This window comes from Hymenobacter tenuis (assembly GCF_054780495.1).
Window position 1 is genome coordinate 1,090,825 of the sequence record NZ_BAAGWF010000004.1, and the last position, 57,671, is coordinate 1,148,495.

At 57.0% G+C, this 57,671-nt stretch carries 51 protein-coding genes (2 of these 51 only partly in view); 30 read left to right on the forward strand and 21 right to left on the reverse strand.

The window, feature by feature from the left end; all coding sequences use genetic code 11:
* The 5 genes from ACYVGU_RS18245 to ACYVGU_RS18265 form a co-directional block, all read left to right on the forward strand.
* Positions 1–576, forward strand: the 3' end of a protein-coding gene (locus tag ACYVGU_RS18245) for an Ig-like domain-containing protein (protein ID WP_460623215.1). Its footprint begins 687 nt before the window's first position; the window shows 576 of its 1,263 coding nt (coding positions 688–1,263); the start codon falls outside the window, past its left edge; the stop codon is at positions 574–576.
* Between the two features lie 347 nt (positions 577–923).
* Positions 924–1,391, forward strand: a complete 468-nt coding sequence (locus tag ACYVGU_RS18250; protein WP_460623216.1) for a hypothetical protein — start codon at positions 924–926, stop codon at positions 1,389–1,391.
* A 72-nt stretch (positions 1,392–1,463) separates the two neighbouring features.
* The gene (locus ACYVGU_RS18255) at positions 1,464–2,042 is read left to right on the forward strand and encodes a DUF1572 domain-containing protein (RefSeq protein ID WP_460623217.1); all 579 of its coding nucleotides are present in this window, start codon (positions 1,464–1,466) and stop codon (positions 2,040–2,042) included.
* Between the two features lie 109 nt (positions 2,043–2,151).
* On the forward strand, positions 2,152–3,054 hold the full coding sequence (locus tag ACYVGU_RS18260; protein WP_460623218.1) for a DUF5694 domain-containing protein: 903 nt from the start codon (positions 2,152–2,154) through the stop codon (positions 3,052–3,054).
* A gap of 336 nt (positions 3,055–3,390) precedes the next feature.
* Positions 3,391–4,269 (forward strand): transglutaminase-like domain-containing protein, encoded by an 879-nt coding sequence (locus ACYVGU_RS18265; RefSeq protein WP_460614070.1) that lies wholly within the window; start codon positions 3,391–3,393, stop codon positions 4,267–4,269.
* A gap of 101 nt (positions 4,270–4,370) precedes the next feature.
* On the opposite strand, the gene ACYVGU_RS18270 is transcribed toward ACYVGU_RS18265, so the two are convergent.
* Positions 4,371–4,979: a thioredoxin domain-containing protein gene (locus tag ACYVGU_RS18270; RefSeq protein ID WP_460623219.1), complete on the reverse strand. Its 609-nt coding sequence runs from the start codon at positions 4,977–4,979 to the stop codon at positions 4,371–4,373.
* A gap of 93 nt (positions 4,980–5,072) precedes the next feature.
* Positions 5,073–5,732: a 4'-phosphopantetheinyl transferase family protein gene (locus ACYVGU_RS18275; protein WP_460623220.1), complete on the reverse strand. Its 660-nt coding sequence runs from the start codon at positions 5,730–5,732 to the stop codon at positions 5,073–5,075.
* Between the two features lie 233 nt (positions 5,733–5,965).
* Here ACYVGU_RS18275 and ACYVGU_RS18280 point away from each other — a divergent pair, with 233 nt between their 5' ends.
* The 10 genes from ACYVGU_RS18280 to ACYVGU_RS18325 all read left to right on the forward strand — a co-directional run bounded on the left by ACYVGU_RS18280 (position 5,966) and on the right by ACYVGU_RS18325 (position 18,082).
* Positions 5,966–6,907: a WD40 repeat domain-containing protein gene (locus tag ACYVGU_RS18280; protein WP_460623221.1), complete on the forward strand. Its 942-nt coding sequence runs from the start codon at positions 5,966–5,968 to the stop codon at positions 6,905–6,907.
* Positions 6,908–6,978: 71 nt separating this feature from the next.
* Positions 6,979–8,025: a DivIVA domain-containing protein gene (locus ACYVGU_RS18285; protein ID WP_460614074.1), complete on the forward strand. Its 1,047-nt coding sequence runs from the start codon at positions 6,979–6,981 to the stop codon at positions 8,023–8,025.
* 189 nt (positions 8,026–8,214) lie between these two features.
* A complete protein-coding gene (gene folB, locus ACYVGU_RS18290; RefSeq protein WP_460614076.1) occupies positions 8,215–8,574 on the forward strand; it encodes a dihydroneopterin aldolase in 360 nt (119 codons plus the stop codon).
* Positions 8,575–8,742: 168 nt separating this feature from the next.
* Entirely contained in the window at positions 8,743–9,279 is a 537-nt protein-coding gene (locus ACYVGU_RS18295) for an RNA polymerase sigma factor (RefSeq protein ID WP_460614077.1), read from the forward strand.
* 18 nt (positions 9,280–9,297) lie between these two features.
* Positions 9,298–10,155, forward strand: coding sequence for a HEAT repeat domain-containing protein (locus tag ACYVGU_RS18300; RefSeq protein ID WP_460623405.1), 858 nt, complete (start codon positions 9,298–9,300; stop codon positions 10,153–10,155).
* A gap of 96 nt (positions 10,156–10,251) precedes the next feature.
* Positions 10,252–11,034, forward strand: a complete 783-nt coding sequence (locus ACYVGU_RS18305) for a DUF4097 family beta strand repeat-containing protein (RefSeq protein ID WP_460623222.1) — start codon at positions 10,252–10,254, stop codon at positions 11,032–11,034.
* A gap of 49 nt (positions 11,035–11,083) precedes the next feature.
* Positions 11,084–11,800, forward strand: coding sequence for a DUF4097 family beta strand repeat-containing protein (locus ACYVGU_RS18310; RefSeq protein WP_460623224.1), 717 nt, complete (start codon positions 11,084–11,086; stop codon positions 11,798–11,800).
* A gap of 291 nt (positions 11,801–12,091) precedes the next feature.
* A complete protein-coding gene (locus tag ACYVGU_RS18315; RefSeq protein WP_460614081.1) occupies positions 12,092–12,511 on the forward strand; it encodes a BlaI/MecI/CopY family transcriptional regulator in 420 nt (139 codons plus the stop codon).
* Positions 12,508–15,243, forward strand: coding sequence for a M56 family metallopeptidase (locus ACYVGU_RS18320; protein WP_460623226.1), 2,736 nt, complete (start codon positions 12,508–12,510; stop codon positions 15,241–15,243). The genes ACYVGU_RS18315 and ACYVGU_RS18320 overlap by 4 nt, the downstream gene beginning before the upstream one ends.
* Positions 15,244–15,481: 238 nt before the next feature.
* A complete protein-coding gene (locus ACYVGU_RS18325; RefSeq protein ID WP_460623227.1) occupies positions 15,482–18,082 on the forward strand; it encodes a DUF5916 domain-containing protein in 2,601 nt (866 codons plus the stop codon).
* A 140-nt stretch (positions 18,083–18,222) separates the two neighbouring features.
* On the opposite strand, the gene meaB is transcribed toward ACYVGU_RS18325, so the two are convergent.
* On the reverse strand, positions 18,223–19,200 hold the full coding sequence (meaB, locus tag ACYVGU_RS18330; RefSeq protein WP_460623228.1) for an ArgK/MeaB family GTPase: 978 nt from the start codon (positions 19,198–19,200) through the stop codon (positions 18,223–18,225).
* A 133-nt stretch (positions 19,201–19,333) separates the two neighbouring features.
* Between meaB and ACYVGU_RS18335 the strand changes: the two genes are divergently transcribed.
* Positions 19,334–20,734: a DUF5723 family protein gene (locus ACYVGU_RS18335; protein WP_460623230.1), complete on the forward strand. Its 1,401-nt coding sequence runs from the start codon at positions 19,334–19,336 to the stop codon at positions 20,732–20,734.
* 92 nt (positions 20,735–20,826) lie between these two features.
* Here the strand turns inward: ACYVGU_RS18335 and ACYVGU_RS18340 are convergent, their stop codons facing one another.
* From ACYVGU_RS18340 to ACYVGU_RS18355, 4 genes are all read right to left on the reverse strand, one after another.
* Entirely contained in the window at positions 20,827–21,924 is a 1,098-nt protein-coding gene (locus ACYVGU_RS18340; RefSeq protein WP_460623231.1) for a TolB family protein, read from the reverse strand.
* A gap of 127 nt (positions 21,925–22,051) precedes the next feature.
* Complete coding sequence (locus tag ACYVGU_RS18345) at positions 22,052–22,594, reverse strand: NUDIX hydrolase (protein ID WP_460623232.1); 543 nt, start codon at positions 22,592–22,594, stop codon at positions 22,052–22,054.
* Positions 22,595–22,685: 91 nt separating this feature from the next.
* Complete coding sequence (locus ACYVGU_RS18350; protein WP_460623233.1) at positions 22,686–23,480, reverse strand: zinc metalloprotease; 795 nt, start codon at positions 23,478–23,480, stop codon at positions 22,686–22,688.
* Positions 23,481–23,606: 126 nt separating this feature from the next.
* Positions 23,607–24,362 (reverse strand): L,D-transpeptidase family protein, encoded by a 756-nt coding sequence (locus tag ACYVGU_RS18355; protein WP_460623234.1) that lies wholly within the window; start codon positions 24,360–24,362, stop codon positions 23,607–23,609.
* A 172-nt stretch (positions 24,363–24,534) separates the two neighbouring features.
* Between ACYVGU_RS18355 and ACYVGU_RS18360 the strand changes: the two genes are divergently transcribed.
* From ACYVGU_RS18360 to ACYVGU_RS18370, 3 genes are all read left to right on the forward strand, one after another.
* Positions 24,535–25,554: an alpha/beta hydrolase gene (locus tag ACYVGU_RS18360; RefSeq protein ID WP_460623235.1), complete on the forward strand. Its 1,020-nt coding sequence runs from the start codon at positions 24,535–24,537 to the stop codon at positions 25,552–25,554.
* Between the two features lie 163 nt (positions 25,555–25,717).
* Positions 25,718–26,161, forward strand: coding sequence for a DUF4174 domain-containing protein (locus tag ACYVGU_RS18365; RefSeq protein ID WP_460623236.1), 444 nt, complete (start codon positions 25,718–25,720; stop codon positions 26,159–26,161).
* 43 nt (positions 26,162–26,204) lie between these two features.
* Positions 26,205–27,362: an NAD(P)/FAD-dependent oxidoreductase gene (locus tag ACYVGU_RS18370; RefSeq protein WP_460623237.1), complete on the forward strand. Its 1,158-nt coding sequence runs from the start codon at positions 26,205–26,207 to the stop codon at positions 27,360–27,362.
* A gap of 97 nt (positions 27,363–27,459) precedes the next feature.
* Here the strand turns inward: ACYVGU_RS18370 and ACYVGU_RS18375 are convergent, their stop codons facing one another.
* Complete coding sequence (locus ACYVGU_RS18375) at positions 27,460–28,251, reverse strand: SDR family NAD(P)-dependent oxidoreductase (protein ID WP_460623238.1); 792 nt, start codon at positions 28,249–28,251, stop codon at positions 27,460–27,462.
* A gap of 258 nt (positions 28,252–28,509) precedes the next feature.
* Between ACYVGU_RS18375 and ACYVGU_RS18380 the strand changes: the two genes are divergently transcribed.
* Entirely contained in the window at positions 28,510–28,998 is a 489-nt protein-coding gene (locus ACYVGU_RS18380) for an ankyrin repeat domain-containing protein (protein ID WP_460623239.1), read from the forward strand.
* A 101-nt stretch (positions 28,999–29,099) separates the two neighbouring features.
* On the opposite strand, the gene ACYVGU_RS18385 is transcribed toward ACYVGU_RS18380, so the two are convergent.
* From ACYVGU_RS18385 to ACYVGU_RS18430, 10 genes are all read right to left on the reverse strand, one after another.
* Complete coding sequence (locus ACYVGU_RS18385; protein WP_460623240.1) at positions 29,100–30,767, reverse strand: T9SS type A sorting domain-containing protein; 1,668 nt, start codon at positions 30,765–30,767, stop codon at positions 29,100–29,102.
* Between the two features lie 549 nt (positions 30,768–31,316).
* Entirely contained in the window at positions 31,317–31,604 is a 288-nt protein-coding gene (locus ACYVGU_RS18390; RefSeq protein ID WP_460623241.1) for a hypothetical protein, read from the reverse strand.
* A 26-nt stretch (positions 31,605–31,630) separates the two neighbouring features.
* Complete coding sequence (locus tag ACYVGU_RS18395; RefSeq protein WP_460623242.1) at positions 31,631–32,395, reverse strand: MBL fold metallo-hydrolase; 765 nt, start codon at positions 32,393–32,395, stop codon at positions 31,631–31,633.
* 46 nt (positions 32,396–32,441) lie between these two features.
* Entirely contained in the window at positions 32,442–33,161 is a 720-nt protein-coding gene (locus ACYVGU_RS18400; RefSeq protein WP_460623243.1) for an HAD family hydrolase, read from the reverse strand.
* A gap of 236 nt (positions 33,162–33,397) precedes the next feature.
* Positions 33,398–34,840 carry a Gfo/Idh/MocA family protein gene (locus ACYVGU_RS18405; protein ID WP_460623244.1) on the reverse strand — a complete coding sequence of 481 codons (1,443 nt, stop codon included), beginning with the start codon at positions 34,838–34,840 and terminating at the stop codon, positions 33,398–33,400.
* 166 nt (positions 34,841–35,006) lie between these two features.
* Positions 35,007–35,447 carry a hypothetical protein gene (locus ACYVGU_RS18410; RefSeq protein WP_460623246.1) on the reverse strand — a complete coding sequence of 147 codons (441 nt, stop codon included), beginning with the start codon at positions 35,445–35,447 and terminating at the stop codon, positions 35,007–35,009.
* 19 nt (positions 35,448–35,466) lie between these two features.
* Entirely contained in the window at positions 35,467–35,961 is a 495-nt protein-coding gene (locus ACYVGU_RS18415) for a hypothetical protein (protein ID WP_460623247.1), read from the reverse strand.
* 600 nt (positions 35,962–36,561) lie between these two features.
* Positions 36,562–38,682, reverse strand: a complete 2,121-nt coding sequence (gene scpA / locus ACYVGU_RS18420; RefSeq protein ID WP_460623248.1) for a methylmalonyl-CoA mutase — start codon at positions 38,680–38,682, stop codon at positions 36,562–36,564.
* Between the two features lie 52 nt (positions 38,683–38,734).
* On the reverse strand, positions 38,735–38,869 hold the full coding sequence (locus ACYVGU_RS18425; protein WP_460623249.1) for a hypothetical protein: 135 nt from the start codon (positions 38,867–38,869) through the stop codon (positions 38,735–38,737).
* A gap of 13 nt (positions 38,870–38,882) precedes the next feature.
* The gene (locus tag ACYVGU_RS18430; RefSeq protein ID WP_460623250.1) at positions 38,883–40,661 is read right to left on the reverse strand and encodes a methylmalonyl-CoA mutase family protein; all 1,779 of its coding nucleotides are present in this window, start codon (positions 40,659–40,661) and stop codon (positions 38,883–38,885) included.
* Positions 40,662–40,834: 173 nt separating this feature from the next.
* Here ACYVGU_RS18430 and ACYVGU_RS18435 point away from each other — a divergent pair, with 173 nt between their 5' ends.
* The 4 genes from ACYVGU_RS18435 to dnaA all read left to right on the forward strand — a co-directional run bounded on the left by ACYVGU_RS18435 (position 40,835) and on the right by dnaA (position 45,818).
* Positions 40,835–42,055, forward strand: a complete 1,221-nt coding sequence (locus ACYVGU_RS18435) for a porin family protein (protein ID WP_460623251.1) — start codon at positions 40,835–40,837, stop codon at positions 42,053–42,055.
* Positions 42,056–42,282: 227 nt separating this feature from the next.
* Positions 42,283–43,041, forward strand: coding sequence for a bifunctional UDP-sugar hydrolase/5'-nucleotidase (locus tag ACYVGU_RS18440; protein ID WP_460623252.1), 759 nt, complete (start codon positions 42,283–42,285; stop codon positions 43,039–43,041).
* A 144-nt stretch (positions 43,042–43,185) separates the two neighbouring features.
* On the forward strand, positions 43,186–44,115 hold the full coding sequence (locus ACYVGU_RS18445; protein WP_460623253.1) for a bifunctional metallophosphatase/5'-nucleotidase: 930 nt from the start codon (positions 43,186–43,188) through the stop codon (positions 44,113–44,115).
* 203 nt (positions 44,116–44,318) lie between these two features.
* Positions 44,319–45,818: a chromosomal replication initiator protein DnaA gene (dnaA, locus tag ACYVGU_RS18450; RefSeq protein ID WP_460614115.1), complete on the forward strand. Its 1,500-nt coding sequence runs from the start codon at positions 44,319–44,321 to the stop codon at positions 45,816–45,818.
* A gap of 84 nt (positions 45,819–45,902) precedes the next feature.
* On the opposite strand, the gene ACYVGU_RS18455 is transcribed toward dnaA, so the two are convergent.
* Both ACYVGU_RS18455 and ACYVGU_RS18460 read right to left on the reverse strand, forming a co-directional pair.
* The gene (locus tag ACYVGU_RS18455) at positions 45,903–46,385 is read right to left on the reverse strand and encodes a hypothetical protein (RefSeq protein ID WP_460614116.1); all 483 of its coding nucleotides are present in this window, start codon (positions 46,383–46,385) and stop codon (positions 45,903–45,905) included.
* A 141-nt stretch (positions 46,386–46,526) separates the two neighbouring features.
* The gene (locus ACYVGU_RS18460) at positions 46,527–46,958 is read right to left on the reverse strand and encodes an OsmC family protein (RefSeq protein WP_460623254.1); all 432 of its coding nucleotides are present in this window, start codon (positions 46,956–46,958) and stop codon (positions 46,527–46,529) included.
* A 163-nt stretch (positions 46,959–47,121) separates the two neighbouring features.
* Between ACYVGU_RS18460 and ACYVGU_RS18465 the strand changes: the two genes are divergently transcribed.
* From ACYVGU_RS18465 to ACYVGU_RS18485, 5 genes are all read left to right on the forward strand, one after another.
* Positions 47,122–48,615: a GH3 domain-containing protein gene (locus ACYVGU_RS18465; protein ID WP_460623255.1), complete on the forward strand. Its 1,494-nt coding sequence runs from the start codon at positions 47,122–47,124 to the stop codon at positions 48,613–48,615.
* Between the two features lie 378 nt (positions 48,616–48,993).
* The gene (locus ACYVGU_RS18470; protein ID WP_460623256.1) at positions 48,994–49,458 is read left to right on the forward strand and encodes a 3-oxoacyl-ACP synthase; all 465 of its coding nucleotides are present in this window, start codon (positions 48,994–48,996) and stop codon (positions 49,456–49,458) included.
* Positions 49,459–49,561: 103 nt separating this feature from the next.
* The gene (locus ACYVGU_RS18475; RefSeq protein WP_460623257.1) at positions 49,562–50,737 is read left to right on the forward strand and encodes a 1-deoxy-D-xylulose-5-phosphate reductoisomerase; all 1,176 of its coding nucleotides are present in this window, start codon (positions 49,562–49,564) and stop codon (positions 50,735–50,737) included.
* A gap of 207 nt (positions 50,738–50,944) precedes the next feature.
* Positions 50,945–52,291 (forward strand): M50 family metallopeptidase, encoded by a 1,347-nt coding sequence (gene rseP / locus ACYVGU_RS18480; protein ID WP_460614121.1) that lies wholly within the window; start codon positions 50,945–50,947, stop codon positions 52,289–52,291.
* A 118-nt stretch (positions 52,292–52,409) separates the two neighbouring features.
* Entirely contained in the window at positions 52,410–52,925 is a 516-nt protein-coding gene (locus tag ACYVGU_RS18485; protein ID WP_460614122.1) for a DUF6702 family protein, read from the forward strand.
* Positions 52,926–53,009: 84 nt separating this feature from the next.
* On the opposite strand, the gene ACYVGU_RS18490 is transcribed toward ACYVGU_RS18485, so the two are convergent.
* Positions 53,010–55,040: an OmpA family protein gene (locus ACYVGU_RS18490; RefSeq protein WP_460614123.1), complete on the reverse strand. Its 2,031-nt coding sequence runs from the start codon at positions 55,038–55,040 to the stop codon at positions 53,010–53,012.
* A gap of 324 nt (positions 55,041–55,364) precedes the next feature.
* On the opposite strand from ACYVGU_RS18490, the gene lon reads away from it, so the two are divergent.
* Positions 55,365–57,671 carry the 5' portion of an endopeptidase La gene (gene lon / locus ACYVGU_RS18495; protein WP_460623258.1) on the forward strand. The gene runs 150 nt beyond the window's last position, so 2,307 of the gene's 2,457 nt are visible here — the first part of the coding sequence; it begins with the start codon at positions 55,365–55,367; its stop codon lies off the right edge, out of view.

Here is a 57,671-nt window from a genome sequence, read left to right on the forward strand (position 1 = left end):
AAGCAGGAAATGTTTTCCTCGCTGTACTCGCACTGGCTCTACAACGGCGCCATCTACAGCGCTACCCCCGATTTGGGGTACTTTATGGGCTACGCTATCAACAAGGCCTACTATAAACAGGCCAAGAACAAGCGGCACGCCATCAAGGATATCATCGAGCTGGAGTACGCTAACCCAGATGCTGTGGAGCGGTTCGTGAAGCAGTCAGGGTACTACCCCGAGGGCTGGAACAAGGCGGAACTGCTAGCGGCGTTTGCGGCCCGGCAACCGCAGGTAGTGCGCACCACTCCGGCTACCAGCGGCAGCGCTACCCTGGATGCCAGCGTGAAAGAGCTCGTGATTCATTTCGACCGGGAAATGGACGATGCTACTTCCTTTACGCCAGGCCCACGCGGCAACGAGTATTTCCCGCTGAAGAAACCCGTCGGCTTTTCCCCCGATCATACCGCCTTTACCCTCGAAGTGGAGCTACAGCCCAACCACGAGTACGAGTTTGTGGTGACACCACGCGGCTTTAAATCCAAGGACGGTTACCCACTGCGGCAGGAGTACACCATTCAGTTCAAGACGAAGTAGCTATGAGATTTGCTACTGTACAGTTAGAGGAGAACTGATGGCAAGCTCTTACCGCCGGACACCCAAATTGTGCGTTACAACCGCCGAATCTGAGAAACAGGATAAGCAATACGCGAACCGATTACTGTGGCGGAAGGTGCGGCAGGGCCAGCTCTATCTAACGTTGCGGGACGTAAGCAATGTATGGGCCTTTGGCAAAGATGGGAAGACGTATCAGCTATCTGTGTCGCCAAAAGCCATGAGAAAGTAATTCTCACGCTTTTCGTTTTTACTACTAGGCTGCCTGCATCGCCAAACCCATAGCAAGGCCGCGTACCTTTGCCCTCCACCCAAGTAGCTTTCCACTCGTGACTGACGCCACCATCTCCGCCTTTGATAAAGCCCGCACCGGCCTCTGGACCAGCCTACAAAAGCACTTAGCGGCGGTGTACAGTGCCGAGAAGACCTTTCTGAAAGCCACGGCCTTTGTGGATGCGTTTCCGTTTGCGCTGCACACGGCAACCGAAGAGCAGCAGGCCGATTACCAAAGCGCCCGCCGTAGCCTCCGCGACTTGTACACCGATGAAACGGCGCAGCTAGATGTGTTGGTAAAAGCCATCCGGACCAAAGGCTATTCCGAGGACGAAAAGAAGCAGCTCTATCTGCTCATTCTGGGTTATATGGATATTGCGGCTTCAGTATTTGAGCTGCTGCACACGCACGTGGTTACCAAGCAGCCCGAGGATGAGGAGCTGGAAGCGGCGACGGCTAAGTTTGAGCGGGTCCGGAAATTCGCTCGGCTCAATGTGAAGGGTTTGGCTGGTTTGTTGGGCTAGGGAAGCACCGGCTGAGGCAATCGGAAAGACTGCTATATTCCACCAGTCATCTCAACCTCTGCTACCCCCGCCATGACGACCGACTACCTCACCAGTGTCCGCAAGCAGTTCGAGTACTACAAGCTGCTTGGGGATAACACCTTTCGTCAACTGCCCGACGAGGCTTTGTTCTGGCAGGTTAACCCAGAAAGCAACAGTATTGCTACCATTGTGAAGCACCTGTGGGGCAACATGCTCTCCCGCTGGACGGATTTTCTGACTACGGATGGCGAAAAGGAGTGGCGCCAGCGCGAAGCCGAATTCGACAACGACCTCCAAAGCCGTGCTGACATGCTGGCTAAGTGGGAAGAAGGCTGGCAGTGCTTGTTTGCGGCCCTAGATTCTCTGACGCCCGCCAACTGGGACCAGCTCGTGTACATCCGCAACCAGGGGCACTCGGTGGTAGAGGCCATCAACCGGCAATTGGCGCACTACCCCTACCACGTGGGGCAAATCGTGTTTATTGGCAAAATGGTGCAGACAGGAGCGTGGCAGTCCCTCTCCATTCCGCGCGGAAATTCGGCGGCTTTCAACGCTGATAAGTTTGCCCAGCCTCCGCACAAAGCCCACTTCACCGACGACTACCTGAACACCACACCGCCCCAAGTGTAGTAGCTTGTTGCTGCACTGGGGGCTACGCAATAATTCTTCCTGCGCTTGCGTACGTCAGCGACTGCGTTACTATATCCTTTCTGTCCTAACTCCACTTACACTATCCCGAATGAGAAAGAGCCTGCTGACCACGCTACTTGCCCTGGTGGCTGTTACCGGTAGCTACGCGCAAGACTACAAAACCGTGGTGAAAACCATTGCCGCTGACAAACCCAAAGCGCAGGCGCAGATTATGATACTGGGCTCCTCGCATTTCGGGCAGGAAGGGTTTTACAAGGGTTTTCCCAAAGGCGACTTGTTTAGTGCCCAGCGCCAGCAGGAGGTAGTCCAGGTAATCAAGCAACTGGCTAAGTTCAATCCAGATATTATCATGATTGAAACTACCCCTGAGGAGCAATCCAGCCTGGATAGCCTCTATACTCTGTACAAAACCGATAAGGTGAAGCTGGAGGATATTCCCTATGGCCGGGCCGAACGGTTTCAGTTTGGCTACCGGCTAGGTAAGATGCTAAACCGCCCGCGCCTTTTTTCCGCTGACTATTACGAGGCCGTATCGAACCGCATCCTGACTAGCGGGGAAAATTTTGAGCTGTATCAGACGGACGCGGCTAAATTCTCGAATGTAGGCAAGCAGGCGGAAACCCGTTTCAAGGAAGGCAACGCGACGCTCAGTGAGTTTCTACTGTTCATGAACGATCCGGAGGTGCTGGACTGGACTTACCGGGTGATGTTCGTGAATCCGGCGCGCGTGAAAAACGGCAAGTTTACCAACCCGCCGGCGCAGTACGTAGACACAGCGTATGTGAACAAGCAGTACATCGGGGCCGAATATATTTCCATCTTCAAGGAGCGAGACCTGAAAATATATTCGAACATTTTGACCACCCAACTGCGCGAAAAAGGCAAGCGTATTCTGGTGATTATGGGGCAGCGCCACGCTGCCACCTTGCCCAAAATATTTGCCAATGATCCGGCTTACAAAGTGGTGCCGGTGAGCGCCTACCTAAAGTAAGCAGGCAGTTCGCCTAGCTGTTTAGGTGCAGGAATGCCTAGTGAAAAACAGGTATGGTAGCTGTTACGCACTCGAATATATAGACTTTCGTTGGGCTGGCTTCCTCGGCGGAATGCGGCGGTTGCGGCCTGGCAGGAGGCTAGTACTCAGCGATAAAGGCGGCTATAATGCACCTCTACTAGCCCTCGAGGACGAATAAGGCCGGTTGGTTGAACAATATCACCTAGGGAATATGTTAATTCTTGGCAACCGACGACGGCAAAACCGCGTCAGATGCTTTTATTTGCCTCTTCCCGTACACCTGGTAGCCTACTCGGCTCCCGGCCGATCTGCTACATGACCAACAAAGAGATTAAAGCCCTTATCTCCCTGCTCGACGACCCGGAAATTGCCCCGCATATTCAGGAGAAAATCCAGACGCTGGGCGAGAGCATCATTCCGTTTCTGGAAGAGTCGTGGGAAGAAACGCTGGACTCGCAGCAGCAGCAACGCTTGGAGGATCTGATCCACCATCTGCAGTTCGAGGGGTTGCAGCAGCGCCTACGTGTGTGGCGCGAGTCGGGCGGCGAAAACTTGCTGGAAGGCATGTGGCTCCTGAATTCGTATCAGTACCCTGATGCTGATTTTCAGGTGCTGAACCGCGCCATTGAGCAGCTGCGGTTTGAAGCCTGGACGCTGCTGCAACCGGAAATGCACCCCGCCGACCAGGTTCAGACCCTTAACTACGTCCTGTTCCGGACGCACAAGTTTGCCGCTAACACCCAAAACTTTCATTCGCCGGCTAACTCCATGCTGCACCGGGTGCTGGAAACGCGCCGCGGCAATCCACTCACGCTGTGCGTGATCTACTTGCTGGTGGCCCAGCGCCTGAAGCTGCCGGTGTTTGGCGTGAACCTGCCGAACCTGTTTGTGCTGACGTATAAGCTCGATCCTCCGCTGGAGCCCTTCTACATCAATTGCTACAACCGGGGCCTGGTGCTTTCGCGCACTGATATTGAGCACTACATCGGGCAACTGAACCTGACGCCCAACGAAATGTTCTTTGAGCCCTGCTCGCACATTGATATTGTGCGCCGGGCCCTGCGCAACCTGCAACTAAGCTTTGAGAAGCTACAGGAGCCTAGCAAAGCAGCCGAGGTAGCCACCTTGCTCGCCATCTTAACCGATGAAGCCGGCCCCACTACCGATAGCCAACAAGACCCCGACGCCGAGTAGGTTGCGCTAAAACACTACCCTAGTAAAATGTACAAACCCCTGACTACTCCATGTAGTCAGGGGTTTGTACATTTTACTAGGGTAGTAATGGTGGCTAACCCTTAAAATTTCTTGATCAGGCAGCCAGCGGCGCGCTTATCAGCCACGCCGGCGGGGCGGCCGGCTAGCACGTTGTTGAGGGCCTGGGCCAGGTAGCGCTCCTTCACGTAGCCTTCTACCTGGGGGTTATCGTCAATGGCACCTTTGTAGCGCACGGCAAACCCATCGGCGGTGGGCTGGAGCAGCACTACCTCCGGGGTTTTGGTGGCCCCAAGCAGGGTGCTTACTTGTTGGCTCTCGTCAGTCAGCAAGGGCAGGTCAGCGCCTAGGGTTTTTACCTTCAGCTTTTCCGTGTCGGAGTCTGCGGCGCTGGCTTCCAGATTAATGGGAGTATTGATGAACAGAAACTGCACGCCTTTTGCCCCATACTCAGCGCTCAGCGCGTTCAGTCGGTTTTGGTACAGCTTAGAGAAGGCACAAGTTGGGTTCACGAACACCACCACTACGGCCTTGCTGCTGGCGTAACTTTTCAGGGCTACTTCGGTGTTCGCGCTGTTTTTGAGGCTGAAATCAGAGACGGAGCGGCTGCCTTGCGCGCGGGCTACACCTACTGCCACAGTGCAAAACAACAGGGCGGCGGCAGTTAGAATGGAAATGCGGCGAAGAGACATGCGGAAGAAAAGTGAAATGGTGACTGGCAAGATGAGAAAACGGTAACGAAAACAAGAGAGAGCCGCCGCAGGCACAGCGGCTTCCTCGGCATGCTACACTTTCACCACTTCACCTACGGCATACGTGAGTACGTAGCCCGGACTGGGGTAAGAATAGTGAATCTGGTGTTGGCTGCGGGAGTTTTCGAGCAGCAAGTGTCCCGTCAAAACACCAGCCTCCCGCAGCTCAAACGGATCGAGCAATAATTGCTCTTTAAACACCAGGCCCCGCCGATTATGCAGCTTATAAAGCGTCTCCTTGGCACTCCAGTAGAGACTATATTTCACTGCATCATCGCCGGCGTTGGCCTGCTCCGTTTCCGATAGAAACCGGCGAGCCAACTTTTGCGCTTTGGTGCGAACCAGTTCAATATCTGTGCCAACCGCTGCGTGCGTGGAAACTACTGCGGCAACCCACTCGCCGGAGTGGGAGAGCGAAACGCCAAAATCAGGCAGCTCCTGCAAGTACGGCCGTCCGTTTACGTCATTGGCGAGGGTAGCAGGCGCATCGTTTAGTTCCCGCAGCAATTGGTGCACCAGTACACGTCCCGCTAACCATTGCCGCGCCCGCAGCGCATCGCGCCCATCCGGAAACCGAGCTAGGTAATGTGCCTGCGCGGGTAGGGCGGGCCATAGTTCCTCGGCTGACTCGGTGAGGTGCCAGAGACCTAGTAAGCACGTTTGAGAAACTGGGGAAAGCGAGTGAAGCGGCACTGAGCAGAAATAAGCAGAAGAAGCAATACAGAAAAGTAAAGATAGGCCCAGCCACCTCAACCTGCTACAGTTGCGACGTTGTGCAGGCCTAGTAGGTAGTATGCCGCTGAAAATACTTTACTACCCGTGCATCTGCTGTAAACCGAACCGTAGGATTGCCACCTTCAACTACGTTGGGCCGCGTACCTTTGCGCTTCCGGTACCCCTAGTCCCACGTTACAGCCTATTTCATCTTGTCGTCACTTCCGCGCCCCCAAGTCCAGAAACTCGCCAGCCTCACCGGCCACCGCGACTGTGTGTACACACTAGCCGGCACAGTGGGGGAGAAGGTGTTCTATTCTGCTGGCGCCGATGGCATGGTAGCGGCCTGGCGCAACGCGGCCGAGGAGCAGGATGGGGAGCTAGTAGCTAAAGTTGAAAACTCGGTGTATGCGCTGCTGCACCTGCCGGAGCGCAATTTGCTGGTGCTGGGTCACAATTTTCAAGGGGTACAGGCTATTGATCTGGCCGAAAAAAAGCTGGTATTTGCTACGGCTCTGCCTCCGGCCGCCATCTTCGACATAGTGCACTCCGCAGCCCAGCAACGCCTATACGTTGCCCTCGGCGACGGTACGCTGGCCGTGTTGCGCACCTCTGATTTCAAGGTAGAAACGCTGCTGCGCATCTCCGAGAAAAGCCTGCGCTGCCTGGCCCTGCACGAAGAACGGGGTGAGCTGGCTATTGGCGGCTCCGATTGGCAGGTGCATGTGCTGGATACCGCCTCAATGCAGATAAAACAACGGATTCAGGGCGCTACCAACTCCGTGTTTACCTGCGCCTACTCGCCCGATGGGCGCTACCTGCTCACGGCGGGCCGCGATGCTCACCTACGCATCTGGGATGTAGCAGCGGAATATCAAGAACACCGCAGCATTGTAGCGCACATGTTTACTATCAACCACCTGGCGTTTTCGCCCGATGGGCTGCTGCTGGCTACCTGCAGCATGGATAAAAGCATTAAGCTCTGGAATGCCGAGTCGTGGGAGCTGCTGCGGGTAGTAGACCGGGCGCGGCATGCGGGCCACGGAACTTCCGTAAACAAGTTATTTTGGCCGGGAAGGCAGAATAGGCTAGTTTCGTGTAGCGACGACCGCAGCCTTGCCGTTTGGCAACTACAACTGAGAGACGAGGAGTGAGCAAGGGTCGAAGTTGATTGCCATCAGCTGCCGGTACTTCCTCTGTCCTCAGTGCTTACTGCTTATTGATCATGAAAATCACCGCCCTCGATATTCGGCAGAAAACCTTTGAAAAAGCCTTCCGGGGCCTCGACAAAGACGAAGTACAAGCTTTCCTGCAAACGCTTTCGCAGCAGTGGGAGCGGATGGGCGATGAAAACCGCGAGCTGCGCCTGAAACTGGAGCACGCTACGCAGGAGGTAAGCAAGATGCGCGAGGTAGAAACCAGCCTGTACCGCACCCTCAAAACCGCCGAGGATACCGGCAACAGCATTACGGAGCAAGCCCAGCGCGATGCCCAGCTCCGTATCCGGGAAGCCCAGTTGCAGGCCGAGCAACTACTAGCCGATGCCCGACAGAAAGCCCGCACGGTGGTAGAGGATGCCTACCAGCAAGCCGAGCGGACAGTGACCGATATGCAGCGGGAAGTAAACGGCCTGGGCCAGGAGTGCCACCGGCTGGAGCGCCTGCTTGATGGACTCACCAGCGACCTGCACAACCTGGCGTCTGATGCGCTGGATAAAGTAGAAAAAGCCCGCAACCGGCCAAAAGCCAGCACCGCCGCTATCCTTTCGCGCGCGGCTAGCGTAAAAGTGAACCGTCCGCACACTCCTGCGGATGACTCACCTAAACCCGACGCTGCCATGTACGTTAGCACTGCTTCCACTTCTTCTGCCGCGGCTATTGCCGGCGGTTCCGCAGCTATCCTGGGCGGCTCTGTTTCAGCTTCTGAGCGCCCTGCTGCTCCTGATATGGCTACTACCACCGGCTACAATCCCAAGCCCGGCCAACAGCCCGACCCCGGTGCGCCGGCTCAGGCGCCTGGCCCTGAAATTGAGCGCCCTGGTGCCCCCCGCGAAAACCCCGGTATTTCGCCCGCGCCCCACATCGATCCGCCGGCACCTTCGCAGGTGCCCGATCCGCACTCCCCGCGTGTAGAGCCAACCGCCCCGGATATTCAGCCCATTGGCCCCAACCACCCAGAAATTGCACAGCCTTCGCCCGCCACGCACCCGGGCCAGCCCGGCATGGCGGCCGCCGCAACTCTCAGCGAAAAGTCGTTTTTTGATGAGCTGTAAGCCGCTTGCAGAAATTTAAGCACACACAAAGCCTGCCTTTCGGGGTAGGCTTTGTTGTTTTGTAGGTGCCGGGCAGTTTTGCTCGGGCCTAGGGCCTAGGGTGCCTTCGCGCTTCAACCTCTTCACTAAGGGTTCGGGCGCCATGCAGCCCTAGCAACTCACCACCTCACACTTTCACTACCGAACTACATGGGCCAGATTGCACTGGAAGGAATGGAGTTTTTTGCCTTTCACGGCTACTACGACGAGGAGCAGAAAATCGGCAACAAATACGGCGTCGACCTATACATTGACACCGACTTGCATGCGGCCGGCACCACAGATCAGCTGCGCGAGACGGTTAACTATGAAGTGCTGTATCGGGTAGTGACGGAGGAAATGCTGGCGCCCGCGCGCTTGCTCGAGCACATTGGCCACCGCGTGATGGACCGGGTGCTGGAAGAGTTCCCCTACATCGAGAGCGTACGCGTCAGCGTTTCGAAGTTTAACCCACCGCTGGGCGGCATCTGCCACCGCGCCCGCGTGACGTTGGAGCGCCGGCGCAGCTAGGCCTGATTTTATCGAAATACGCAATGAGCCAAGCGGCTCCGTGGTGCCTGGCACTGCGGAGCCGCTTGGCATTTATGGCAACCTGAAAAATATTTTACTACCTCTGTAACGAATAGCAAACCTGGCGGTACCCCTCACAACTCTCCCGCAAACGCTCCTACTACTCCCGTGCAAAGCCCCAGCGACGAAACCCTGATGGAGCAAGTCCGTGACAACGACCTCGACCAGCTTTCCACGCTGTTTGAGCGCTATCAGGGGCTGCTGTTTGGTTTCCTGCTACGGTTGACCAATGACCCTGACACGGCCCAGGACTTGGTGCAAAATGTGTTTCTGCGCATTATGAAATACCGCACCAGCTACCAGCCCACGTACCCCTTCCGGGCCTGGATTTACCAGCTCGCTCGCAACGTGTACGCCGACCACTGGAAAAAGCACCACGTGCCGGCCGCCGACCTAGAAATGGCCGAACGGACGCCTACCATGCGCCGCGCTGCCATGGCCGGTGTAGCGGCCACCTACGATGGACAGGATGTGCAGGAAGCCTTAGCCCTGCTACCTGCTGCGCAGCGCGAAATACTAGTGCTGCACCGCTTCCAGGGCTTTGATTACGCCGAGATAGGAGAGATGCTAGGCTGCTCAGAAGGAGCCGCCCGCGTGAAAGCGCACCGGGCCCTGGAGGCCTTGCGCAAAATTTACTTCAGCTGATATTCCGACTACCTCGTGATGTTTACCCCCGAAAACCACCAGCCCACACCGCCCGACTGCTCTGAGCTAGAGCCGTTGCTGATGGACTATGCGGCCCGCACCCTGCCCCCCGCCGAGCGGGCGCAGGTGGCAGCACACCTAGCCCAATGCCCAGTGTGCCAAGAGCGGGCCTCGCAATACAGCACTCTGCTCACGGCCATTGATGACTTGCCGCCCGTAATGCCGCCCATGGGTCTGCGCGACGACTTTCAAGCCATACTGGCCGCTGAAAAAGCACGCCTGCCTGTAGCAGCCCCAGCGCAGCCGCACGAAGCGAAAGTAGTGCCCCTGCACGCAGCCTCTAGTGCGGCGGCATCCAATACGGTTATGTGGCTGCGCATAGCGGCCAGTATAGCGTTGCTTGCCGTAGGCACTGTAATTGGGCTGCTGTTGAGCCGGCCCGGCGCGCCTGTACTAGCTGTTTCGCCGGATATGCAAGCCCAAAGCCTGGCCGCCCGCCTTACGGCCGCCAGCCAGCAACCGGCAACGGCCAGCCACCGCATTCAGATGGTCAGTGAAGCATCGGGCACTTCTCGCCCCGGCGACCCCACCGTGCTCGTGCTCATCAATACGCTGAACTCTGACCCCAACCCCAACGTGCGGCTGGCGGCGGCTGAAGCGCTCTACAATCTGCGGGCCGACTCGCTGGTAGCCCCGGCGCTGGTGCAGGCTCTGCCCGTACAAACCGACCCCAACGTGCAGATTACGCTGATTGAGCTGCTCGTGAAGCTGCGCGACAAACAAGCCGTGCCCCAGCTTAAGCGCCTCTCGCAGCGCCCCGATGCGCTACCTGCCGTGCGCGACCAAGCCCGCCAGGGCCTCAGTATCCTGATTTAACCTTTTCCTACTTCTCCCATATGGCGTGGGGGCAGCCCTCGGAGTCCGCGGCTCCTGATGGCTAATCCACCGCACATCCGTAACGGACTCTTTCTCATGAAAAAGCATACAATTCTTCTGTTTATCAGCTTGCTACTAGCTAGTTCCGCAGCGCAAGCCCAAGAATACCGCACCAAGCTCGGCGGCAAAGACCGTAAAGTCGTTATCGAAATGCAACGCAGCAGTGAGGTAACGGTGGAAGGCTACGAGGGCGATGAAATTATCATCAAAGGCGATAAGGCCGAAGAGTTGCCCAAGCGCGCGGAAGGGCTACGAGCAGTGTATAACTCTGCCGAAGACAATACCCGCATGGGCCTGGCCGTGACGAAAGAAGCCAATAACACGGTGCGTATTGTGAAAGCATCGCGGCAGGAAGGGCACTACACTATTCGGGTGCCGCGTTCCGCCGATGTGGTGTACCGGGAAGTGCAATGGGGCGGTGGCGATGTAGTGCTACAAAACCTGCAAGGCAAGCTGGAGGTGATGATGAAAAGCGCCAGTGTGAAGATGCTGAACGTAACGGGCCCCGTAGTAGCCAGCAGCACCAGCGGCGACATTACGGTGCGTTACACTAGCCTCGGCAGTGGCCCTAGCGCCATCACCAACATCAGTGGCGCTATTGATGTGGCTTTGCCCGCGGCTACGAAAGCCTCCCTCATGATGCGCACCATATCCGGAGAGGTATACACTGATTTTGACATGGCCTTACCGAAACCAGCGAATGGCAGTGGCCTCACCCAAATTGGCGGCCAGACGCTAAATGGCGCTATTAATGGAGGCGGCACCTCTATCTCGCTGAAAAATGTGAGCGGCGACGTGTACGTGCGCAAAGCCAAATAGCCCATCAGGAGCCGCTATACTATTCTTTCACCCCTCTACTACCATTCCCATGTTTCGTTTCTTGCTGTTGCTGTCGGTCCTGCTTGGACTGAGCAGCCTGGGTGCCTACGCCCAAAAAGTACTCGAACAAAAAGCCACCTTGTCCTCGGGGCAACGCTTAAACCTGGAGCTAAAACACGCCACATCCATCAAAATGCATCCGGCCAGCGGCTCCGAGATGGTGCTGCGCGCTACTGTCACTATCAACGGTGGGCAACTAAATGAGGCCGTAACATTAACTTCCAACAAGTCTTCCGATGGCTTCACCATTACCTCAATTCTCGATGAAAAGATGGTGCAAAGCAGCCAAGCAACGAATTGCCCGGATGGGCAAGGAGTGAGCCGTTGGGGCGGCAACTGGAACAACGGCAAATCGAACGGCGGGGGCATATGCCTGAAGGTGGAGGTAGATGTGGCCGTACCTGCTGGCGTATCGGTGCGCGTGAACACCATTAGCGGCAACATTGAAGTAAATGGCCTTACGGCACCACTCGACGCAAAATCCATCAGTGGATTTGTAGATGTAAGCTGGCCTCCGCAGAAAGGGGCCGATGTGGCCTTCAAAACCATTACCGGCGAGGTGTACACCGATCAGGAAATTGCCTTCGCTAACCGCAAGGAGAATCCCATTGTGGGGTATCAGCTGCGGGGCACCCTAGGCAGTAGCGGCCCCGCAGTGCGCCTGGAATCAGTAAGCGGCGACGTATATTTCCGCAAGCGCAAATAAGGCGGGCTTTCTTGGCAGAAGTACCCTAGGCTTTCAACTAGCTCCTGAGTTTTCCTAACTTAGGAGCTAGTAGAGGGGTGATAATAAGTAAGATAAAACTCGAAAATGAATATAGTACGAAATAAATCGTAGGTTATACTTGCATCTACGATTGTATTCGTATATGTTTGAAGTACGAATGAATTCGTATAATATAGCTGCTCTGGCGGCCCTTGCGCAGGGGTGGCCAGAACCCGGGCAACGGTTCGGGGCAGCGCGGTGTCTTACTTACTGACAGGTTACTTTTTGGCCATGAGCAAACCCCCCATTCCCAAACCTACTGAATCGGAGCTGGAAATCCTGCAGGTTCTGTGGCAACACGGCCCTAGTACCGTCCGATTTGTGAACGACGAGCTCAGCAAGAAGCGGGAGGTGGGCTACACCACCACGCTGAAGTTGCTACAGCTTATGCTAGACAAAGGCATTGTGCTGCGCGATGACGACAGCAAAACCCACGTGTATCGCGCCGCCGTGCGCGAAGAAGAAACCCAAGGCCTGCTGCTCGATCGGTTTGTGGACTCCACTTTCGGAGGCTCTGCCATGAAGCTCGTGATGCAGGCGCTCGGCAACCGCCGCACTTCCCGGGAAGAACTAGCCCAGATCCGGCGCCTGCTCAACGACATTGAGATTCAGAACGATACTACCCCACCTTCAACCGACGATGCCCGATGAACTGGCTCGAACAACTTCTGCCTCCGGCGCTGGTGCGCGCCCTGGGCTGGACTCTGGTGCACTCGCTCTGGCAGGGTGCTGTAGTAGCGTTAGCGCTGGCCGGCTTACTGCTATTGCTGCGCCGCCACAGTGCGGAAGTGCGCTACCGCGCCGCCACGGTTGGCCTATTGGTGCTGCTGTTGCTCGCGGGCGTTACGTTTTTGCGCTACTACACGGCCACGCCCGCAACCGAGACCTCAGTAGCCGGCATTAGCATCGGCGACGAAGCGGCTTTGCTCGCCGATGGCCTATTACCTACCAATGCTGGCCAGGGCTTTAGCCGCCAACCTGCCCTAGTAGCAGGCACGGAACCAGCCGTGGCTACAACCTCAAGCTTACCAGCTTGGCTCCAGTATTTCGATCAGAATATTCCGGTGTTGGTAGCCGCGTGGCTTCTAGGGTTGCTGGCCATGACGCTTCGCCTGCTAGGTGGGCTGGCGTATGTGCAGCGCCTGCGCCGGTATCGGGTGCAGCCACTAGGAGCCGAGTGGCAAGCCCGCCTGGCCGCATTGGCTACGAAAGCCGGCCTGACACAACCCATAGAACTGCTGGAGTCGGCGCTGGTTCGCGTGCCGGTGGTAGTGGGGCACTTGCGGCCCGTGGTACTGCTGCCGCTAGGTACCGTTACGGGCCTAAGTACTGCCTATCTGGAAGCCATTCTGGCCCATGAGCTGGCTCACGTACAACGCCGCGACTACCTCCTGAACCTACTGCAATCCATTGCCGAAACGGTGTTTTTTTATCACCCGGCCGTATGGTTTATCACGGCGTGTGTGCGTACCGAGCGCGAAAACTGCTGCGACGATGCTGCTACCGCGCTTATTGGTGGCAACCCCCTTACCGTAGCGCGCGCCTTGGCCGCGTTGGCCGAGTTGAGCGTTGCTCCTGAGCCCGTCAATCAGTTTGCAATGTCGGCCCTGGGGCCTGATGGGTCGGTGCTGGGCCGCATCCGCCGGTTGGTACAAGGCCGCACGGCTCCCACGTTTTCCGAAGGGTTTATGGCGGCTTGCGTGGTACTAGGGGGCTTAGTGCTCTTAACCTCCGCCGTAGCCATGGCCGATCCGCGGCCGGTGTCTGCTGATCAGGATGCCGACGAAGGAACCTTGTCACGCCTACCATTCCTGGGCTTGGCCACCGATACCACCCGCAAAAAGCCCGAGGCCACTACCGATTTTGTACTTCCCGACGCACACATTCTGCAAACTGCGCCGCAAGCCCTGGCTCCGGCCGCAGAGCCCGAGTGGGCCGATGCTGAGCAACTGGAAGTGGATGAGCTAACCGAGGATAGTGGCCTCGGCTTCGCTACCAGCAACGATGCCGACGATAAGGATAAACCCAAGAAGCGCCGGAAGCGCGGCCAGCAAGTAGTGGTAGTGCAGGAGCCCCGGCGGGGTAGTGGCAGCACGGTGGTTATCGAAAAAGATAAGAAAGGCCGCCTGACCAACCTGACCGTCGATGGTCAACCCATCGACACCGGTAAAAGCAAAAAACTGAGCAAGAGCGCCGCTCAAAATGTGGAAGTAATTCGGCTTCCTGGCAATGGCCGCACCATCTGGTCGGGCAACTCAGGCTTCGGCTTCAACGGTAACACTAGCCGCAACTTTGTATTCACCCGGCCATCCATAAGCGAAAATGAGATTATCCGGATTCAGCGCGATGCGGATCAGGTCTTTGTTGACGCTAGCCGTCAGTTTGGCGGAAACCAGCGCGGGTACACCTTCGAGCGTGGGACTAGGCACCTGAGCGCACTGCAAGGTGCGGAGCGGGCCTTGCGCAACACCTTGCGCGACGGAAACCTCAATGACGAGCAGCGCCAGCGCATTAGTCAGCAGCTGGCCGAGGTGCAGCGCAAACAGGAGGAGTTCCGCAAGCAAAGCGGCACGGTGCGCATACTGGACCTGGAGCGCGGAGAGGAACTGCAAGACGGCGAACGGAGCGCTGATGATGCCCGCCGCGAGGCTGAAGCCGAGATGCGCCGCCACAGTGCTGAAATGCGCCGCTTGGATGCCGAGATGCGTCGGCACGAGCTGGAAATGCGCCGCAATGAGGTGGAAATGCGCCGCCTGGATAGCGAGTCCCGGGCGGAAAAAGCCCGCAGCAGCGAAGTGGAAGAAGCCCTGCGTCGTGAGCTGCGCAAAGATGGCCTGATTAAAAGCGAAACTAACTTCCAGATGGAGCTCAACGCCACTAGCCTCACGGTGAATGGCAAAAAGCAATCGGCCGCCCTGCGCGACAAATACCTGCGCTTGGTGGAGTCAAAAACGGGCCGTAAGCTGGGCCCCAAGAGCACGTTTGGCATCAACCGCCAGGAAGCTAACCGCACGATAGTGAACGATATGGTGGCTCCTCCGCGTCCGCCGCGCGCTCCAATGGCGCCCCCTGCCCCAGATGCTCCGGCCCCCGGCGCCCCCATGGCCCCTCCAGCCCCTTCTTTGCAGTTGCCCCCGCCTCCACCAGCGCCTCCGGCTCCCCCTCGCTTTGACTCCGATGAGGTTCGGAAGGAGTTGCGCAAGGATGGGGTGCTAGGCGCTTCGGAAAAGTCCTTCCAGTTTCAGCTCAACGACTCGGGCATGACGGTAAACGGCAAAAAGCAACCAGAAGCGCTGGCCAAGAAATACCGCAAGCTGCTGGAATTGCCCGCCGAAACCGATAGCAAATCCCGTCGCAACATCCAGATTTCGATTAATGAATAAGTAGCCAACTACTAGCCTCCGGCCGCCGCTGCAACGGCGGCCGGTTTTTTTGTTGTAACATCTCCAAGTAGTGAGGCAACGGTTGAGACGGATAGCGCATCTATTGCTGCATTCCGCTCTAGCTATATATCAGGGCACCGGCTTCCAGGCCTGCTGACTTGTGAGTGCCTAGTCGGCGGCTATACCACCCATTCAACTACCCACCTGCTTGCTTTACATTTATTTACGTCATCAGATCGTGAGAGGCTTCCGTGTGTGCTTGTTCATCTGGCTGACGGCCTTTGCTAACCTGGCCTGGGCTCAATCGGCAGAAACCGTTGCCAACGCCGCGGCCGCGGTGCCCGCCCCCAAACGCCAACTACAGGCCCTGCGCATCACAGAAGGCATAAAGCTCGATGGTGTGTTGGATGAAACTATCTGGCAGCAGGCACCCATTGCCACCGATTTCATCCAGAACCGGCCCAACCCCGGCCCCCGCGAAAAGCACCCCACCGAAGTGCGGGTGCTTTATGATGACGCCAACCTGTACGTGGGCGCCATTATGCACGATGTCTCGCAGGATTCCATCATGCGGGAGCTGTCGGCCCGCGACGACATCGGCAACTCCGACTTTATCGGTATTTTCCTGGATACTTACCACGACCAGCTCAACGGCTACAGCTTTCTCGTGACCACGGGCGGCGTGCAGGTAGATGCCCGCTACTCGCCGGCCGGGGGCGAAGACGGCAACTGGAACGCCGTGTGGGACTCGCGCACCTCCATGCAAGGCACCGACTGGTTCTGTGAAATCCGGATTCCATACTCGGCCATTCGCTTTAGCAAAGCGTCGGAACAGGTGTGGGGCCTGAATTTTATGCGCCAGCGCAAGCGCGACAACCAGGGTTTTTTCTGGAACGAAGTGAAGCCCGCCGTGGATGGCTTCGTGAACCAGTGGGGTGAACTCCACGGCCTGCGCGATATAAAGCCGCCGCTGCGCCTTTCGCTCACGCCCTACATCTCGGCCTACGCGAATCACTACCCCTACAAGGAGCAGGGAACCCGCAACACCAGCACCAGCTTCAATGGGGGCGCCGATATCAAGTGGGGTATCAACGAGAGCTTTACCCTCGATGCGACCCTAGTGCCCGACTTCGGGCAGGTGCAGAGCGACAACCAAGTGCTGAACCTCTCGCCCTTTGAGGTGCAGTTTCAGGAAAACCGTCAGTTCTTCACTGAAGGCACGGAGCTGTTCAATAAAGGCAACCTGTTTTATTCAAGGCGCGTGGGCGCTACCCCCATTGGCTTTGGGAACGTGGCCGGGCAGGTGCGCCAGCGCGAAAGAGGCCTGGACGGCGCGTGGCGGCCGGGCGAGGAGGTTATCAGCAACCCGGGCGTAACGCGCCTGCTGAATGCCACCAAAGTTTCGGGCCGGACCAAGCAGGGGCTGGGCGTGGGTGTGTTCAATGCGCTCAGCAACGATGTATTTGCTACCCTCCGCGACTCGGTGGATGGTAGTGAGCGGCAAGTGCTGACGCAGCCGTTCAGCAACTACAACATCATGGTGCTGGACCAGAGCCTGAAAAACAACTCCTACGTGTCGCTCATCAACACCAACGTCACGCGCTGGGGCAGCACCTACGATGCCAACGTGACGGGCGGCCTGTTTCGCTTTGCCAACAAGAAAAACTCTTACGCCATCGACGGCCGCCTGGTGTACTCACGCCGGCGCGGCACTGAGTTTGGCTCGGAGGCGCAAATCGGGGACCAGAACGGCTACAAGTACCAGCTTGGCATTAGCAAAATCAGCGGTAACTTCACCTGGGGTCTGAACCACGGCATTGAGTCGGATACCTACAACCCGAATGACCTGGGCATTTTGTTTGGCAACAATAACATCAGCCAGGGCTTGTATGCTAGCTACAACAAGTATAAGCCCTTCTGGAAGGTCAATAACTTCTACTCGTTTTTGAATCTGAATCACTCGTTGCTGTACAAGCCCACGCGCTACCAGAACGCCAACATTGCGGCCGGTTTCAACACCACCTTCACCAAGAACTTTCTGACCGTTGGGGCCAACTTCGATGCGAACCCCGTCACGCACGACTACTACGAGCCGCGCCAATACCCACTGGGTAGCTACTATGTGCGCGTGCCCGTGAATGCCAACATTGGCGGTTTCTTGTCCTCAGACTACCGGAAGAAACTAGCCTGGGATCTGAACGCCGGCGTGCGCTGGTATGCTCAAGATGAGCGCTTGGACAGACCGCGCCGCATGGGCTACGGCTGGGCCATTTCGCCGCGCTACCGCGTCAGCAACCAGCTGAACTTCCGGTACAGCCTCGACTGGAACCTGCGCCAAAACCAGGTTGGCTACGTGAATGGCGGTATTGACACTAGCCTGCCCGACGACGCAGAGTTTCGGCGGAACAATCCCACGGATGTGTTGCTAGGGCGGCGGCGCGTACTAACCGTGACCAATACTATTTCGGGCGGCTACACGTTCAACAACCGCATGTCGCTGACTATCCGGACGCGCCACTACACCAGTACCGTGAACTATCAGGACTTTGCCCGCCTAGGTACTGATGGGCGCGAAACCCTGGTAGACTACCGCCGTAACCGCGACAACACGTTCAATGCCTTCAATGTGGATGCGGTGTACTCGTGGTGGTTTGCGCCCGGTTCGCAGGTGAGCATTGTCTGGAAAAATGCCAGTGCTTCGTTTCTTGAAGCGAATGAGGCTACCCCGCTTTACTTCGACAACCTGAGCAACACTGTGAACACGCCGCACAACAACAACGTGTCCATCAAAGTCCTGTACTACCTCGATTACCTGATGCTGAAGCGCCGCCGGAGCTAACTGGCGGCAATAGCCTCTAGCGCACATCTTGCTGCGCAGCTGGCGCATCAAGCTAGAGGCCGAAACAGCTGCGTGCTGATGCTAGTGGCTTAAATAATGGGAGAAGTGCTGCCGAAGCTGGTTGCTAGGGTTTACACCCGTTACAACCCTAGTAATTCCTCGGCTGCGCCAAAGGCCGATTTGCGTCCGTCCATTACCTGCTGCCGGATGTCGGGCAGGCGGGCAGCTACGTCGGGGCGAGCATAAAAACGGGTTTCCAGCGTTTCGCGGATGGTTTCATGCAGCCAGTGCAGGTTTTGCTCCTGACGCCGCTGCTGGAAGTAGCCGCTTTCCTGGGTTTGCTGCACGTACTGCTCCACTAGCTGCCACACGGCCGGAACCCCCGCTCCCGTCACGGCCGAAGAAACCGTAACGACCGGGCTCCATTGCGAAGGAGCTAGCGGAAACAGGTGCAGGGCATTCTGATACTCTACGCGCGCCCGGCGGGCGGCCTGCTCGTTGCCGCCATCGGCTTTGGTGATGGTCACGGCATCGGCCATTTCCATGATGCCTTTCTTGATGCCTTGCAGCTCGTCGCCGGCGCCGGCCAGCATCAGCAATAGAAAAAAATCGACCATGCCGTGCACAGCGGTTTCACTCTGGCCCACGCCCACAGTTTCCACAAAAATTACGTCGTGGCCGGCCGCTTCGCAAAGTACCAGGGCCTCGCGGGTGCTGCGTGTTACGCCGCCCAGGCTGCGGCCTGCCGGCGACGGGCGAATGAAGGCGTGCGGGTGCGCGGCTAGCTCGTTCATGCGGGTTTTGTCGCCGAGGATACTGCCGCCGCTGCGCTGGCTGGTGGGGTCAATGGCCAGCACGGCCAGCCGCTTGCCCTGCTCCCGCACCAAATGCAGCCCCAGCGCCTCAATAAACGTGCTTTTGCCAACTCCCGGTACGCCGGTAATACCCACGCGCACGGAGCGGCCGGCGTGGGGCAGTACGGCATCCAGCACTTGCTGCGCCAGGGTTTGGTCAGAGGGGAGCGTGCTTTCCACCAGCGTGATGGCGCGGCTGAGTAGCACCCGGTTGCCAGACAAAATGCCATCAATGTATTCGGAAGCGGAAAAGCGTTTGGCCATGAGAGCGGGAACGAAGCGAACCGAAAAGTAGCGGATCAGAAAGCAATGCTGGTGCAAACTACCCCATATCGTACATTTGAAAAACTACCCCGGCGCCTTGCCCGTCTGCTTATTTTTTCAACTACCTGGTATTATGGGTAAAAACTTCTACTTCTCGGTTGCGGCCTTATTGTTAGCTAGTGCAGCGCCCCTGTACGCTCAAAATGAGCTAAGTAACTTTACGGCCACCGGCCGCGGGGGCGTGGCCACCACCTTTGCCACCGATTACCAGTCCATTGGCATCAATCCCGCAAATCTGGGCCGGGTAGGCGGTTCTACGGTGGCGTTTACCATCGGTGAGTTCGGGGCAGGAGCGGGCTCCCAGTCGCTCACGCGCAAACAGTTAAGCCGGTTCGTCTTTCACCCCAACCAAACCCTCACGCTGGCCGATAAGCAGGAGCTAGCCCGGGCCTTCACCTCCGACAACGCCTTTAACTTTAATGCCGACGCGACTACCCTGGCGGTGGCCGTGCAGCTGCCGGTAATTGGCGGCATTGCCATCAGCAACCGGGTGCGCACGGCTGGGCATATAGGCATGAACCAGAACGCCGCCGAAATTGCCTTTTTGGGCCGGAATGCGTCTATTTTCGCCTCAACCAGCACCGGCAATGTGCCCTTGGTTTCAGAAGCGCTGGCGGGAACAGATGTGCAGCTGGCTGTGCTCAACGAATTTAACTTGGCCTGGGGCACTCGGCTGATTGATTTGCCCCTATTCCAGCTCTCAGCAGGAGCGGGGTACCGCTACATTCAGGGGGTAGGCATTATCGATGTTCGAGTGCAGCCTGGTAATCTGCAAAGCTTCACCTCTATGTCGCCCCTGTTCAAAATCGACTACGGCGACATGGTCAATGACCCCAGCTTTAACCTACGGGAGCGCACCAACGGCTTACAACCCGTAGGCAAAGGCCATGGCTTCGACCTCGGGCTAGCCCTGGAAGCAGGCAAAGCCCTACGCCTCGGCCTGGCCATTACGGACCTGGGCAACATGACCTGGGAAGGCAACCTCGTAACCGGCACCGACCAGAAGCTAAAGAAGCTGAACTCCGATGGTATTGGCAGCTACAACGTAATCCGGGAAGGCGCGGAGATATTTGCCGCCGGCACCGACAGCCTGTTTCAGTACCAAACCGGCCAGGAGCGCAAGGCCTCATTGCCCACCAAGCTGCGGGCCGGGGCTGGGGTGCGCATCAGTGAGTTTTTTGAGGCGGGGCTGGATGTTACGTTGCCCCTGAATGAAGTGGCGGGCAACCTCACCACTGCCTTTGTAGGCGCCGGGCTCGACTATAAACCAGTAAGCTGGCTGCGCCTGAGCAGTGGCGTTAGTGCCGGCGCCGGGTATGGCCTCAATGTGCCCCTAGGCATTACGCTGACCTCGAGTGTGTACGAAATTGGCGTAAGTACCCGCGATGTACCTGGCCTGTTCACCTCCCAGAATCCGTATTACTCAGTGGCTGGTGGGTTCTTTCGATTCAAGCTGGGCAGCAAGACTCAATAGAATACTGAATGCCGACGGTTTGCTTTTCTGTGGGGCCTAGGCCTTACAGAACGGCAAACCGTCGGCATTCATGGTTTTAGCGCCCAGCCGCTTTATTTGGGCTCCGTGATAAAGTTGGGCAGGCCCAGCTTACTGCGGCGGCCACCTAGCTTCAAGCCATTGTCGAGGTACTTGGCGGCGTCGGAGTTGGGGTTCTGAATGACACCTAGGAATGGGTTGTCTTCGCGGGCCACGTAAATGTTGCCATCGGGGGCGCGCTGCAGGGAGCCTACTTTGCGGTTAGCTGATTTGCCAACGACGGTGGCTTTGCCCGTTTTCAAATCGAACTGATAGATCTGGGCCATGCCGCCGCCTTCGCCATTGCTGGAGCCATAGAGCTTGCTACCGTCGGGCGAGAATTCCACCCCGTAGGCCTCAGGGTAGGGTGCAAAGGCTTTAACGTTGCGTACTTGGCCGGTGCTGCGGTCGAAGTCGAACACCTCGTATTTATTGGCTTCGCGCCAGAGTGCTACGGCCAGCTTGCGGCCATCGGGCGAGAATTTCATGGCGCCAATGGCGTTGCGGCCGGGGCCGGCGTGCATGCTGCCCACGTTGCTCATAATAGGCTTGCTCTGCACCCCATCGGCGGTTACCAAAAAGCTCACAAACGCGTTGGAGTTCCAGCGGTGGGCCACAATCCAGACGTCGCGGCCATTTTGGTGGCGCACGGCGGCTAGCTTTTCGGCCACGGGCGTGATAAGTAAGGCATTGGCGCGCGGCACGTCGCCGAAGCCGTTGTCGCGGGTCATGTCAACGGTGGAGTAGCGCAGGCCATTGGAGCCGCCCTGAGCTCCTACCGTGAACACATAGAACACGTTGCCGCTGCCGGGGTCAGGTACGATCAGCGCGCTTTGGGTGCTGGAGTTAGAGCCCATCAGCTTTTTGCCGTTGGGCATCACCTGATGCTTGCGGTTGAACACAAACTCGCCGTTGGTATAAAACAGCAGCTGGCCTTGCTGGTTGGTGGCCACGGCCGAGCCCTCGTAGGTAGTCATTTTGCTGGTGAGCAGCGGGGTAGGGGCGCCCCCATCGGCCGGAAACGTAAGGCCAGCCTGCTGTCCGAAAAGCCAGATGGATTGCTCGCGTTGGGCCAGCACCACGCCGGGTAGCAGCAACGCCAGCAGCAAGGGCAAAAGCGAAAGTCGTTTCATAGAAGTCGGAAAAATCAACAATAGGCTAGAATGAAATTTCGTGCCAACTATGCGGCTAGGGAGGTTCACCGCTTTGTTAGACCTAGTAAAGTTGGGGTGCGAAAGTAGCACTAGCCCTTTCTTGGCTCTAAAGCTCCCACTCGCCGGCCAGTAAACGCGGAATAAGGGGCTGAATGATCCGGTAGCTAGCGCCCCACAGCTGGTAGCCATTCCCGACGCGGTAGTACGGCACGAGGTGGGGCGTGGGCCAGCCCGCCAGCTGCCAGGTTTCCTCGGTGTGGTTGGCCGCATCCGCGAGGTGGCGCAGCGGTATTTCCAGCACCTCGTCTATTTCCGACGTCTGCCACTGCCATACCTCCGGCCTGCGAATACGACCCAGAAACGGCGAGATTCGGAAACCAGTGGGCACAGCAATAGTGGGTAAGGCCTCCAGGACTTCTATGTTGTCCGCGGCCAAGCCCACTTCTTCAAAGGCTTCCCGCAGGGCCGTGGCTTGCAGGTCGGCATCTTCAGGGTCGTGCTTGCCGCCGGGGAAAGCCAGTTGGCCGCCGTGCACACCAAAGGCGGCGCGGCGTACCATCACTACATGCAGCTCTTGGTCCTCATTGCGGAAAACCGGCACCAGCACGGCAGATTCGCGCAGGTTTTTAGGAATCGGGAAATCCGGCATAACGAAACAGCGCCGACGCGGATGGACCGCGTCGGCGCTGGAAAGGTACGGAGCGAACGGACTTTGGATACCGTTTGACCGTTTAGGAAGGCTAATACAATGCGTTCAGGGCCGTTACATCGTTGGCATTGAACGGACGGTTCTGGCCCGAGCCGATGCACGCCAGCATCCAGGAGTTCGGGTCGGCAGCGGCCGGAGTACCCGGAATCAGGATAGCGCCCACCGTGCTGGCCCCCTCGTTAGAGGTAGCGCCACCGCAGCTGTAGCTCCGGTCCATGTAGTCGGTGTGGCGGAAGCCGATGCAGTGACCTACTTCGTGCGCCAGAATGGTAGCAATGTAGGTAGTGGGATTCGCGGTGCCGATGGCGCGCGAGTTCACTTTCACTTCGCCGTAGGGGTTGCCGCCGGTTGGGAAACCTGCCGAAGCGAGGTAGCTGCCGCTGGCCCGTACAATATTGATGTTACCGCCCGTTGCAACGCGGCTGAACGTAATGGTCAGGCCCTCGGCATTAAAGCGGCGTACCACTTCATCAATTGCCGTAACATAGGCCGAAGGCAACTGGCTGGAAACGCTGATGGAAATGTTGCGTCCGCCGTTTACTAGGTTCGTGGTGCGGTATTGTTCGGCATCGCCTACGCGCAGCAGCTTGGTAGAGGCACCATTGCTCAAAGCCGAAGGGCTCAGGACAATATCACCTTCTACTAGGTAGTTGCCGGCCTCATCACGCTGGATACCAGCCGTGCTGAAACCCAACTGCCGAATCTGGCTGATAGCATCGGCGCTAATTTCCTTCGAGGTGTTTACTACTGCTTCTTTTTCTGAGCAGCCGCTGGCTAAAGTCAAGGTAGCCAAGGCAGCCATTACGAAGTACGAAGTGATTTTCATAGGGTGTTATTGGTTGTGTGAGAGTGAATGAGATTACAATGTATTCAAAATATTGATACAATAAGTACTTTAATTTTATTTCGTGATGAATAATATTGTAAAAATGGCAGCTTAAGGCGGGGTATTTCACTGAATGGCATAGGTCCCATCTTCGGCTACCGCCACGTTGGGGAGCTGGTGCGTGTCTTCAAAATGCTGGTAGCCGGGGGCCAGTTTCTGCCAAAAGGCTAAGTGCGGGCTCGCCATCCGAAGAGCCAGATTATCAGCCGTTAGCTCGAACGGGAAGATGTGCACCGGAATAGCGGTTTGCCCGGCGGCGCGGGCTTCCACGGCCAGCACATACAGCTCCCGAATGCCCGCGTCGGTGATGGGCAGGCACCCGATAGTGACATCGGAGCCATGAATAAAAATATCGTTGCCGGGGTCCAGAAGGCCGCTGCGGAATCGGTCGGCGGCATTGGGGTAGTCTAGGCCCAATGACAGGTGGTACTTGCTGTCGGGGTTAAACCGGTCGATGGTATAGAAGCCTTCCGGCACTTGTCCGTCGCCGGCTTTCGCCTTGGGCCCTAGCGTGCCGGACGTGCCCGCCAGCCGAAACGTGCGCAGCAATACAAACTGCGCGCTACCCTGGTTGCGGCCCCATACCTCCAGCCGGCGCCCTACTTTAAATGCCCGCAGAAACAGCTCCAGCCGCTCAGGCGCCAGACCGTGCCGACGCAGCAACGCCTGGGTAGCTGCTTCATGCAACCCATACGCCGCCCTAACGCGCGGGAAAAGCAGTTGGCCGGCCCGAAACGAAGGGTTTGGCTCTGGCTGTGAGGTTGTAGAGCGGGCATACAAAGCCACGAGCAGCGCGGCAGCGAGCAGAAACAGGGTGCGCATAAGAAGAGAAGGGAGCGGCCGGTAATAGCAGGTAGCCGCGTGTGCCAACTGAACGGCAAGGTACTGCCAGCTAGTATAGAAGCGCAGGTATATAGGAAGAAAAAAGTGTTTTTTAGGTAAGTTGATGAACCCGAAACCTCATCTGCTGCCGGCCCCTACCCGTACTGTTGCCATGCCTACTACCTCTGCCGCCTCCGCCACCTATCAGCCCGATCCACTAGGGAAGGATTTCGAGCAACTCGTCATCCTGCAGCCGAATGATTACGAAGGGCTGGTCCGGACGGTGCTGGTGCGCTACCGCCCGGAGCCCGCGCAGCCCACGCCGCGTGCCGTGCTATATGTGCATGGCTTCAACGATTATTTTTTCCAGCGCGAAATGGCCGCTGAGTACACGGCGCACGGGCACCGGTTTTTTGCCCTTGATTTGCGCAAGTACGGCCGCGCCCTGTTGCCTCACCAGCGCCCCAACAACGTGCGCGACCTAACCGAGTACTTCGCCGACCTAGATGCCGCCTTGCAGCAGATACACACGGAGGGCTACCCGCAGGTGGTGCTGAGCGGACACTCAACGGGCGGGCTGATTTCGGCGTTGTACGCGGCCCAAAAACCCGCTTCCGGCTTAGTGGCCCTGGTGCTCAATAGCCCGTTTCTGGAGCTGCATCAGTCGTGGTTGCGGCGCCACGTAGCGGTGCCGATGGCTACTGCGCTGGGTGCCCGCTGGCCCGATTTGCCACTGCCTTCCGGCCTGACAGATACCTACGGGCAAAGTTTGCACCGCGCCTACCGCGGCCAGTGGGAGTATGATCTGGCCTGGAAACCTAATCAGGTGTTTGCCGTGAATGCCGGCTGGTTGCGCGCCATCAGGCGGGGGCAGCAGCGCATCCGACGCGGGCTGGGCCTGCACCTGCCCGTACTCGTGCTGCACTCCGACCGCACAGCCGTTGGGCGTGCCTGGCACGATGATTTTCAGCGCACCGATATCGTGCTCAACGTACAGCACATTCGGCAGCTGGCTCCCCGCCTCGGAGCTAACGTAACCACCGAGGCTGTGCTGGGGGCCGTCCATGATGTCTTTCTTTCAGCGCCTGAAGTGCGGAAAGCAGCGTATCAGCGCGTATTTGAGTGGTTGCAGCAAATGGAAGGGCTAGTAACCCAACCCTCGAAAACCAGCCAACTAATAAGCAACTCCTAAAGCTAGGCAGTAAGTAAATACTTCGTCACGCTCAGCACCAGGAGCTGTCAGAAGGGTTAGCACGCAGCTGTGCTCCAGTCCATACAAATTAATTCGGCGTAGAGAAACAGGCCACGTGCCGCCGGGTTACTAGGGTGCGTATCTATTCAAACCGCTTTTGTTTATGCTATTTCAGACCACCCTTGGGTTACTGGTTGCGCTTGGCCTAGGCGGCAGCATTACGGCACTGGCCCAAACAGCGCCGGCTGGCTCGTTGGCGGCTACCATTAAGTCCAGCAAATGGCAGAAACGAGTGTTACTGCTGTGTGCCGGCAGCCCCGACGACACCAGCCTGCTTCGGCAACAGCAGCTGCTGGCGCCCGCCAAAGCCGACCTGGATAGCCGCGACCTGCTTGTGCGGGAAGTTATTCCAAGTCAGCTTTCCGGCTCCGACCAGCGCTACCTTCGCCAGCAGCTCAACGTGACCGGAACAGGGTTTATGGTACTGCTTATCGGCAAAGACGGCGGCGTAAAACGGCGCGAAACCCAACCCTTGGCGCCCGCGCAAGTGTTTGCCACTATTGATGCCATGCCCATGCGGCAGCAGGAAATGAGGCGCCCGAAATAAGTGTTGCAACGCCACAACCCACAATGCCTGCGTACTTTCGGGCGTGGCCTTGCGTACTGATTATGATGTGCTGATTGTAGGAGCCGGTCCGGCTGGGGCTGCCTGTGCCCTGGGGCTGGCAGCAAGCGGCCTGCGTGTGGCCCTCCTCGATAAGGCCCAATTCCCCCGCGACAAAGTGTGCGGTGATGCTATTCCGGGACCCACCCTGAAGGCACTGGGCCGCTTGAACCCACAGTATGCCGAGGAGCTACGCGCCCTCACCCAGGCTCACCGCACCGATGTACGTACCAGCCGCTTGGTTTCGCCGGCCGGCGCTGAGCTGCAGGTAGAGTGGAAGGCTCCGGCCTTCAACAGCCCCCGGCTCCATTTCGATGATGCCCTACTCACGTTGGTGCGGCGGCATACCACCACTGAAATTATGGAAGGCTGCGCGGTAAAAGTTGTGCGGGCCGATGCGGATGGGGGAGAGGTAGTGCTGGCAGATACAACACGGCTACGGGCACAGCTGCTTATTGGATGCGACGGCGCCAACTCAGTAGTGGCCCGCTGCCTGGCTCCGCAGCCCCTCAACCGCTTCCGCCATTGTGCCGCTGTGCGGGCTTACTACCAGGGCGTAATGGAAGCCCCCGAAACTACCAGCGACTTTCTCTTTCTGCGCCGCTACCGCGCGGGCTACTGCTGGGTATTCCCGGTGGGCGGCGGCACCTACAATGTGGGTTTTGGCATGCTCTCTTCCGACATTGCCCGGGAGAAAGTAGATCTAAAGCAGGTGCTGGAAGAACTGATAACCATGCACCCGCACTTGGCGGGTCGGTTCACGTCGGCGCAACGCCTAGGGCCGGTGCTGGGCTTTGGGCTACCGCTGGGCGGCTCCCGGCGGCCTATTACCGGGCCACGCACGCTGCTCTGCGGCGATGCTGCCGCCCTCATTGATCCGCTCCAGGGCCACGGCATCGATAAGGCCGTGCTGAGTGGAATACTGGCCGCCGAGCATGCCAGGCGCTGTTGCCAGACGCAGGACTTTTCAGCTCTTTCCCTGCTGCAGTACCAGCAGCAGGTACACCGCCGCCTGGGCCGCGACTTGACTCGGCGCTACCACCTCATGCAGGTGCTGGCCCGTGCCCCGTGGCTGGTAGAAGCAGCCTTCCGGGCCAGCCAATGGCCGTGGTTGCGGCAGTGGCTGGTGCGCAAAGTAGGGTAGTAAGGCATCGACTAGTCTAAATGACTTAACTAAGCTCCTTGCTGGTGGCTTTTCTTGCTTTTACTGAGAGGAGGCATCCATGCTGAAAGCTTAAATTTTAGCCAATGCTGCGAATCACGCCGCCATCAACCCGCACGGAGGCGCCATTGGTAGCAATAGAAAGCGGGCTGGCGAGGAAGACTACCATGTTGGCAATTTCCTCGGGCGTGATAAACCGCTTCAGCAACGACGAAGGGCGCGCATCGCGGAAGAACTCGTGCTCGGCCTCCTCGCGGGTTTTGCCGTCGCCGGCCAGCTTCTGCAGAAATTCCTCTACGCCTTCGGAGGCAGTAGGGCCGGGCAGCACCGAATTAACGGTTACCTCAGTGCCTTTGGTGAGTTCGGCTAGCCCCCGGGCTACGGCCAACTGTGCCGTTTTGGTGGTGCCGTAATGAATCATTTCTTCCGGAATCTGGAGGCCCGATTCGCTGGAGATAAACAGGATACGCCCCCAGTTCTTTTGCAGCATCAGGGGGAAATATTGCCGCGAGAGGCGCACGCCACTCAGCACATTCACCTCGAAAAAGCGCAGCCAGTCTTCGTCCGGAATTTCGGCAAACGGCTTGGGCTCGAATATGCCCACGTTGTTGACCAGAATATCAACAGCAGGCACTTGCTGCAGCAGGCGCGTTACCTGCTCGGCCCGGCCAAAATCGACGGGAACGGTGCGCAGCTTGGCGGACGGCGTTTCCTGTAAAATCAGGCGGCGAGCCTCGGCCAGGCGGGCTTCGGTACGACCCGTGAGAATAACTTCGGCGCCCTCAGCGGCAAGGCGGCGCGCAATGGCCAGCCCAATGCCGGCAGTAGAGCCCGTCACGAGGGCTAGCTTATCCGTGAGTTGTAAATCCATGCTAATGGAAAGTAGTGGCTAGGGAATGAAGGAAGTAGAAGAACCGACAACGGCCGATTTTGTAAGCCAGACACTGCTGTTCTCTGCCAAGGAAGGCTGGTAATCCATTTCGGGTGGTTGTCGTATGGGTTTTCTGGTGCTACTAGAACCTGCTCGGCTATCGTGCACTTGGCGCAGGTTACTGGCTTAGGTGCCGCAGTCGGCCCAACTTGTTTTACCGTTTTCGGTTGTTTACTCCTTATCAACTCTACCGCTCTTATGTCCTTTACCTCTGCCCGTCCCGAAGATTTGCTGATGAATGCAGCCCGCCAAGGCGATAAAGAAACCATTCAGGCGCTGCTAGCCGAAGGCGTTGACGTGAATTACCAGGATGGCCGCGGGTTCACTCCCCTAATTCTGGCCGCCTACGATGGACACATTGACGCCACGAAACTGCTGCTCGAAGCCGGCGCTAACCCCAACGTGCACGATGCCAGCGGCAACACGGCCCTAATGGGCGTGGCCTTTAAAGGGTACCCCGAAATAGTGCAGCTGCTTATTGACAACGGCGCCGACTTGAACGCCCGCAACGGCAACGACGGTACGGCCCTCATGTTTGCTACTCTCTTCGGCCGCCACAATATCGTGCCCATTCTGCTCAAAGCGGGCGCCGATGCCACGCTCCGCGACGTGCGTGGCCTTTCGGCCCGGGACCTAGCCATTCAGCAAGGCAACCAAACCGCCCTTGAGTTACTAGGGGAGCAATAGGCTTAAACCCCAGCGTATACCTAGTAAAGGCCCTCCTGAATGTGCTCTTCGCAGTATCAGGAGGGCCTTTGGTGTAGGTAGGTTGTAGCCTTTTGCAGTTGCTATTCTATCGTGATGGTGCGGTTAATTACTTCCTTGTTGTATTCTAGGCGCAGCACATAAATGCCCTTCGGCAGATTGGCGGTGTTAAAGCGCGCTTCTAGTTTCTGGCCAGCCGAAATGGCTTTCTGCTCCGCCACTACCCGGCCAAAGGAATTGTAGAGAGTAGCCCGAACGTCGGAGTTGGTATCAGCATTTTCCAGCGTCAGTACAAAGTGGCTTTGGGCCGGGTTTGGGTACACACTAATAGCCACATCCGACTGGCCGCTCGCCGAGCGGGAAAGCTGGCTACCATACCGGGCCAGGTACCCTTCAGTGAAGGTGCTGGAAATGGTTATTGGCCCGAACTGGTTGGTGCCGGTAAAGATGCCAATGGTATAAATGTTGTTATGTTTATCCAGGGCAAGCTTGGCTCCTGAACTGGTGCCTGGCCCACCTACCAGTTCTGTTTTGAGTGCTCCGGTTCTGGGCTGCAGCTCCGTCAGGAAGGCCTGTGAAGTATAGGGATAATCGTTGCTTAGGTTGAATGCCCCCGTTAAAAACACCTTCCCGGAAGTCGCATCCGCTTGTATGCCGCCGGGATAGTCGCCGTTGGCAGTACCCAGCGAAACGGCGCTCAAGGCGCGGCCTTTGTCGTTGTAGTGTGCGATGTAGATATCGGTGCGGCCTTTGCTGGTGAGGGTGCTGGAGCCAAAGTGAACCGTACCGTAATAGCTATTGGCCAGGTACAGCTCGTCCTTGCCAGCCAGCGCCAGACTACGGCCATCGCCAGTGCCCGGCACCGAAGTAGCCCACATCAGACCGCCTTTCTTTGCCTCAAAGCGGGCTAGATACATGTTGCTGTTGTTGTCAGCTGAGCGTACTGTAATTCCATCCAGCTGCCAAGCATCGTATTGTGAGCCAGATAAATACACATCGCCTGACTGATGTACCACTACTGCTCCGCCGCTGCTCGTTGAGCCAGGAGTGAACTCAGTACCCTGCGGAATTAAGCCCTCCATTACTCTAGCCCAGCGCAGTTCTCCTGTTGGCGAGTAGCTGGCCAGAAAGGCTTGATTGTAGCGGTCAGAAAAGGCGGTTTTAGCATCGAACTGCACCGTTGTGCCACTAATAGTGCCCGTTACATAGCTGTTGCCGGCCTTATCCACCGCAATGTTTTGGCCAACGTTGCTGCTATAGTAATAGTAGTAGGGCTGGGTGCTGCTGATTTGACGAAGCCATTGTACTGCACCATCCTGACCACACTTAAGTACGAACACATCCTGTTGGGGCTGTCCGTCAAACGTCGATTTAGAAGTTATACTCTGGCCTGACTTTGCGCTGAGAGAGCCTCGGAACGTTCCGGTAACGTACGCTTGGCCCGACGCATCAATTGCAACGCCAAACGGAATGGCATCAGATGAGCCCAGGAGCTTGGTTACCTGTATCACTTCGCCCGATGGCCTGCACTTCGCCACGTACACACACAGGCCAGATGCCGTAATGCGCGTGTTTCCCAGGTTAATTGCATCATAGAACCGCCCGGTAACATAGTAATTGCCACTTTGGTCCGTGGCTATATCCATTAGTCCATTTGGTTGTTCTACAGCTTGCACGGAGGTCCAACCGGGCGTTTGGGCTTGGGCGGAAAACGTTAGAAATGCGGCAATGAGAAGTAAAAGCTGTTTCATAGAAAAGCGGATATAGGATGGGGTGGAAACTGAAATCGATGAGTAAATAGAGTGGCGTTGGCGCCTAGGGTAATGTCGTAATGGCCGTATCAGCTGCGTATCCTTCCTCCTGCCCGAGTCTGGCTGCCATGCGTATAGCGGTAGCCCTTATTATCAATAGGTTGGCCTCTTATGTCGCCCTAGTATTCTTAGGTACTTGGTAAGAACCAAGCGCTCAGCCTATCGGGTTAAAGCTACAGTAAAGAGAGGATATAAATAGGAAAATTATCACTTTTTATATGACTAAAATATTTGTTGACTTTGGCTGTGCTATGCACCTATATATGCTCTTTGTAAGCACTTTGAGCAAACTAGTGGGCTAGTAATGTTTGCTTTATGCGATGAGTCAAGGCGTAGCTGCACAGCAGTAAAAAGCCCGCTTACCTGTAGTAGCAGGCAAGCGGGCTTACAATGAGTAGTTAGTAACTTCGGCTGGCGTTTTAGGGGAGGTGAGTGTCGGAAGTAATTGCAAAAAGGCAGGTTTGGGTTGGCAGACGACCTAGAAAGGTGCTACAGCGGCTGCCATACCACATCAGCCACGGCCGAGGTGTTAGTAGAAAGGTACTGTCTATACAAGGCCTGCGCCTGGCCCTGTTCGGGCTCACTGCCATCGGAGTGCAGCACGAGCAGATGCTCATCGGGGCCTAGGCCTAGTCGCTTGCTTAACTGTTGGGTGAGTGGGGCCGAGATGCTGAGCCCATCCTGCAGCTTCACTACAGTCACTTGCTGTCCATCTTGCTCAATGCGGGTATACACGCCGGCGGGACCAGCAGAAAAAGTTTCGGTGTCGGTTTTCATAGGGTACGAGCTTGGGTTGAGCTAGCCTATACGAAAACGGCTCCTGCGCCGTCGACTTTCCGCAGGGTTCCTAGGTCTAGGGTAGCGCCTGCTTGTAAGGTATGCACCGTTACGCCGTCGGCAGGAGTGAGGTGGGCCTGCAGCTGCTCCGGAGTGCCTAGCAAGGAAGGGAAGGTGCCAAAGTGAAAAGGTACTAGGTGCCGCACCCGAAGCAACCGGGCCGCATGGGCAGCCTCCAGTGGCCCCATGGTGTACCGGTCGCCGATGGGCAGCAGGGCAACGGTTGGCTGGTAGAGGTCGGCGAGCAGGCGCATATCCCCGAACAGGCCCGTGTCGCCGGCGGCGTACAGCACGGCGCCATCAGAGAAGCGCACTACAAAGCCCACGCCTTCGTGCGGGAAACCGGTTTTGCCGCCGGGCAAATCAACGTGGGCTGCATGGTGGGCCACGGTCATGGTCAGGCGCAGGCCTAGTAGCTCAATGCTACCGCCTACGTTCATGGGCTCGCACTGGGCGGCTGGTACGCCCTGCTCCTGCAGGTAAAACCGAACCGGCGCGGGTGCGGCCACCTTGGCTCCGGTGCGGGCGAGTAGTGCTGGAAGCTCCGCGTCGAGGTGGTCGTCGTGGCCATGCGTGAGCAGCACCAGGTCGGCGCGCTCCGGCTGGCGCAGGTGTTCCGGCACGTAGGGGTTGTTGCTCAGCCAAGGGTCGAGCAGAATAATGTAGCCTTCCGGCGTGGTGATGCGGAAGCTGGCGTGCCCCAGAAACTGAAGTTGCGTGGTAGTTGGCATAAAGCAGATAACGTCAGAAAGCAAAAGCTGCCGAAAGCGTGAGGTGCTACCGTAGTTGCATCCGACCAGTGATGGTGAGCAACGCCTCGGGCAGCGGCTCAAAGCTCGTAATTTCCGCTACGTGCGCCAGCAGCCGCAACCCCGCAAACTGGTTCAGCCACACAGGCCGAATCCCGACCTGCAGGGCACCCACTACATCGGCGTGCCAGTTGTCGCCTACCATCACGGTTTCGGCCGCGTGGCTGCCTAGGCGCTCCAGGGCCACCTGAAAAATACGTGGGTTGGGCTTCGTCACCCCAATATCCTCGGAGGTGATGAGGGCATCAACCAAGTGCGCCATGCCCAGATGCCGCAGTTTTTCTTCCTGCTCAGCGGTACGGTTATTCGTGACGATGCCAATTTTGTAGTGGGGCCTGAGGGCTTCCAGCAACGCCAGCGCACCCACAATGGGGTGGCGCAGGCGTTGGTAATGGCTATAGTGCCGCTGCGCGAAGTGAGCCGCCTCGGCCTCGGTAGGTGCTACCCCATATGGCGCCAGTAACCGCTGAAACCGCAGGCGGCGGGCATCTTCATAGGTGAATTCGCCGGCCAGCACCCGCGGGTGCATTTCCTCCAGTATCTCGCTGTACTGCTGATATAAGGCCTCTAAATCAGCGCCCGCAAACTCCGGCAGTCCGGCCGTGCTGGTCGCCAGCGCCGCGCGGGCCGTGTTGGCGTGGTCGAATAAGGTGTCGTCTAAATCGAAGAGGACGGTGGTGAGGGGCATAGGGCTAGGGGGCAGCTAGGGCCGGATGACAAGCCAAGCAAATAACGGCATGAAAGCACTGGTACACGAAACAGCCCCGCTTGCAACGGGGCGGTTTCGTGTACCAGTGCTAGTATCTTTTCCTAGGCCATGGATTTTTGCAAACCGCTCTTTCGACTGATTCCTGAGCCCTACTCAACGTGCAATCTGGCCTACAAGCCAAAGAGTCGGCCTCAGTGCCATTCGTGACCTGATGATTACTGCCAACCGGGCCGGTAGTTGCGCTTGACGAAACGGTTTACTTCTTCGAAGTTGGTTACGCGAAGCTGTTTGGGGTCCCAGAGCAGTTCAATGCCCCGGCCGGGGTAGTCGACGCCGGAACCGGTGGTTTTGGGCCGCTGCAAATCGTAGCCCCGAATAGCGAGGTTGGCCATCAGCAGAGCCTCCGTTAGGGGGCCGGCCGTTTCAAAGGGCGCACTCAGGTAGTGGTTGCCATAACCGGCCAAGCAGGCTTCTACCCATTGGGCATAGTGCCCGTCGGCGCCGCCCGGCACGCGGGCCAGGGTTTGCTTCACCTTTACCTCCTGGTTGCGCGAGGTGGGCAGCAGGCGCGGATCGGCGGCGTAGGTGCTGGCCATCATCTTGCCCTTGGTGCCCACAAACAGAATGCCGTTGCCGCCATCGCCGAACAGCTCGTTCGGGCCCAGCTCCTCGGGGCGCTCGGGCTGAATGCCGCCGTCCATCCAGTGCACGGTTACCTCGTGCTTGGTTTTATCGGTTTTCGGAAACTTCAGGATAACGTGACTGGAGGGCGGGCAGCTTTCCGGGAAGTAGCCGCGCTTAAACTCATCTACGTACACGCTGCCCACGCTGGCCTGCACGGCGCTGGCGTATTGCAAGCCCAGCACCCGGAAGGGCGCTTCCAGTAGGTGGCAGCCCATGTCGCCGAGGGCGCCGGTGCCGTACTCCCACCAGCCGCGCCAGTTGAAGGGCACTAGTTTATCTACGTAGGGGCGAAATGGTGCCGTGCCCAGCCACAGGTCCCAGTCTAGCTCCTTGGGCACGCTGGCCGTCGTGGTGGGCCAGGCAATGCCCTGGGGCCACACGGGGCGGTCGGTCCAGCAGTACACGGTGTGCACTTTCCCTATTTCGTTGGCGTCGTACCACTCCTGAAGCTGGCGTACGCCGTCGCCGGAGGCGCCCTGGTTGCCCATTTGCGTAACTACCTTGTGGCGCTTGGCGGCTTCCGTGAGGGCACGGGCTTCGTAAAGGTCGTGGGTGAGGGGTTTTTGCACGTACACGTGCTTGCCCAGTTGCATGGCAGCCAGCGTTACGGCGGCGTGGTTGTGGTCGGGCGTGGCCACCGATACAGCATCAAAGTTCTTGCCTTCCTTGTCTAGCAGCTGCCGCCAGTCTTTGTAGTACTTGGCCTGCGGGTAGGCTTGCACGGCACGGGCGGCCCGCCGGTCGTCTACGTCGCAGAGATAGGCAATTCGGGCCTTACCCGATTGCACAAACGACGCCAGGTCGCTTTCCCCTTTGCCGCCTACCCCCACGCCGGCAATCAATAGTTGGTCGCTGGGGGCGGTGTAGCCTTTGCCACCCAGCACAAAGCGCGGCACAATCATGAAGGTGGCTACGGCGGCGGCGCTCTGCTTAATAAACTCGCGGCGAGAAGGCAGAGAAGGATTCTGACTCATAGAAGATGAGAAGGACGTTGAAATACGAATAAAATACTCCCAAACAAGTGGGTGCACTAGCCCCACTGCTACAGCCTGGGCCACTCAGGATAAGGCGCTTAAGGTAATGAAATCAAGCAAGTAGCCAGCCTAAAAACAAACCGGCCCGCTAGGAGCGGGCCGGTTTTTATAGAATGGTTGCTACATCCAGGGTGGTTTGCCCCGCCACAGGACCTAGCAGCTGGGTGCGACGCAGCAGCGTGGCTATGTTTTTGGGCAGCTCGGCTACCATAAGCGGGCGCAGCGGCTGGGCCACTAGGTAGTACCGTGCATCAGACCGCTCGTGCAGGCGGGTTTTGGTGAAGGAGTACAGGCCGCGCCGGGCGTAGCGCGCGAAACCTTGGTAGCTGCCTTCATTGGTGTCATCAGCCACCTCAGCCACCACCGCCGAATCGGTTTCCGGCAGCGTCAGGAAATACTGGTGCAGCTCCAGCAGCACCTCCTGCGAAGCCGCCACCGATTCGGGCAGTATCCCGCCGCCGGACGCTACGTGCAGGATATAGCCGTTGCTATCCGCCGCAAACCAGTCAATGTCCGCGTCTTCTTGGTCTATTTCGTCAATGCGCATACCGCATATATTGAGTGAATTATGTAACGATACCTACAATGCCAGTTTCTGATTCTAATTTATTAACAATTTGGAATAATTCTGGAGTTTGGTATATACTATCAAACGTATAAATGACATTCACTAATAAATTTTGTCTACTTAATTCTGTGAATAATAATTCTGTTATCGTCTTATAATGCATGTTCATAAAATATGAACCAGGCTTGTTGAAACCAGATAGGCAGAACTGTTTGCAATTGTTGTTGAGTGCTTGGCTATAAAATTCTGCAAAAACATTCGCAGGTACACCATAGTCATTTCCTGTATAATTAAAACGAAGCTGATTATAATAGGAGAGAAAATCAGGGATTTTATCCTGTTCTATGCTACAATCTACTGCTTTATCATAAATCCAACTAAGTGTTTTAGTTTCGATAATTGAAGATTTAAGGATATTAGATATAATGCCCTGTAAATAATCGATAGATTGCTCTTTGTTTAAGTTGATATGTATATAATAGCTTTCAGTCATATTGCAATTAATATCGAATTATGTATAAAATTTATCTGAATCTACCGTGCTATGGTATTCTGTAACACGGTAGATATATAAAGATACTTTGTCTATGTTGCTAAGACGCATCAGTGGTTAAATCGTTCTTGACTATTTGTATTCTGAAAGACTTATTCCTGCCATTATTGCTTATGACGTTAGGAAGGCTTTCAGCTTCTTTATGTATCGTTCTTGGCTTAATTTGATTAGCCACTCTTTCCGTATGTATGCGCCGAAGAAAGCCCAAGTATGGTATTTATCTAATCGCTTTTCTAGCCGCTGAATGATAAAGGTCAGATGCTGACAATTCCAAGCCCACACTTCTTCATCGTGCAACACTAGCTTATACCAAAGTTCGTAAGCTTTCAATTGTTGCCAGTCCGCCTCCCGGCGAAAACCGCAATGGAAGCAGTTGATCAGCCAAAGATTACGGAAAGAAGAAATATCTAAGAAGTGTGCATAGTCAGCAGGGCAGTCAACATTGGTAGCTGAAGCCTGCCGACCACATGTCGCACATTTTAACGCCACTTGTCGAGGAAAATGGAAATGGCCGTAACGTACGTGGCTATCCATTCCAACTTATTCGCTCAACTTCTCTAAAATCTCCTGAGCCGCCACAGCAATGACCGTCCCTGGGCCATACACACCGACTACTCCAGCGTTGTAGAGGAAGTCGTAGTCCTGAGCGGGGATGACGCCGCCGGCAATTACTAGGATGTCTTCCCGGCCAAGCTGCCGGAGCTCCTCAATGAGCTGCGGAATCAGGGTTTTGTGGCCGGCGGCGAGGCTGCTCACGCCTACCACGTGTACGTCGTTCTCGGCGGCCTGGCGGGCTACCTCGTCGGGGGTTTGGAACAGGGGCGCAATATCCACGTCGAAGCCCACATCGGCGAAGGAGGTAGCAATAATTTTGGAGCCGCGGTCGTGGCCGTCCTGGCCCATTTTGGCTACCATCATGCGGGGGCGTCGGCCTTCGCGGGCGGCAAAGTCATCGGCCATCTGGCGGGCCTTGGCAAACTGCTCGTCGTAGTTCATTTCCTGAGAATACACGCCCGAAATAGCCCGAATAGTAGCCTGGTGGCGGCCGTACACTTTCTCCAAGGCATCGGAAATTTCGCCGAGGGTAGCGCGAAGGCGGGCGGCGTTTACGGCCAAGGCCAGCAGGTTGTCGTTGCCGGTGCGGGCGGCTTCGGTGAGGGCCTCCAGGGCTTGCTGCACGGCGGCGTTGTCGCGGGAGGCTTTAATCTGGTTTAGGCGCGCAATCTGCGACTCGCGCACGGCGGCGTTATCGATGTCAAGCACCTCAATTTCGGTGGCCTCGTCGATGCGGTACTTGTTCACGCCTACCACAATCTCCTTGTTCGAGTCGATGCGGGCCTGCTTGCGGGCGGCGGCTTCCTCGATGCGCATTTTGGGCAGCCCGGTTTCAATGGCCTTGGCCATACCGCCCAGCTCTTCCACTTCCTGAATCAGGGCCCAGGCTTTGTCGGCCAGCTCGTGGGTAAGGGTTTCCACGTAGTAGGAGCCGCCCCAGGGGTCCACCACGCGGGTGATGTCCGTCTCGTGCTGGAGATAAAGCTGGGTGTTGCGGGCAATGCGCGCCGAGAAGTCGGTGGGCAGGGCAATGGCCTCGTCGAGGGCGTTGGTGTGCAAACTTTGGGTGCCGCCTAAGGCCGCGGCCATTGCCTCGATGCAGGTACGGGCCACGTTGTTGAAAGGATCCTGCTCCGTGAGGGAATAGCCTGAGGTCTGGCAGTGCGTGCGCAGGGCCAGGCTTTTCGGGTTCTGGGGCTCGAACTGCTTGATGAGCTTGGCCCACAGCAAACGACCGGCCCGCAGCTTGGCAATTTCCATGAAGTGGTTCATGCCAATGGCCCAGAAGAACGACAGGCGCGGGGCAAAGTCGTCAATTTTCATGCCTGCGGCCAAACCAGCCCTCACGTACTCCAGCCCATCGGCTAGGGTGTAGGCCAGCTCCAGGTCGGCGGTAGCGCCGGCCTCCTGCATGTGGTAGCCCGAGATGCTGATGCTGTTGAACTTGGGCATATTCTGAGCCGTGTACCCGAAGATATCGGCAATGATGCGCATACTCGGCAGGGGCGGGTAGATGTAGGTGTTGCGCACCATGAACTCCTTCAGAATATCGTTCTGAATAGTGCCCGCCAGCTTATCGGGCGTTACGCCCTGCTCCTCCGCCGCCACAATATAAAACGCCATAATCGGCAGCACCGCCCCGTTCATGGTCATCGACACCGACATCTGGTCCAGCGGAATCTCATCGAACAGGAGCTTCATGTCCTCCACCGAGTCAATTGCCACGCCGGCTTTGCCCACGTCGCCTACCACGCGCGGGTGGTCGGAGTCGTAGCCGCGGTGCGTGGCCAGGTCGAACGCCACCGACAAGCCCTTTTGGCCGCCCGCGAGGTTGCGGCGGTAGAAGGCATTGCTTTCCTCGGCCGTTGAGAAGCCCGCGTACTGCCGGATGGTCCAGGGGTTCTGGATGTACATGGTGCTGTATGGCCCGCGCAGATACGGCGCCTGCCCCGCGCCAAAGCCCAGGTGCGTGAGGTGCTGCACATCGTGGGCGGTGTAAAACTGCTTGAGTGCAATGCCTTCGGGCGTGGCCGTTTCGGGTGCTTCCGTGGTGGGGGCAGGCAGCTGGGCCGCGTCGTAGGCTATCTGAGAGAAGTCGGGCTTCATCGGGAGTTGGGTGGGTGGTGAGGGGTAGTGAGCGGGCAGCTTGCCGCAGCGCTTAGTGCTGCAGGTGGTAAGCAAACTCGCCTACACTCATACCAAACCGAAAAATGAAATACGCCGACACAGCAATGAGCACCGCCTTACCGGGCTTGGTATCGAGCAGATAGAAATAGTTGGTGAGCTTCTGCATGATGATTTCGTGTTTATTTCTTGCCTTGCAAACGGGCCAGCACATCCTCCGTGCTGTAGCCTTGTACCGAAAACTCCTTTAGGCCAAATACCTGTACGGCTTCCTGCATGGTAGCTAGGTCGGCGGTAAGCAGCGCCGGCGGAATAAAGTTGGGCTCATCAATGGGTACCCGACTGATGGCCCGCGCCAGCCTCCCGAACTGCTCAGGGGTAGCGTACATCAGCGTAGCTTCCTCGGCCGAGGAAAACAGCACCGACAAGGTGCCCTCAGGATGCGCTTCGTGCAGTGCTAAACGCTCCTGATCCGGCAGCGTCAGCAGGAATGACTCCAGAATGATTTGGTTGGTGTGAGCACCTAGCAACACCAGGGCGGCGCGCTTCTTTTTCTTTTCGCGCCGCTCAAAGTGCAGGGCCGTGGCCAGGCGCAGTACCTCGGTGGGGTAGGTGGCGCGGGTGCTATCAAAGTCCCGGCTGCGCAGCAGGCGCTTGGGGTTGTAGTCGAACTTCTCATTGGGGTTCTGGTACTTGTTGGTGCCCACTACTATCTGCTCGCCGTTGGCAATGCGCCGGAACTGGGCCTGCGCCGAGGCGTGGAGCTCTTGCATTACTAGGCCTGTAGCAGCGGGCAACCCGCCAGCTTCCTCAATCTTCTGAAACAGAGCCCACGCTTCGCGGGCAATCTGGTCGGTGAGGGTTTCGAGGTAGTACGAGCCGGCCGCGGGGTCCTGCACTCTATCCAGGTAGGCTTCTTCGCGCAGCAGCACCGGCAGGTTGCGGGCCAGGCGCTCGGCAAACTCGTTGGGGCCATGAAACAGGCAGTCGAAGGCACCCACGCTAATGGCATCGGCGCCGGCCATCACGGCGCTCATGGCCTCGGTGGTAGTGCGCAGCAGGTTGGTGTGCGGATCGAGGGTAGTCTGGCTCCAGGTGGCGGTAGTGGCAAAAATGGTAAGCTGCTGGGCTAGCTCAGCTGGCAGCTCAAAGGCATGCAGCAGGGTAGCCCACAGGCGCCGCAAAGCCCGCAGCTTAGCTATTTCAAAAAAGTAATTGGGCCCGACGGCCACTTTCAGGTGCATGGCAGCTGCTACTTCCGCCAAGGGCAAGTCAGTACTAGGCAGTGTGCTGAGGTAAGCCGCCGCTGTAGCCAGCGTGAAGGCTACCTGCTGGGTGGCCGTAGCGCCCCGGTTACCATAAAAGGCCGCATCTAGCCCCAACGCCCGGAACTCCGGCCAGCTCCGGCTGATACGGATTGCTTCCCGCAGTTCCTTTTGCTGCACGGCCATGTCAGGCGCGTGGCGCGACAAGGGGTCCGAAATCAGGAAGCCACGCATCGGAATGTCGGTGGTTGCCAGCTGCTGCATCAGTTTGGCTGCCCCTCCGCGCACGGTGTAGCCAACGTAGGTTTCGGCGAGCGGCACGCGCTGCGAAAGAAGCTCCACATCAAAGGCTTCGGCGTGGGCCAGCACAAAGTGGGCGCCATCGGCTCCCCGGCTGAGGGCCGATGCGGCGCGCTCAATGGCCGAGTGTCCGCGCTCAATGGCTGCCACGGAGTATGTGGGCACATTGCGCCAGTGAGTGGTTGGGCGAACCTGCGGGGCAGGCGCGCCGCCTAGCTCGTTTAGCGCCTCCAAGTGGTAGAAGGGCTGCACCGGAAAGCCGTCGGGTGTTTCCCAAACCAACGCGGCGGGGTCTTTGCCCTTCAGGTCGCGGGCAATGCGCTCCTGCCACTGCGGGGTAGAAACGGCATCAAACTCGGAAAAGGAAACAGGCACAGAACGCGGCGAATCGGCCATAATACGGCGGGGTGGGGATGGTAAGGGAATGCCCAAAGAGGCGCGCTAAAGATACTGGTTCGAAGAGAGAATGTTGGGTAGTATCTATTGAAGCCGCTTTCTACCTTTGCGCGCCTATTTGGGGTGTGGATAGCTGTATTAGCTAGTTCTATCTTTTTCAATCTTTTGTGTAGATGAGAAAACAACTACTCCTGTTACCCCTACTACTAGGGGTTGTTTCGGCGTATGCCCAAACCAATTTTCGCCCAGGCTACGTGCTGCCGCTTTCCGGCGATACCCTGCGCGGCGAAGTGGACTCGCGGGGCGAGCGGCGCAACAGCATTATGTGCCGCTTCCGGCCCGCAGCAGGCGCCGAGGTAACCGAATATAAGCCGGAACAGCTGCGGGCCTACGGGTTTACCCAAGCCCGGAAGTACCAAACCCGCCTATTGCCTACGGCCGCCCGCTCCGCTGCATTTGTGCAGGTGCTGGTCGATGGCCCGCTTTCCCTGTATCACTTCACCAACGAAGACGACAAGGAACTCTATTACGCTCAAAAAGGAGCAGAAAACGCCCTGTTGCCGCTGGTGCAGCGCGATACGACCATTCTGCAGTATAACCAGCAAACCAGGTCTCAAACCAAGGTTCAGAACCGGGTATACTTGTTTCGCAATACCCTGTGGAGTGTAATGGCCGATTGCCCAAAGGTGCAGTCAACGCTTACCCGCACGGAGCTGACGGAGTCGCAGTTGATGAAGGTAGTTTCGGCGTACAATGAGTGTGTTGGCGGGCAGCAGTCCATTGCCCCTACGGCCAAGTCCAAGATGAATCTGCAGGTGTTTGGCGGCGGCTTTCAGGCCAAGGTGAACTATAACTTCGATGGCGAAAGGGAGCTCAGCTCGTCTATGCGCCCTACGTTTGGCGCCGGCGTGCAAGTACACCCCAGTCGGTTTAACTACCACCTCTCCCTAGTAGCCCAGGCCCTGTACGTGCAGCAGAAATACGCTACGGCCTACACCGGCAACGGTTCACTAGGCCCAGGCTATAAGCGAACCGCCAGCATTGAGTTCTCCTCGGTTCGGATTCCGCTGCTGATGCGCTACAGCCTGACGAAAAGCGTTATCCGTCCCTACTTCCAGGCCGGACCCGTTTTCGCTCTGAATATGGGCCGCAATGCCTACCGCACCGATCATCTCGAGCGTTTCTCGGCGGAGCCAACCGTTACTCCCATCGACCTTCGTTCCTACGGCATTGGCGGAACCATCGGGGTAGGTGTAGCCATTCCAGCAGGAGCAGCCGGCTACTTCAACCTAGAGGCCCGCGCCGACCGGTTTGATAACACGTCGGAGGAAACAGGGGTTATTTCCGGTTCCACGGGTCTGTCACTGCTGGCGGGGTTCACTTTCGGCAAGTAAGCAGGCCAGACAGTGTCTGAAAACTCAAGCTCAGCATGACGTTCAGGCAGAGTAAATCAGCTTTTCAGACACCTCATTAAATTTTGAAGTGCAAGCAGCGCCCGGGACCAGTTTTCCGGGCGCTGCTTTGTTTATAGGGCAGGGGCGGGGGCCAACCACCAGCTTTTTAGCAACTCCCGCTGCGCCGCCGTACCTTTGCGGCTCGCTTTCCTATTTCTTCTTACCCGATGCAACTTCTTCGTTCCCGTCTGGCGGCTCTGAGCTTGCTGGCTGCTGTAGCCTTAGCTCCGGCGTGTCAGCGTGGCGCGTATCAGCCTAAAGCGCAGCTAGCGCCCGTTACGGCGCAGCCCGTTGGCGCTACCATTACCGAAGACCCCAAAGCCGCCTCCACCATTGCCCCATACCGCCAGCGCGTTACCGAGCAAATGACCACCGTGCTGGGCAATGCGCCGGTAGCGATAACCAAAAATAACGGCGAGTCGCCGCTGGCTAACTACGTAGCCGATATTCAGCGGGAGCGGGCCAGTAAGGAGTTGGGCCAGCCCATCGACCTAGGCGTGATGACGAACGGCGGCCTGCGCGCTCCACTGCCAGCCGGCCCCGTTACGTTAGGTTCGGTATTCGAGTTGATGCCATTCGAGAACGAGCTGGTGGTGCTGGATGCGCCCGGCGCCGTGGTGCAGCAGCTGTTCGACTATTCCGCTCGCATCAAGATGGCCGTGGCGGGTGCCGTATATACCGTTTCGCCGGAGGGCAAGGCGCAGGATGTGCGCATCGGGGGAAAACCATTTGACCCAACCCGCACTTACACCATCGCCATTTCAGACTATCTGGCCGGCGGCGGCGACAACTTGGTGTTCTTCAAAACGATTAAGCCCCGCGGTACCGGTGTGCTGTTGCGCTCCGCCATTGCTGAGTACATGAAAGAGCAAACCCGGCAGGGCAAGCCCATTGAAGCGAAAGTAGAGGGCCGGGTAAAAATTTAAGCTGAACGGCACGGCCGGTATGAGTGACGTGCTACTTCCGGCTGAAGCATTGGGCTGAAGCCGGGGATGAAACAACCTCACTGATTTGTTGGCACTGCTTTGGCGCTGCCAGTATCACATTTCCACATCTAGCATATTCTTTCCGTGGATCGTCGCGAATTTTTGAAATATACCGGCCTGGGGGCCGCTAGTCTAGGGGTGCTAGGGCTTACGGGGTTGCCAGCCGCGGCCGCCGATAAGAAGGGCCACCGCCTGACCATCCTGCACACCAACGATATGCACTCCCGCATTGAGCCCTTCCCCGACAATGCAGCCCAGTGGGCTGGCCTGGGCGGAATGGCCCGACGCGCGGCGCTCATTGAGCAAATCCGAAAGCAGGAATCGAACGTGCTGCTGCTGGACTCCGGCGATATCTGGCAGGGCACGCCATACTTCAACTTTTTCCAGGGCGAGCTGGAGTTTAAGCTCATGAGCCAGATGGCCTATGACGCCAGCACCCTCGGTAACCACGACTTCGATAATGGCCTGGAGGGCTTGCAAAAGCAGCTTCCGAACGCCACGTTCCCGTTCCTGATTGCCAACTACGACTTCACGGGCACCATTCTGGCCGGCAAATTCCAGCCGTACAAGGTATTCGATAAGCAAGGCATTCGGGTGGGTGTGTTTGGTCTGGGCATTGAAATGGCCGGGCTGGTAGCCGACAAAAACTTTGGCGCCACCAAATATCTTGACCCGGTAGCGACGGCCAAAGAGATGGTAGCCAAGCTGCGCGGCCCCGAGAAGTGTGATATGGTTATCTGCCTCTCGCACCTGGGCTATAAGTACGAAAGCGCCAAAATCGACGACCGGAAACTGGCCGCGCAGGTCAGCGGTATCGACCTGATTCTGGGAGGGCACACGCACACTTTCCTGGATGCGCCTCAGCCCGTAGCCAGCCCCAACGGCCAGAACACGCTTATTAACCAGGTCGGCTGGTCGGGTATCAACCTGGGCCGCCTCGATTATTCGTTTGAGCGTGGTTCGCGGCGCCCGGCAGTTGCCGCCACCGCCGTTCTGCCAGTGGGGCTAAGCTAGCCCCAAGTCAGAACCCGTAATAATATACGGTTGAGGTTTCTGTGTGGTAAAAGCGTGTAATATGCAATAGCCAGGAGCGTTTTTTTGTCTCCTGACTTTTCCACATTTTTGTCTCCCCCTAAAAAAACAGGCCCCCTGAAAGCCTGCGGCCGGCTCATTATTCCCCTCACCTGCACACCTGTTGCTTTTGCCCTAACGTATTGATGCTGAAGGATTGCCGAACCGTATGGGCCAACTGTCTTCGCGTCATCAAAGCAACAATTGGTGAGCAGAGCTTCCGAACGTGGTTCCAACCCATCGTGCCGGTACAGCTCCACAATAACGTTTTGTTGATTCAGGTGCCCAGCACCTATTTCTACGAGTTTCTGGAGGAGCACTATGTGGAGGAGCTTAAGCGCGCCATCCATCAGGAGCTAGGCCCGGAAGGACGATTGGAGTATAGCATTGTGGTAGATCAGGGCAATGCCCAGCAGAAGCCGCGCACGCTTAACCTGCCCACCACCCGCAAAACGGCGGGCCCGGCAACCTCTAATTCGTACGCGGCTACCTCCATGGCGGCCAGCGCCCAAACAGCCTCGGCCCGGAATGTGGCAGCTGCGGCCGTAGCGCCCGCGCCTACCCCCGCCACGCTTCGCAACCCGTTTGAGGCTAGTAAAACGATTGAGCGCGACTATCTTAAGTCACAGCTCAATACTACCTACACCTTCGAGAACTACATTGAGGGCGACTGCAACCGGTTGGCGCGCTCAGCGGGGTTGGCCGTGGCCAATAAGCCGGGTACTACTTCCTTCAACCCGCTCATGGTGTATGGCGGGGTAGGACTGGGCAAAACGCACTTGGTACAGGCCATCGGCAACCACATCAAAGCCACGAACACCGATAAGTTTGTGCTATATGTGTCGGCGGAGAAGTTTACCAACCAGTTTATTGAAAGTCTGCGCTCCAACCAGGTGCAAGACTTTGCCAACTTTTACCTACTCGTTGATATCCTGATTCTGGACGACGTGCAGTTTTTGTCGGGCAAAGACAAAACCCAGGAGATGTTCTTCCACATCTTCAATCACTTGCACCAGGCTGGCAAGCAGATTGTAATGACCTCGGACCGCCCGCCGCGCGATTTGGTGGGCCTGGAGGACCGGCTGCTGTCGCGCTTTAAGTGGGGCCTGACTGCCGACCTGCAAAGCCCCGACTTTGAAACCCGGATGGCCATTATCCAGAACAAGATGCAGCAGGATGGCATTGATATTCCGCCGCAAGTAGTGGAGTACCTGGCCCATTCGGTGAACACCAACGTGCGGGAGCTGGAAGGTGTGCTGATTTCCTTGGTGGCTCAGAGTAGCCTGAACCGTCGCGAAATTGACATGGAAATGGCCAAGCAGGCGCTGCGCCATATCATTGAAGAAGTAGAAGCGGAGGTGAACCTGGATTTCATTCAGAAAGCCTGCGCCGAATACTTTGGGGTGCCCCTGGACCTACTGAAAGCCAAAACCCGCAAAAAAGAAGTGGTTACGGCCCGGCAGGTGGCTATGTACTTTGCCAAGGAGCACACCACGCATTCCCTGAAAAGCATCGGCCACCACTTTGGCGGCCGCGACCATAGCACCGTAATCCACTCCGTCCAGACGGTTTCGGACCTAATTGACTCCGACAAGAGCTTCCGTAGCACTATTGTAGAGCTGCGCAAGAAGTTTGCCGGCCGATAAAGCCTAATAGCCGTTTGGGTCATGTCAATAAAAAAGCCACCTGCTAGCAGGTGGCTTTTTTATTGGTTGCCGGTTGAGCAAGGCCTAGGCCTGTCCGTCGCGGAAAGGGATGTCGTGCTTGGCGGCAAAGGCCCGCACCTGCTCGCGCATGAGGCGCTTGCGTTTGGCGCCTTTTACTTGGCGCAGGCTCAGGGAGTAGTTGCCACCTTCCTTCAGCTGCAGGCGCAACAGTTGGGGGGCCAGCTCCATGGCAGAAATTCCCTCAGCTGCAAATGCCTGCTTGGGCCGAAATAGGCCGTCTTTATGCACTATATAAGCTGGCGTGAACTCTAGGTAGCTCTGCGTACCGAATACGGGCGCGTTATGCACCAGCACGTAGCCCAAGTACACCAAGCTAAACACCAGGAACACATAATGCAGGAAGTGCATGTCGCTGGCGCCTTCGCCCGTTACAATCAGTGCGATGGTGTACCCAATCCATAACAAGCCCAAAAAGAGCTGGCCGAGGAAGGGGATGCGCTGCGTGTTGGCGGGCTGCAGACGAATGCGAGTAGAATCTGGATGCATAAGGGCGGTAAAGTCGCTGGAGCCGACAAAAGTAAGAAGTTGTTGTCGGTTCAGCGTTGCCGGAGGGGTAGCGTATTCCGAGATGGCGGCGAAAAGCAGGCGGCTACTGGCGGTTTGGCCTGCGCCATGGCCTAGCAAAGCCTAGCTCTTCAATTGGGCCGAAGCTAGCTCCATTTCCGGTACGGCACTCAGCAGCTGCGAAATAGGGCACTCCTTTTTGGCCTTTTCGGCGAATTTCTGAAACTCCTCCTGCGAGATGCCCGCTACCTCGCCTTCCGTGGTAAGCGTGATTTTGGTGATTTTCGGCACCTCGCCGGAAGTATCCAGCGTCACCTTCGATTCCGTCCGGATCTGCTTTACCTGCTTGCCATCCTTGCTCAGAATGCTGGTCAGGAACATGGTGTAGCAGCCGGCATGCGCCGCTCCGATCAGTTCTTCGGGATTCGTGCCTTTCTGGCCTTCAAACCGAGCTCCTACGGAATACGGTGCCGATACAGTTCCGCTTTGGGTGCTGATGGTGCCACCGCCTTTGATGTCGCCGTTCCAGATGGCGTTGCCACGTTGATTTATCATGAGGTGTGGTATAAGTGTGGAATGATGAGGTTAGGTACGATACTCGTGTTAAAAAGGCTGAGCCAGCCGCATACAGCCAAGTTAGCCGGAAGCGTATCTTTGAAGACTTCCTACTGTACATAAGTAGCCCGCCGCGCTTCTTCACCTCATCTTTTCCCTGCCAATGGGCCTGAAATCTACCCTGAGTCGGCCGCTGGCTGCCTACGTTGTTCGCCAGTACCAGCAGTGGCAGCAAGATCCGCTCGGTACCCAGCACCGGGTATTCCAGAAGCTGCTGGCCCAAGGTACGCGTACGGCCTTTGGCCGCGACCATCATTTTGAAGGAATCCGGACGCATCAAGATTTCGCCTGGCAGGTACCCGTCCGCGACTACGAAGCGCTGAGCCCATATTTTAACCGCGTGAAAGCCGGCGAGCCGGATGTGCTCTGGCCCGGCAGGCCGTTGTATCTGGCCAAAACCAGCGGTACTACCTCCGGCGCCAAGTATATCCCGATTACCTCAGACAGCATCCCCAACCACATCAACGGTGCCCGCGATGCCCTGCTTCACTACGTGCACAAAACCGGTAAAAGTCGTTTTCTGGATGGTAAGTTGATTTTTTTATCGGGCTCACCGGAGCTGGAAAAAGTCAGTGGCATCAACACCGGCCGCTTATCGGGCATTGCCAATCACCACGTGCCGGCTTACCTGCGCCGCAACCAGCTGCCTAGTTACCAGACCAACATCATCGAAGACTGGGAAACCAAGCTCGACCACATTGTGGACGAAACGCTGGCCCAGCCGATGACCCTGATTTCGGGTATTCCGCCGTGGGTGCAGATGTATTTCGACCGGATTGTGCAGCGCACCGGCCGGCCAGTGGGAGAGGCGTTTCCACAGTTCGACCTGTTTGTGTACGGCGGCGTCAACTTCGAGCCCTACCGCAAAAAGTTGTTCGATACCATCGGGCGCCCCGTAGACAGCATCGAGCTGTTTCCGGCTTCCGAGGGCTTCTTGGCCTTTCAGGATGAGCCCGGCAACCCGGGCCTGTTGTTGCTGCTGAACGCCGGTATTTACTTCGAGTTTGTGCCAGCGGAGCGTTTTTTCGAGAAGAACCCGCCGCGCCTGACCTTAGCAGAGGTGGAGTTGGACAAGCAATATGCCCTAGTACTGAGCTCGAATGCGGGCCTGTGGGGCTACAGCATTGGCGATACGGTGCGCTTCACCCAGAAATATCCGTTCCGGGTGGTGGTTACGGGTCGCATCAAGCACTTTCTCTCGGCCTTTGGTGAGCACGTGATAGGTGAAGAAGTAGAGCAAACCCTGCGCGAAGCCATGCGGTTGCACCCCGAAACGGAGGTAGTGGAATTCACGGTAGCACCCCGCGTCAGCGACAACCCCGCCGTGCCGTCGCGCCACGAGTGGCTCATCGAGTTTGCCCGCCCACCGCATGATGCCGCCGCCTTTGCCGCCGCCCTCGATACTGGCTTGCGTCAGCGCAACGTGTACTACGATGATTTACTCAGCGGCAACATTCTGGCCCCGCTGCTACTCACGCCCCTGCCAGCCGGCGCGTTTCAGCGCTACATGAAAAGTCAAGGCAAGCTCGGCGGCCAAAACAAAGTGCCCCGGTTGAGCAATGACCGGAAGCTAGCAGAAGGGTTAAGTCATATATGAGGAGCTTAAACGTAGTAGTTTCTGGCATGCTGGGGCTGTCCTGTGCGATACTAGCCGCGGTGTTTTATCTAGGCACGCAAGAGCAACACGCTGAATTACTACACCAATCGTTGTGGAGCACCTTCACGGGCCGTTTTTATGGTGTTGTTGCATTAGGTTTGATCTGTTCTACCTCATGGTGGATACTAAATCTAGCATTGCTAAAGGCCCGGTTAGTAAGGGACATTGAGCTCGGCCAAACGGCTATGGTGCTCATTCTAGGCCCCATTATCGGTTCTTTGGTTGGGACAATTATATTCTGCTTAAGATAAAGTTTGTGCTCATACACATGAGCTAGCATTTGCTGAACTGGCAAGTGAAACACGACTCTGAAATACTATGGCAAGTCCAGACCAGCTAATCAAACCCCAACTCCACACCGCTTGCCTCGCCTACGTGCAGGAACGCATTGAAGCCTGTGAGGCCGCTATGCGCGCCGCTCAGGAGTCGGCCAACTCTGAAACCAAAAGCAGTGCCGGCGACAAGTACGAAACCGGCCGCGCTATGGCCCAGAACGAGCGGGACCGCAACGCCGTGCAGCTTCAGCAGGCCCGGCAGCTACTAGCCGAGGTAGAGCGCATCAACCCCGAGCTGCCCTGCGACACGGTGCGCCCGGGTGCCTTGGTGGCAACCAGCATGGGGCAGTTCTATATCAGCATCAGCGCCGGTAAGCTTTCATTGGATGGCCAAGACTACTTTGCTGTGTCGGCGGCGGCGCCGGTAGCTGCTGCGCTGGCTGGCAAGCGGGCGGGCGAGCAAGCCCTGTTCAATGGCAAACCCGTGCATATTTCGGCCATTCAGTAATGTTTTGGGAAGTTAATAGGCACCAACGGTTGAGGTTAGGCCTGCCGCGTCAGCAACTGGCTGGGCTTCGTGTACCTTTGCTCCCGTCCTGCCTTATCTGAATATGCTTTCTACCTTTCCCAAACGCGTAACCCTGCTCGGTTCAACCGGCTCCATTGGCACCCAGGCCCTAGAGGTAATACGGAGCCAGCCCGGCAAATTCACCGTTACGGCGCTTTCCGCGCATTCCAACGCTGAGTTGCTGGTGCAGCAAGCCCGCGAGTTTCGGCCCGCTGCCGTGGTTATCGGCGACGAAGCGAAATACGCCACTGTGAAGTCGGCGCTGGCCAACCAACCAGAAACCGAAGTGCTGACGGGCGCTGCCGCGCTGGCCGATGTGGCTGGCCGCGAGGATACCGACGTCGTGCTGACGGCCATGGTAGGCTACGCCGGGCTGCTGCCCACGGTGCGCGCCATTAAGGCCGGCAAAACCATTGCCTTGGCCAACAAAGAGACCCTAGTAGTGGCTGGGCAGCTGATTACAGAGCTGGTAAAAGAGTGCGGCGTAGGCCTGTACCCCGTCGATTCAGAGCACTCGGCCATTTTTCAGTGCCTAGTAGGAGAGGAGCAGAACCCGATTGAAAAGATAATCCTGACGGCTTCGGGCGGGCCGTTTCGGGGCCGCAGCCGCGAGCAGTTGGCGTTGGTTACCAAAGCGCAGGCCCTCAAGCACCCCAATTGGGACATGGGCGCCAAAATCACCATCGACTCAGCTTCCTTGATGAATAAGGGTCTGGAGGTAATTGAAGCCAAATGGTTGTTTGGCCTCCAGGACAGCCAGATTGATGTGGTAGTGCACCCGCAGAGCATCATTCATTCCCTGGTGCAGTTTCAGGATGGCTCGTTGAAAGCCCAGTTGGGCCTGCCCGATATGAAGCTGCCCATTCAGTACGCGCTTGGCTATCCGCAGCGGTTGCCGAGCAACTTCCCGCGTTTTTCATTCCTCGATTACCCGCAGCTTACCTTCGAGCAGCCCGATACAAGCACGTTCCGCAACCTAGGCCTAGCGTTCGAGGCCATGAAGCGTGCCGGAAATGCGCCGTGCGTGCTCAACGCCGCCAACGAGGTAGCGGTGGCCGCCTTCCTGCGCGACGAAATAGGGTTCCTGGAAATGTCGGACCTAGTAGAAACCAGCCTCGCTAGGGTTTCGTACCTTGCCAGCCCAATCCTTGACGACTATGTGCAGACCGACCGCGAAACGCGCCGCATCGCGCAGGAGCTGCTAGGTGCCCGCACCTGACACCCTGACCGAAACACGGCACTAGCTGGCGAATCGGTGCGTTGTTTGTAGCAAGGGCACTAGCCAATCTTGTTACGCTTAGTCGTCTTTGGTTGGCGCCTTCTCCACAATAAGTGTCTACTAGCTTAGGTACCTTGCTTCGGCAACCCAACTAAGCTCACTGGCAGCTTGTTGCATCATTACTAATCACCTAATACCCTACCCCCTTTGGAAGGACTTATCATGGCCGGGCAGATGCTGCTGGGCCTTTCAATTCTGGTTGGCTTGCACGAGTTCGGACACTTTGCAACCGCCAAATACTTCAAGATTCGGGTCGATAAGTTTTACATCTTCTTCGACTTCCTGTTTCCGCTGCCCGGCGTGATGAACTTCGCGCTGTTCAAAAAGAAAATTGGCGACACGGAATACGGTCTGGGTTGGTTTCCGCTGGGTGGCTACGTAGCCATTCACGGCATGATCGACGAAACCCAGGATGCCGATAGCCTATCTGCTGAGCCGCAACCCAATGAGTTTCGGGCCAAGCCAGCCTGGCAGCGCCTCATCGTGATGCTCGGTGGTATCATCATGAACGTGATTACGGGCATTGTTATCTTCACACTCCTGACGTTTAAGTACGGCGAGAGCTATCTGCCGGCCTCTGAAGCTCGCTACGGCATTGTACCGAACGAACTAGGCAAGGAAATCGGCTTCCGTACCGGCGACAAAATCGTGAAGATCAACGGCCGCCCGTTCACGGAGTTTAACGATGTGTACAGCCCCGACGTGGTACTAGGTAACAACGCCTACTATACCGTCGACCGCGCTGGCCAGATTGTGGACGTGCCCGTGCCAGCCAACTTCATGGACCGCCTGGCTGATGAAGGCCAAGCCGCTTTCGTACTGCCCTTGGACCCTTTCGTGGTAGATCAGGTGGTAGCCAGCAGCCCCGCCGCCAAAGCCGGTTTGCAGCCCAACGACCGCATCCTGAAAGTAGGCGCCCAGCCCATTCAGTTCTTTCCGGAACTTCAGAAAGCCCTGAAAGACCAAGCTGGTAAAACGGTGCCTGTACAAGTGGAGCGTGCCGGCCAGCCCGTCACGCTGAGCGTGAATGTAGATGAGGATGGCAAAATCGGGTTCCTGCCTAAGTCCCTCTTGCGCTTTGCCACGCGCCAGTACAGCCTCCTGGAAGCTGTGCCGGTAGGCACAAAACAGGCTTTCGGAGTTGTTACTACCCAGATTAAGGCCTTCGCAAAGATTTTCCGGGGCGAGGCTTCCTTCCGCAAGTCCATTGGCGGGCCTATTGAAATTGCCCAGCAGTACGGCGGCAAGTGGGATTGGCTGCGCTTCTGGACCCTCACGGGTATGCTTTCCATGGTGCTGGCCTTCATGAACCTGCTGCCCATTCCGGCCCTCGATGGCGGCCACGTTATCTTTCTGCTCTATGAGATGATAGCTGGCCGCAAGCCGTCGGATAAATTTCTGGAGAATGCGCAAAAAGTGGGCATGATCATGATTCTGGGCCTAATGGCTTTCGTGCTGATTGTGAACCCACTGCTGAAGGCGTTTGCCAAATAAGAAATCAGTAAATTAGTTGCTGCTGAAAGCCGTGCTGCCTTGGGGTGGCACGGCTTTTATAATAGAAGGTAGCAGCGGTTTTGCTGCAACTGCCTGCCCCGTTTTCCACCTTTCGGTTATGTTCCCCTTTAAATACGCGCGTCAGCTTTTCCTACTTACCGGCTTTGTGCTGCTGGGGCACCTAGTAGCTTGGGCCCACGCCTACCACGTCAGCATTATGGAGCTGCGCTTCAACCCCGAAAAGCAGCGCCTCGAAATGGCTATGAAGGTATTTATTGATGACTTAGAGAAAGGCTTATCGGCAGGTAAGCCGGCAACGGTTCGGACCGATTTGCTACCTAGGGCTCAACTGAATCCTATGCTTACGGAGTTGCTGAACCGGTCTATTCAGTTCAGCGCCCGGCCTGGTGAAACGCTGCCCCTTACGCTGGTAGGTATGCAAAAGGAGTCCGATTCGTACTGGCTGTACTTTACGGCGCCGCTGCCTGCCTCCGCTACCGGTGTTAGCCTGCGGCACCAGTTTCTGTTCAGCACCTTCCCCGATCAGATGAACATCGTCAACCTGGAGGCGAAAGGGCAAAAGCAAAGCCTGCTCTTTCGAGCGGATGAAGCCCAACAGCAGCTGAAGTGGTAACTACCCCTTTAAAAGCCAGAAGCCGCTCGGAACAGTGTTCCGAGCGGCTTCTGGCTTTTATATACACCTATTACACCCAGGTTACTACCAGCCGCTGCCTGCGCCGGAATCTTTCTTGCTGCTATCTGCATCGCCTTCGGGTTTGATGAGCCGGAACTCTACGCGGCGGTTGGTGCGGGCGTCTTCTTCAGTGGCTTCATCCTGCTTCAGGGGCCTAGTAGAGCCGTAGCCGAAGCTGTCAATGCGGTTAGGTTGGAGCTTGCCTTTCTGCTCGATGTAGCGCCGGATGGCTTCGGCCCGCTCCTGCGAAAGCCGCTCATTGAAATCAGGGTCGCCTTTAGAGTCGGTGTGGCCGGCAATGCTCAGGCGGAACGTGGGGTGGTCGACCATGAACACGGCAATGCGGTCAAGAACGGGGTGCATGCTTGCCCGGATAGAGGCCTTATCCTGATCAAACTCGATGTTCTTGAAGATAAGCGGCAGCTTATAGTCAATGGAGTTGGTCATCAGCGTCATCACGGTGTCGCCCTCCAGCGCAAACTTCTTTTCTACGCTAAAGAAATCAGGGCTCTGGATTAGCAGTACGTAATGCGAGCCCTCAATCAAATCGAAGTCAAAGGAGCCGTCATCGCGCAGGTATTTGCTGGCTACCTCAATTCCGTTATCGGTATCAATAATACTGACAATGCCGTTCAAGGGCCTACGGCTAACCGAGTCAATTAGGGAGCCTTCTACGTGGGTGGTAGCCAGCGGCTGGGCTTCCATGGGCAGTGGGAAGGAAAAGAGGTCGAGGTTTTTCATCTCCTTTTCCTCGGAGCGCGCATAGTACAGGTTCTTCGACTCAGAGTCGATGGTGAAATAGTACTCCGAGCCCTTGCCATTTACTAGGGGCCCAATATTGATGGGCTCCTGCCAGCGGCCCCGCACACGGTACGTTTTGTAAATATCGAAGTCGCCGAAGTTGAGTAGCTGTCCGCGCGAGCTGAAATACAGCACGTGGTACAGCGGATGATAGAAGGGGCTTACCTCACTTTCGCGGGTATTCACGATGGGCCCCATGTTCTCGGCGCGGCCCCACTGCCCGTTTTTCTGCTTCACAGTGTACCAGATGTCAGAGAGGCCAAACCCACCGAGGCGGTCAGAGGCAAAGTACAGCGTATCCTCGTTGGGCGAGAGGGTAGGCTGCGAGTCCCAGGCATTTGAGTTTACGTTGGCACCTAGGCTTTTGGGCATCGTCCACTGTCCGTCCTTGAAAGTAGACGAGTACAAGTCGCAGTTGCCGTGGCAGCTTGGGCACTCGCACCGCGCGAAGTACAGCGTCTTGCCATCCTTGCTGATGCAGGCAGAGCCTTCGTTGTAAGTTGAGTTGATGGGCTTAGGTAGTGGTTCGGCTTCCGTCCAGAGGCCGTTTTCGCGGCGTGAGGTGTACAAATCCTCATCGATAATGCTGTTAATACCCCGCATCTTTCGCTTTGAGGTAAAAATCAGCTGGTCGGCATCAGCATTCAGGGTAGGGCCGTAGTCCTCTACCGCTGAGTTAATGGCGTCGCCCATAGTAGTGTACACGCCCTTGGGCGGCCGGAAAGCCGCAATATTCTTGCGGTACTCTACAATCTCGTAGTACGTTTTGAGCGGTACGTACAGGTCTGTCTCTTTTTGCTCCAGGGAGTCGTAGTAGAGCTGCACCTTTTTCATATCCTGGCGGCGGTGCTTCAGGGCAAGGCGGAAATAGGCCTTGGCGCGGTCCTCATTACCCGACTTCTCCCAGAGCTGACCCAGGCGCCAAAGCATGTTGGGGTTCTTGTAGAAATTCTCGATGCCGAACTGGCCTACATACGCTTCCAGCAGGTTGCGAGCAGCTGTCCAGTTTTTGCGTTTTTCGGCGCGCTGAATTTCCCGCAAGGCCTTCTTATCATTGAAATAAGCAATGCGGTTGATGTTCGGAAAGTCGGGAGTAGCATCGGTGCGGGCCCGGGCTGTGCGCACCATCTTGGCCGTGAGCTTGCGCTGAGCGTTGGGCAAGTTGCTTTTCTGCTGGGCAAAAACATAGCCAGGCAACAGGAATAGCAGAGCAGCCAGCAGATAAACGGAGGGCAAGCGAGAAAAGGGGAGCATAGTAACAATAGGGCACAAAGCGGTGGGAAACCGGCAAGCATCAAAAATAGGAATTTTTGGATACTGGTGCATGTTCCCTAGGGCACAATAAGGCGCAAACTTGCCAGAAAGCGTACAAGCTCAGGCAGCAACCCTGCCGATGTGGCTGCCTGGCTGGATGGCACGGCACTTGCCGAATCAGTACCTTCGAAAAATAGTCCCGTAATAGGGGTCGAAACCATTAGCTGCTGCTGTCATTCTGGCACCTGTGTTTCGTTTTTGCCCGCCTTTCCCTGCATGAGTCAACATAATTCCTCTAAGTCGCCGCTTTCTTCCTTACTGCTTATGGCTGAAGATGCTGAAGAAATGGTGTCCATTGTGGCCGCCGACCCCGACCAACCCCTTGGGCCCGATGAGTCGCCGGAAGTGCTGCCGCTGTTGCCAGTGCGCAACACGGTGCTGTTTCCGGGGGTAGTACTACCCGTTACGGTCACGCGCAAAAAGAGCATTCGGCTGGTACGCAAGGCCTACCGCACCAACAAAATTGTGGGGGTAGTAGCCCAAAAGAACGGCCTTAGCGACGACCCGAACCTTCAGGATCTGTTTCAGGTAGGCACCATGGCCAAAATCCTGAAGCTGCTGGTGCTGCCCGATGGCAATACCACCATCATCATTCAGGGCCAGTCGCGCTTCCGGATTGAGGAAGAAGTGCAAAGCACGCCCTATCTCACGGCCCGCGTGAGCTACACTCCGGAGGCATTCCCAAACAAAACGTCGAAGGAAGTAAAGGCGCTGGTTTCGTCGTTGAAGGAAGCCGCGGCCAAGATGCTGAAGCTCAACCCCGAGATTCCGCAGGAGGCCCAGATTGCGCTGGATAATATTGAGTCGCCGTCGTTTCTGACGCATTTTCTGTCTTCCAACATCAACGTAGAAGTAAGCATAAAGCAGAAGCTACTCGAAATCAACGACGGTGTGGAGCGCGGCACGCACCTGCTGGAGCTGATGATGAAGGAGATTCAGCTACTGGAAATCAAGCGCGAAATCCAGACCAAAGTCCACACCGACATCGACCAGCAGCAGCGCGACTACTTCCTGCGCCAGCAAATTAAAGTGCTGCAAGATGAGCTCGGCTTCGATGGTCCCGACCAAGAAGTGGATAAGCTGCGCCAGCGGGCCAAAGCCAAAAAATGGCCTGAAGCCGTAGCCAAACACTTCAACAAGGAACTCGATAAGCTCACCCGCATTAACCCGCAAGCCGCTGAATATCCGGTGAGCGTAAACTACGTGGAGTTTCTGCTGGACTTGCCGTGGGCGGAGTACACCAAAGACAACTTTAATCTGAAGCGCACCCAAAAAATCCTCGACCAGGACCATTACGGTATGGAAAAGGTGAAGGCGCGCATCATTGAATACCTAGCCGTACTGAAGCTGAAGCAGGACCTGAAGGCCCCGATTCTGTGCCTGTACGGCCCGCCCGGCGTGGGCAAAACTTCCCTAGGTCGTTCTATTGCCAAAGCCCTCGGGCGGCAATATGTGCGCATGAGCCTGGGAGGTGTTCGTGATGAAGCCGAAATCAGGGGCCACCGCAAAACCTACGTGGGCGCTATGCCTGGCCGCATCATCTCGCAGATCAAGAAGGCGGGCGCTTCTAACCCGGTTATTGTGCTCGATGAAATTGATAAGCTGGCTTCTGACTTCCGCGGCGACCCTAGCTCGGCGCTGCTAGAAGTTCTGGATCCTGAGCAGAACTCGACCTTCACGGATAACTACCTGGAGGTAGAATACGACCTCTCGCGGGTACTGTTCATTGCCACGGCTAACTCGCTGGATACCATTCAGCCGGCCCTGCGCGACCGGATGGAGATTATCGACCTGACGGGCTACACGCTGGAAGAGAAAACCCAGATTGCCAAAAAGCACCTGTGGCCTAAGTTGCTGCACGAGCACGGCTTAGGCCCCAAGGATTCCAACATCAGCACGCCCGCTTTGCAGCGCGTGATTGATGACTACACCCGCGAGTCGGGAGTGCGGAGCTTGGAGCGCAAGCTGGGTGCGGTGGTGCGGAATGTGGCCAAGAGCAAGGCCATGAAGGAAACGTACCCTAGCACGCTAGAGCCGAAAGATATTACCCGCATCCTGGGAGCCGCCATCTTCGACCGCGACCAGTACCAGGACAATGAAACCGCCGGGGTAGTAACCGGGCTGGCCTGGACCTCCGTGGGCGGCGACATTCTGTTCATAGAAAGTCTGCTGAGCCGCGGCCGGGGCAAGCTGACGCTCTCGGGGCAGCTCGGCGACGTCATGAAGGAATCGGCCGTGACGGCTCTGAGCTACCTGCGTAGCCGCGCTGAGGAGTTGGATATCGATTACCGACTTTTCGACCAGTACGACCTGCACATTCACTTCCCGGAAGGGGCTGTACCTAAAGACGGACCTAGTGCTGGTATTGCCATCTTCACCAGCATTGCCTCGGTGTTCACGCAGCGCAAAATCCGGAGTCATTTGGCCATGACCGGCGAAATCACGCTGCGCGGTAAAGTGTTGCCCGTGGGCGGCATCAAGGAAAAAATTCTGGCGGCTAAGCGTGCCGGTGTGCGCGACATCATCCTGTGCCCGAAAAACAAGAAGGACATCGACGAAATATCGGCCGAC

Bases quoted from the DNA above. Each gene is read 5' to 3' on its own strand.
- ACYVGU_RS18435 (WP_460623251.1), top strand. From the start codon at position 40,835: ATGAGAAAACAACTACTCCTGTTACCCCTACTACTAGGGGTTGTTTCG.
- ACYVGU_RS18305 (WP_460623222.1), top strand. From the start codon at position 10,252: ATGAAAAAGCATACAATTCTTCTGTTTATCAGCTTGCTACTAGCTAGT.
- ACYVGU_RS18285 (WP_460614074.1), top strand. From the start codon at position 6,979: ATGAAAATCACCGCCCTCGATATTCGGCAGAAAACCTTTGAAAAAGCC.
- ACYVGU_RS18425 (WP_460623249.1), bottom strand. From the start codon at position 38,869: ATGCAGAAGCTCACCAACTATTTCTATCTGCTCGATACCAAGCCCGGT.
- ACYVGU_RS18310 (WP_460623224.1), top strand. From the start codon at position 11,084: ATGTTTCGTTTCTTGCTGTTGCTGTCGGTCCTGCTTGGACTGAGCAGC.
- ACYVGU_RS18360 (WP_460623235.1), top strand. From the start codon at position 24,535: ATGCCTACTACCTCTGCCGCCTCCGCCACCTATCAGCCCGATCCACTA.
- ACYVGU_RS18265 (WP_460614070.1), top strand. From the start codon at position 3,391: ATGACCAACAAAGAGATTAAAGCCCTTATCTCCCTGCTCGACGACCCG.
- ACYVGU_RS18460 (WP_460623254.1), bottom strand. From the start codon at position 46,958: ATGATAAATCAACGTGGCAACGCCATCTGGAACGGCGACATCAAAGGC.
- ACYVGU_RS18270 (WP_460623219.1), bottom strand. From the start codon at position 4,979: ATGTCTCTTCGCCGCATTTCCATTCTAACTGCCGCCGCCCTGTTGTTT.
- ACYVGU_RS18465 (WP_460623255.1), top strand. From the start codon at position 47,122: ATGGGCCTGAAATCTACCCTGAGTCGGCCGCTGGCTGCCTACGTTGTT.
- ACYVGU_RS18485 (WP_460614122.1), top strand. From the start codon at position 52,410: ATGTTCCCCTTTAAATACGCGCGTCAGCTTTTCCTACTTACCGGCTTT.
- ACYVGU_RS18490 (WP_460614123.1), bottom strand. From the start codon at position 55,040: ATGCTCCCCTTTTCTCGCTTGCCCTCCGTTTATCTGCTGGCTGCTCTG.
- ACYVGU_RS18475 (WP_460623257.1), top strand. From the start codon at position 49,562: ATGCTTTCTACCTTTCCCAAACGCGTAACCCTGCTCGGTTCAACCGGC.
- ACYVGU_RS18455 (WP_460614116.1), bottom strand. From the start codon at position 46,385: ATGCATCCAGATTCTACTCGCATTCGTCTGCAGCCCGCCAACACGCAG.
- ACYVGU_RS18440 (WP_460623252.1), top strand. From the start codon at position 42,283: ATGCAACTTCTTCGTTCCCGTCTGGCGGCTCTGAGCTTGCTGGCTGCT.
- dnaA (WP_460614115.1), top strand. From the start codon at position 44,319: ATGCTGAAGGATTGCCGAACCGTATGGGCCAACTGTCTTCGCGTCATC.
- ACYVGU_RS18335 (WP_460623230.1), top strand. From the start codon at position 19,334: ATGGGTAAAAACTTCTACTTCTCGGTTGCGGCCTTATTGTTAGCTAGT.
- ACYVGU_RS18355 (WP_460623234.1), bottom strand. From the start codon at position 24,362: ATGCGCACCCTGTTTCTGCTCGCTGCCGCGCTGCTCGTGGCTTTGTAT.
- ACYVGU_RS18300 (WP_460623405.1), top strand. From the start codon at position 9,298: ATGTTTACCCCCGAAAACCACCAGCCCACACCGCCCGACTGCTCTGAG.
- ACYVGU_RS18415 (WP_460623247.1), bottom strand. From the start codon at position 35,961: ATGACTGAAAGCTATTATATACATATCAACTTAAACAAAGAGCAATCT.
- ACYVGU_RS18430 (WP_460623250.1), bottom strand. From the start codon at position 40,661: ATGGCCGATTCGCCGCGTTCTGTGCCTGTTTCCTTTTCCGAGTTTGAT.
- ACYVGU_RS18320 (WP_460623226.1), top strand. From the start codon at position 12,508: ATGAACTGGCTCGAACAACTTCTGCCTCCGGCGCTGGTGCGCGCCCTG.
- ACYVGU_RS18340 (WP_460623231.1), bottom strand. From the start codon at position 21,924: ATGAAACGACTTTCGCTTTTGCCCTTGCTGCTGGCGTTGCTGCTACCC.
- folB (WP_460614076.1), top strand. From the start codon at position 8,215: ATGGGCCAGATTGCACTGGAAGGAATGGAGTTTTTTGCCTTTCACGGC.
- ACYVGU_RS18365 (WP_460623236.1), top strand. From the start codon at position 25,718: ATGCTATTTCAGACCACCCTTGGGTTACTGGTTGCGCTTGGCCTAGGC.
- ACYVGU_RS18255 (WP_460623217.1), top strand. From the start codon at position 1,464: ATGACGACCGACTACCTCACCAGTGTCCGCAAGCAGTTCGAGTACTAC.
- ACYVGU_RS18390 (WP_460623241.1), bottom strand. From the start codon at position 31,604: ATGAAAACCGACACCGAAACTTTTTCTGCTGGTCCCGCCGGCGTGTAT.
- scpA (WP_460623248.1), bottom strand. From the start codon at position 38,682: ATGAAGCCCGACTTCTCTCAGATAGCCTACGACGCGGCCCAGCTGCCT.
- ACYVGU_RS18350 (WP_460623233.1), bottom strand. From the start codon at position 23,480: ATGAAAATCACTTCGTACTTCGTAATGGCTGCCTTGGCTACCTTGACT.
- ACYVGU_RS18380 (WP_460623239.1), top strand. From the start codon at position 28,510: ATGTCCTTTACCTCTGCCCGTCCCGAAGATTTGCTGATGAATGCAGCC.
- ACYVGU_RS18345 (WP_460623232.1), bottom strand. From the start codon at position 22,594: ATGCCGGATTTCCCGATTCCTAAAAACCTGCGCGAATCTGCCGTGCTG.
- ACYVGU_RS18260 (WP_460623218.1), top strand. From the start codon at position 2,152: ATGAGAAAGAGCCTGCTGACCACGCTACTTGCCCTGGTGGCTGTTACC.
- ACYVGU_RS18385 (WP_460623240.1), bottom strand. From the start codon at position 30,767: ATGAAACAGCTTTTACTTCTCATTGCCGCATTTCTAACGTTTTCCGCC.
- ACYVGU_RS18400 (WP_460623243.1), bottom strand. From the start codon at position 33,161: ATGCCCCTCACCACCGTCCTCTTCGATTTAGACGACACCTTATTCGAC.
- meaB (WP_460623228.1), bottom strand. From the start codon at position 19,200: ATGGCCAAACGCTTTTCCGCTTCCGAATACATTGATGGCATTTTGTCT.
- ACYVGU_RS18395 (WP_460623242.1), bottom strand. From the start codon at position 32,395: ATGCCAACTACCACGCAACTTCAGTTTCTGGGGCACGCCAGCTTCCGC.
- ACYVGU_RS18375 (WP_460623238.1), bottom strand. From the start codon at position 28,251: ATGGATTTACAACTCACGGATAAGCTAGCCCTCGTGACGGGCTCTACT.
- ACYVGU_RS18410 (WP_460623246.1), bottom strand. From the start codon at position 35,447: ATGCGCATTGACGAAATAGACCAAGAAGACGCGGACATTGACTGGTTT.
- ACYVGU_RS18315 (WP_460614081.1), top strand. From the start codon at position 12,092: ATGAGCAAACCCCCCATTCCCAAACCTACTGAATCGGAGCTGGAAATC.
- ACYVGU_RS18405 (WP_460623244.1), bottom strand. From the start codon at position 34,840: ATGAGTCAGAATCCTTCTCTGCCTTCTCGCCGCGAGTTTATTAAGCAG.
- ACYVGU_RS18470 (WP_460623256.1), top strand. From the start codon at position 48,994: ATGGCAAGTCCAGACCAGCTAATCAAACCCCAACTCCACACCGCTTGC.